This window comes from Myxococcales bacterium, assembly GCA_016720545.1.
In the GTDB taxonomy this organism is placed as follows: domain Bacteria; phylum Myxococcota_A; class Polyangia; order Polyangiales; family Polyangiaceae; genus JAAFHV01.
In genome coordinates this window covers 1-55,573 of sequence record JADKKK010000013.1, presented here as the reverse complement: position 1 = coordinate 55,573, position 55,573 = coordinate 1, and the positions used below count along the sequence as shown (strand labels likewise).

General features: G+C 71.2%; 55 protein-coding genes (1 of these 55 cut by a window edge). 30 read left to right on the top strand and 25 right to left on the bottom strand.

What is annotated here, in order from left to right; genetic code table 11:
* On the bottom strand, positions 1–1,305 hold the 5' portion of the coding sequence (locus IPQ09_21795; protein ID MBL0196808.1) for a serine/threonine protein kinase. 129 nt of this gene lie to the left of the window's left edge; only the first 1,305 of its 1,434 coding nucleotides appear in the window; it begins with the start codon at positions 1,303–1,305; the stop codon falls past the left edge of the window.
* A 270-nt stretch (positions 1,306–1,575) separates the two neighbouring features.
* Between IPQ09_21795 and IPQ09_21790 the strand changes: the two genes are divergently transcribed.
* Complete coding sequence (locus IPQ09_21790; GenBank protein MBL0196807.1) at positions 1,576–2,565, top strand: hypothetical protein; 990 nt, start codon at positions 1,576–1,578, stop codon at positions 2,563–2,565.
* On the top strand, positions 2,562–3,533 hold the full coding sequence (locus IPQ09_21785; protein MBL0196806.1) for a hypothetical protein: 972 nt from the start codon (positions 2,562–2,564) through the stop codon (positions 3,531–3,533). The genes IPQ09_21790 and IPQ09_21785 overlap by 4 nt, the downstream gene beginning before the upstream one ends.
* Here the strand turns inward: IPQ09_21785 and IPQ09_21780 are convergent.
* Positions 3,511–3,960 (bottom strand): hypothetical protein, encoded by a 450-nt coding sequence (locus IPQ09_21780; protein ID MBL0196805.1) that lies wholly within the window; start codon positions 3,958–3,960, stop codon positions 3,511–3,513. The two genes, IPQ09_21785 and IPQ09_21780, sit on opposite strands and share 23 nt — an antisense overlap.
* A 126-nt stretch (positions 3,961–4,086) precedes the next feature.
* Here IPQ09_21780 and IPQ09_21775 point away from each other — a divergent pair, with 126 nt between their 5' ends.
* Entirely contained in the window at positions 4,087–4,530 is a 444-nt protein-coding gene (locus tag IPQ09_21775; GenBank protein MBL0196804.1) for a hypothetical protein, read from the top strand.
* A 48-nt stretch (positions 4,531–4,578) separates the two neighbouring features.
* Here IPQ09_21775 and IPQ09_21770 read toward each other — a convergent pair whose 3' ends face one another.
* Positions 4,579–5,265 (bottom strand): HAD family phosphatase, encoded by a 687-nt coding sequence (locus IPQ09_21770; protein ID MBL0196803.1) that lies wholly within the window; start codon positions 5,263–5,265, stop codon positions 4,579–4,581.
* Positions 5,266–5,320: 55 nt separating this feature from the next.
* A complete protein-coding gene (locus IPQ09_21765) occupies positions 5,321–7,528 on the bottom strand; it encodes a hypothetical protein (protein ID MBL0196802.1) in 2,208 nt (735 codons plus the stop codon).
* Between the two features lie 181 nt (positions 7,529–7,709).
* Between IPQ09_21765 and IPQ09_21760 the strand changes: the two genes are divergently transcribed.
* The gene (locus tag IPQ09_21760; protein MBL0196801.1) at positions 7,710–7,865 is read left to right on the top strand and encodes a hypothetical protein; all 156 of its coding nucleotides are present in this window, start codon (positions 7,710–7,712) and stop codon (positions 7,863–7,865) included.
* 47 nt (positions 7,866–7,912) lie between these two features.
* Here IPQ09_21760 and IPQ09_21755 read toward each other — a convergent pair whose 3' ends face one another.
* On the bottom strand, positions 7,913–9,202 hold the full coding sequence (locus IPQ09_21755; GenBank protein ID MBL0196800.1) for an AarF/ABC1/UbiB kinase family protein: 1,290 nt from the start codon (positions 9,200–9,202) through the stop codon (positions 7,913–7,915).
* Positions 9,203–9,309: 107 nt separating this feature from the next.
* On the opposite strand from IPQ09_21755, the gene IPQ09_21750 reads away from it, so the two are divergent.
* Complete coding sequence (locus IPQ09_21750; GenBank protein MBL0196799.1) at positions 9,310–10,155, top strand: hypothetical protein; 846 nt, start codon at positions 9,310–9,312, stop codon at positions 10,153–10,155.
* 42 nt (positions 10,156–10,197) lie between these two features.
* On the opposite strand, the gene IPQ09_21745 is transcribed toward IPQ09_21750, so the two are convergent.
* Positions 10,198–11,613 carry a hypothetical protein gene (locus IPQ09_21745; GenBank protein MBL0196798.1) on the bottom strand — a complete coding sequence of 472 codons (1,416 nt, stop codon included), beginning with the start codon at positions 11,611–11,613 and terminating at the stop codon, positions 10,198–10,200.
* Between the two features lie 186 nt (positions 11,614–11,799).
* On the opposite strand from IPQ09_21745, the gene IPQ09_21740 reads away from it, so the two are divergent.
* The 3 genes from IPQ09_21740 to IPQ09_21730 all read left to right on the top strand — a co-directional run bounded on the left by IPQ09_21740 (position 11,800) and on the right by IPQ09_21730 (position 13,842).
* Entirely contained in the window at positions 11,800–12,633 is an 834-nt protein-coding gene (locus tag IPQ09_21740) for an NAD(P)-dependent oxidoreductase (protein ID MBL0196797.1), read from the top strand.
* A gap of 233 nt (positions 12,634–12,866) precedes the next feature.
* Positions 12,867–13,040 carry a hypothetical protein gene (locus IPQ09_21735; GenBank protein MBL0196796.1) on the top strand — a complete coding sequence of 58 codons (174 nt, stop codon included), beginning with the start codon at positions 12,867–12,869 and terminating at the stop codon, positions 13,038–13,040.
* Positions 13,041–13,167: 127 nt separating this feature from the next.
* Positions 13,168–13,842, top strand: a complete 675-nt coding sequence (locus IPQ09_21730) for a lamin tail domain-containing protein (protein MBL0196795.1) — start codon at positions 13,168–13,170, stop codon at positions 13,840–13,842.
* A 31-nt stretch (positions 13,843–13,873) separates the two neighbouring features.
* Here the strand turns inward: IPQ09_21730 and IPQ09_21725 are convergent, their stop codons facing one another.
* The 5 genes from IPQ09_21725 to IPQ09_21705 form a co-directional block, all read right to left on the bottom strand.
* On the bottom strand, positions 13,874–14,185 hold the full coding sequence (locus IPQ09_21725; protein MBL0196794.1) for a BolA family transcriptional regulator: 312 nt from the start codon (positions 14,183–14,185) through the stop codon (positions 13,874–13,876).
* A gap of 53 nt (positions 14,186–14,238) precedes the next feature.
* Positions 14,239–15,423 (bottom strand): sigma-70 family RNA polymerase sigma factor, encoded by a 1,185-nt coding sequence (locus IPQ09_21720; GenBank protein MBL0196793.1) that lies wholly within the window; start codon positions 15,421–15,423, stop codon positions 14,239–14,241.
* Between the two features lie 393 nt (positions 15,424–15,816).
* Positions 15,817–16,563 carry a leucyl/phenylalanyl-tRNA--protein transferase gene (locus IPQ09_21715; GenBank protein ID MBL0196792.1) on the bottom strand — a complete coding sequence of 249 codons (747 nt, stop codon included), beginning with the start codon at positions 16,561–16,563 and terminating at the stop codon, positions 15,817–15,819.
* Between the two features lie 205 nt (positions 16,564–16,768).
* Positions 16,769–17,671 carry a hypothetical protein gene (locus tag IPQ09_21710; GenBank protein MBL0196791.1) on the bottom strand — a complete coding sequence of 301 codons (903 nt, stop codon included), beginning with the start codon at positions 17,669–17,671 and terminating at the stop codon, positions 16,769–16,771.
* 75 nt (positions 17,672–17,746) lie between these two features.
* Entirely contained in the window at positions 17,747–19,831 is a 2,085-nt protein-coding gene (locus IPQ09_21705; protein MBL0196790.1) for a hypothetical protein, read from the bottom strand.
* Between the two features lie 205 nt (positions 19,832–20,036).
* On the opposite strand from IPQ09_21705, the gene IPQ09_21700 reads away from it, so the two are divergent.
* Positions 20,037–20,840: an acyltransferase family protein gene (locus IPQ09_21700; GenBank protein MBL0196789.1), complete on the top strand. Its 804-nt coding sequence runs from the start codon at positions 20,037–20,039 to the stop codon at positions 20,838–20,840.
* On the top strand, positions 20,837–21,778 hold the full coding sequence (locus tag IPQ09_21695) for an NAD-dependent epimerase/dehydratase family protein (protein MBL0196788.1): 942 nt from the start codon (positions 20,837–20,839) through the stop codon (positions 21,776–21,778). Before IPQ09_21700 ends, IPQ09_21695 begins: the two co-directional genes overlap by 4 nt.
* A gap of 77 nt (positions 21,779–21,855) precedes the next feature.
* Here the strand turns inward: IPQ09_21695 and IPQ09_21690 are convergent, their stop codons facing one another.
* Positions 21,856–22,905 (bottom strand): hypothetical protein, encoded by a 1,050-nt coding sequence (locus tag IPQ09_21690; protein ID MBL0196787.1) that lies wholly within the window; start codon positions 22,903–22,905, stop codon positions 21,856–21,858.
* 200 nt (positions 22,906–23,105) lie between these two features.
* Entirely contained in the window at positions 23,106–24,143 is a 1,038-nt protein-coding gene (locus tag IPQ09_21685) for a hypothetical protein (GenBank protein ID MBL0196786.1), read from the bottom strand.
* Positions 24,144–24,266: 123 nt separating this feature from the next.
* Between IPQ09_21685 and IPQ09_21680 the strand changes: the two genes are divergently transcribed.
* Both IPQ09_21680 and IPQ09_21675 read left to right on the top strand, forming a co-directional pair.
* Entirely contained in the window at positions 24,267–25,613 is a 1,347-nt protein-coding gene (locus tag IPQ09_21680; GenBank protein ID MBL0196785.1) for a VWA domain-containing protein, read from the top strand.
* Between the two features lie 98 nt (positions 25,614–25,711).
* A complete protein-coding gene (locus IPQ09_21675) occupies positions 25,712–26,155 on the top strand; it encodes a hypothetical protein (protein ID MBL0196784.1) in 444 nt (147 codons plus the stop codon).
* Here the strand turns inward: IPQ09_21675 and IPQ09_21670 are convergent.
* Entirely contained in the window at positions 26,112–27,053 is a 942-nt protein-coding gene (locus IPQ09_21670; protein MBL0196783.1) for a LysR family transcriptional regulator, read from the bottom strand. The genes IPQ09_21675 and IPQ09_21670 overlap by 44 nt on opposite strands.
* A gap of 73 nt (positions 27,054–27,126) precedes the next feature.
* Between IPQ09_21670 and IPQ09_21665 the strand changes: the two genes are divergently transcribed.
* Both IPQ09_21665 and IPQ09_21660 read left to right on the top strand, forming a co-directional pair.
* Entirely contained in the window at positions 27,127–27,840 is a 714-nt protein-coding gene (locus tag IPQ09_21665) for a TSUP family transporter (GenBank protein ID MBL0196782.1), read from the top strand.
* Positions 27,841–27,915: 75 nt separating this feature from the next.
* The gene (locus IPQ09_21660; GenBank protein ID MBL0196781.1) at positions 27,916–28,917 is read left to right on the top strand and encodes a serine/threonine protein kinase; all 1,002 of its coding nucleotides are present in this window, start codon (positions 27,916–27,918) and stop codon (positions 28,915–28,917) included.
* A gap of 310 nt (positions 28,918–29,227) precedes the next feature.
* Here IPQ09_21660 and IPQ09_21655 read toward each other — a convergent pair whose 3' ends face one another.
* Positions 29,228–29,770 (bottom strand): peroxiredoxin, encoded by a 543-nt coding sequence (locus IPQ09_21655; protein ID MBL0196780.1) that lies wholly within the window; start codon positions 29,768–29,770, stop codon positions 29,228–29,230.
* A 145-nt stretch (positions 29,771–29,915) separates the two neighbouring features.
* On the opposite strand from IPQ09_21655, the gene IPQ09_21650 reads away from it, so the two are divergent.
* Positions 29,916–31,679, top strand: coding sequence for a hypothetical protein (locus IPQ09_21650; GenBank protein MBL0196779.1), 1,764 nt, complete (start codon positions 29,916–29,918; stop codon positions 31,677–31,679).
* An 83-nt stretch (positions 31,680–31,762) separates the two neighbouring features.
* On the opposite strand, the gene IPQ09_21645 is transcribed toward IPQ09_21650, so the two are convergent.
* Positions 31,763–34,429, bottom strand: coding sequence for a VacB/RNase II family 3'-5' exoribonuclease (locus IPQ09_21645; protein ID MBL0196778.1), 2,667 nt, complete (start codon positions 34,427–34,429; stop codon positions 31,763–31,765).
* 58 nt (positions 34,430–34,487) lie between these two features.
* On the opposite strand from IPQ09_21645, the gene IPQ09_21640 reads away from it, so the two are divergent.
* The 7 genes from IPQ09_21640 to IPQ09_21610 all read left to right on the top strand — a co-directional run bounded on the left by IPQ09_21640 (position 34,488) and on the right by IPQ09_21610 (position 40,433).
* Positions 34,488–35,549 (top strand): thioredoxin domain-containing protein, encoded by a 1,062-nt coding sequence (locus IPQ09_21640; protein ID MBL0196777.1) that lies wholly within the window; start codon positions 34,488–34,490, stop codon positions 35,547–35,549.
* Positions 35,550–35,720: 171 nt separating this feature from the next.
* Positions 35,721–36,386, top strand: coding sequence for a penicillin-binding protein activator LpoB (locus IPQ09_21635; protein MBL0196776.1), 666 nt, complete (start codon positions 35,721–35,723; stop codon positions 36,384–36,386).
* Positions 36,387–37,769: a hypothetical protein gene (locus IPQ09_21630; GenBank protein MBL0196775.1), complete on the top strand. Its 1,383-nt coding sequence runs from the start codon at positions 36,387–36,389 to the stop codon at positions 37,767–37,769.
* 68 nt (positions 37,770–37,837) lie between these two features.
* A complete protein-coding gene (gene thyA / locus IPQ09_21625; GenBank protein MBL0196774.1) occupies positions 37,838–38,680 on the top strand; it encodes a thymidylate synthase in 843 nt (280 codons plus the stop codon).
* Positions 38,677–39,165, top strand: coding sequence for a dihydrofolate reductase (locus tag IPQ09_21620; GenBank protein MBL0196773.1), 489 nt, complete (start codon positions 38,677–38,679; stop codon positions 39,163–39,165). The genes thyA and IPQ09_21620 overlap by 4 nt, the downstream gene beginning before the upstream one ends.
* On the top strand, positions 39,162–39,515 hold the full coding sequence (locus IPQ09_21615; protein ID MBL0196772.1) for a hypothetical protein: 354 nt from the start codon (positions 39,162–39,164) through the stop codon (positions 39,513–39,515). Before IPQ09_21620 ends, IPQ09_21615 begins: the two co-directional genes overlap by 4 nt.
* 12 nt (positions 39,516–39,527) lie before the next feature.
* On the top strand, positions 39,528–40,433 hold the full coding sequence (locus IPQ09_21610) for an ABC transporter substrate-binding protein (protein MBL0196771.1): 906 nt from the start codon (positions 39,528–39,530) through the stop codon (positions 40,431–40,433).
* A 9-nt stretch (positions 40,434–40,442) separates the two neighbouring features.
* Here the strand turns inward: IPQ09_21610 and IPQ09_21605 are convergent, their stop codons facing one another.
* Both IPQ09_21605 and IPQ09_21600 read right to left on the bottom strand, forming a co-directional pair.
* On the bottom strand, positions 40,443–41,024 hold the full coding sequence (locus IPQ09_21605; GenBank protein ID MBL0196770.1) for a GNAT family N-acetyltransferase: 582 nt from the start codon (positions 41,022–41,024) through the stop codon (positions 40,443–40,445).
* A 48-nt stretch (positions 41,025–41,072) separates the two neighbouring features.
* Positions 41,073–41,447, bottom strand: coding sequence for a hypothetical protein (locus IPQ09_21600; protein ID MBL0196769.1), 375 nt, complete (start codon positions 41,445–41,447; stop codon positions 41,073–41,075).
* Positions 41,448–41,658: 211 nt separating this feature from the next.
* On the opposite strand from IPQ09_21600, the gene IPQ09_21595 reads away from it, so the two are divergent.
* The gene (locus tag IPQ09_21595; protein ID MBL0196768.1) at positions 41,659–41,850 is read left to right on the top strand and encodes a hypothetical protein; all 192 of its coding nucleotides are present in this window, start codon (positions 41,659–41,661) and stop codon (positions 41,848–41,850) included.
* Positions 41,851–41,897: 47 nt separating this feature from the next.
* On the opposite strand, the gene IPQ09_21590 is transcribed toward IPQ09_21595, so the two are convergent.
* Genes IPQ09_21590 through IPQ09_21580 form a run of 3 tightly spaced genes read right to left on the bottom strand, consistent with a single transcriptional unit; the run spans position 41,898 to position 44,925 of the window.
* Positions 41,898–42,617 carry an outer membrane lipoprotein carrier protein LolA gene (locus IPQ09_21590; protein MBL0196767.1) on the bottom strand — a complete coding sequence of 240 codons (720 nt, stop codon included), beginning with the start codon at positions 42,615–42,617 and terminating at the stop codon, positions 41,898–41,900.
* Positions 42,618–42,658: 41 nt separating this feature from the next.
* Entirely contained in the window at positions 42,659–44,122 is a 1,464-nt protein-coding gene (locus IPQ09_21585) for a hypothetical protein (protein MBL0196766.1), read from the bottom strand.
* On the bottom strand, positions 44,119–44,925 hold the full coding sequence (locus IPQ09_21580) for a glycosyltransferase family 2 protein (protein MBL0196765.1): 807 nt from the start codon (positions 44,923–44,925) through the stop codon (positions 44,119–44,121). The genes IPQ09_21585 and IPQ09_21580 overlap by 4 nt, the downstream gene beginning before the upstream one ends.
* Positions 44,926–45,008: 83 nt before the next feature.
* On the opposite strand from IPQ09_21580, the gene ybeY reads away from it, so the two are divergent.
* Together ybeY and IPQ09_21570 are read left to right on the top strand one after the other, a co-directional pair.
* A complete protein-coding gene (ybeY, locus tag IPQ09_21575) occupies positions 45,009–45,506 on the top strand; it encodes an rRNA maturation RNase YbeY (protein MBL0196764.1) in 498 nt (165 codons plus the stop codon).
* 322 nt (positions 45,507–45,828) lie between these two features.
* A complete protein-coding gene (locus IPQ09_21570) occupies positions 45,829–46,143 on the top strand; it encodes an HU family DNA-binding protein (GenBank protein MBL0196763.1) in 315 nt (104 codons plus the stop codon).
* Between the two features lie 161 nt (positions 46,144–46,304).
* On the opposite strand, the gene IPQ09_21565 is transcribed toward IPQ09_21570, so the two are convergent.
* Complete coding sequence (locus IPQ09_21565; protein MBL0196762.1) at positions 46,305–46,697, bottom strand: hypothetical protein; 393 nt, start codon at positions 46,695–46,697, stop codon at positions 46,305–46,307.
* A 321-nt stretch (positions 46,698–47,018) separates the two neighbouring features.
* Between IPQ09_21565 and IPQ09_21560 the strand changes: the two genes are divergently transcribed.
* Together IPQ09_21560 and IPQ09_21555 are read left to right on the top strand one after the other, a co-directional pair.
* Positions 47,019–48,503 carry a HAMP domain-containing histidine kinase gene (locus IPQ09_21560; protein MBL0196761.1) on the top strand — a complete coding sequence of 495 codons (1,485 nt, stop codon included), beginning with the start codon at positions 47,019–47,021 and terminating at the stop codon, positions 48,501–48,503.
* Positions 48,500–50,383, top strand: coding sequence for a hypothetical protein (locus IPQ09_21555; protein ID MBL0196760.1), 1,884 nt, complete (start codon positions 48,500–48,502; stop codon positions 50,381–50,383). The genes IPQ09_21560 and IPQ09_21555 overlap by 4 nt, the downstream gene beginning before the upstream one ends.
* A gap of 84 nt (positions 50,384–50,467) precedes the next feature.
* Here IPQ09_21555 and IPQ09_21550 read toward each other — a convergent pair whose 3' ends face one another.
* Positions 50,468–51,664, bottom strand: a complete 1,197-nt coding sequence (locus IPQ09_21550; protein MBL0196759.1) for a 3-keto-5-aminohexanoate cleavage protein — start codon at positions 51,662–51,664, stop codon at positions 50,468–50,470.
* Between the two features lie 325 nt (positions 51,665–51,989).
* Between IPQ09_21550 and uppS the strand changes: the two genes are divergently transcribed.
* Together uppS and IPQ09_21540 are read left to right on the top strand one after the other, a co-directional pair.
* Positions 51,990–52,757: a di-trans,poly-cis-decaprenylcistransferase gene (gene uppS, locus IPQ09_21545; GenBank protein ID MBL0196758.1), complete on the top strand. Its 768-nt coding sequence runs from the start codon at positions 51,990–51,992 to the stop codon at positions 52,755–52,757.
* A 45-nt stretch (positions 52,758–52,802) separates the two neighbouring features.
* Complete coding sequence (locus tag IPQ09_21540; GenBank protein MBL0196757.1) at positions 52,803–53,411, top strand: hypothetical protein; 609 nt, start codon at positions 52,803–52,805, stop codon at positions 53,409–53,411.
* On the opposite strand, the gene IPQ09_21535 is transcribed toward IPQ09_21540, so the two are convergent.
* Entirely contained in the window at positions 53,320–53,847 is a 528-nt protein-coding gene (locus IPQ09_21535; protein MBL0196756.1) for a VanZ family protein, read from the bottom strand. The genes IPQ09_21540 and IPQ09_21535 overlap by 92 nt on opposite strands.
* A gap of 159 nt (positions 53,848–54,006) precedes the next feature.
* Between IPQ09_21535 and IPQ09_21530 the strand changes: the two genes are divergently transcribed.
* A complete protein-coding gene (locus IPQ09_21530) occupies positions 54,007–54,858 on the top strand; it encodes a phosphatidate cytidylyltransferase (GenBank protein ID MBL0196755.1) in 852 nt (283 codons plus the stop codon).
* A 58-nt stretch (positions 54,859–54,916) separates the two neighbouring features.
* Here the strand turns inward: IPQ09_21530 and IPQ09_21525 are convergent, their stop codons facing one another.
* Positions 54,917–55,540: a LysM peptidoglycan-binding domain-containing protein gene (locus tag IPQ09_21525; protein MBL0196754.1), complete on the bottom strand. Its 624-nt coding sequence runs from the start codon at positions 55,538–55,540 to the stop codon at positions 54,917–54,919.
* Between the last annotated feature and the right edge of the window lie 33 nt (positions 55,541–55,573).

The window sequence follows — 55,573 nt, the reverse complement described above, 5'->3', positions numbered from 1 at the left end:
TGCGGCGTGCGGCGGCTCCGCAGAGAGCGCGACCAGGGCGGTCGAGGCCGGACCCGAGGCGTCGACGTGCGACGTCGCGATGGGCGCGCTCGTCGCCGCCGTCGTGGTCGTCGCGGTGGGATTTCCCCCGAGGCCCGTAGCGGTCGCGCCAGGCGACGCGCGTAGCGCGAGCGCACCAAGCAACCCCAGGACCAGGAGGCCCAGGCCCCCCACGGCCAGCGCGACCTTGCGCGAGCCGCTCGGGGGGGCGCTCAACGTCGTCGCGGACAGGCCGGGCGACGACGGCAGGCTGCCCGAGGGCACCTCGTGCGTCTTCGCGAACATCGCGGAGCTGCCGAGTGACCCCCCGGAGCTGGCCGCGGTGGGCACGGCGCCCGGCCCGGACCCCGGGGTGGGCGCAGACGTGGGCGCGGAGACGCGAGGACCGGAGCTGACCAGGAGCGGGCTCTGCCCCGCGAGCGCGGCGGCGAGGCCCTCGGACATTTCCCGCGCCGAGCCGTAGCGGTCGTCGATCTCGCGAGCGCAGGCCTTTTCGAACCACTCGTCGACCGTGGCCGGCAGGCTCGGGTTCTTCTCCGTGGGTCGCGGCCGCTCGCCCGCGTGGATTTGGAGGGCCAGCGCGCCGACCGAGTCGGCCTCGAAGGGGCGCACGCCCGTGAGCGCCTCGAAGGCCACCACGCCCACCGCCCAAAGGTCGGAGCGCGGGCCGATCTCTTTCGCGCCCACGATCTGCTCGGGGCTCATGTAGAAAGGCGAGCCCATCACCGTGCCGGTTCGTGTGGCGCTGTCGAGGCGCACCGAGTCGACGCCCTTCGCGATGCCGAAGTCGAGGAGCTTCACGAAGAACTCGCCGGCCTCGCCTTCGCTAAGGAAAATATTGTTGGGCTTGATGTCGCGGTGGACGATGCCCTTCACGTGGGCGCGGTCGAGGGCGCGGCTCAGCTGCGAGACCAGCGAGAGCACGGTCTGCGGCTCCATGCGCCGGTGGCGGTCGAGGTAGTCGCCGAGGTCCTCTCCCTCCAGCAGCTCCATCACGATGTACGGGAGTCCCTCCTTCGTGCAGCCGTGGTCGAACGTCTGCACCACGTGAGGGCTCTTCACCTGAGAGGCGGCGGCGGCCTCGCGCTCGAAGCGCGAGAGCGCGTCGGGGTTGGACGCGAGCTCCCCGAGGATGAACTTCACCACCACTTGCGTCCGCAGCGCCAGGTGCTCCGCCACCCACACCGCGCCCATTCCGCCCTCACTGAGAGGACGGGTGAGCCGAACGTTCGGCGTGACCATCATGCCGACTTGGGGCGTAGACAAGGGAAGGGCCTCGGCGAAGGGACGGGAAAAAAATGGAGAGGAGAGGTGCGGAAAGGATGCGCGACGAAGATACCGGAAGCAACTTCTTTGCCCGACCACAGCGGCGGCTTCTGCGCCTTGGCGGGGAAGTGTGCCAGGTGGCACGACCGCGGACCCTGACGCGCCGGTCCTACCCCGCTGGCCGCGCGAGAAGTGGGTGTTTTTTTGGTGGCCTGCCTCCGGGCACGCTCTATGCTTCCTGGAGGGCGTACCCGAAGAAAGGCCCGCACCATGCGCTCTGTCTCGCACCTCCTCGTGCTCGCGGCCCTCGGCGGTCTGGTCAGCTTCGGGTCGCTCCACTGCGGCGCCTCGGGCACCCCGGAGCCCGGTGGCGACGGTGGCGCCGACGCCGGCGCCACGCTTTCGGGGGACGCGGGCCCCGAAGGTTCGACGGAACGGGGGCCCGACGTCCCCCCCAGCACGAACGCGGGCCTGGAGGCCGGCACGCTGACCCCCGGCCCCCTGGTCGAGAGCAACCTCCTCGTCCTCGCGAACGGCTCGAACCTCCCCGCCTTTCGGCTCTGCCCCGCCGTCGCGCCAGGCGTCGTCGCGAGCGACTCACTCGCTCGACCTATCCCCGAGGTGCTCATGCCGGGGTCGAGCCTGGAGGGTGTACCCGAGCGTGGCGCGGTCGGGATAGCGCCCCCCGCAGCGATGTTCGGCACGACGTCCGTCGTGGTGCTCTGGATCGATGAAAAGACCAAGGCCCACCCTGGGCTGATCTCGGGGACCTGCGAGACGCTGTCGTGCGTCGGCGGTGGGTCGGGTTGTCTCGACGACGGCACCGGGCCCGAACCCCGCGAACCCCGCGTCACCGTCGTGGACCTGCCGAACGACGCCGCCTTGGACAAGAAGGGGATCCTCGTCCTGAAGGGGGCCACCCGGGCCACGGCCAGGTTCGAGACGCGGACGCCCAGGCAGTCCACCAACGCCACGGTGGGCAAGCTCGACGTGCAGCTCTTTGACGAGGCCAACTTCGGCCGGGGGGTGACGTTCCAGGGGACCGCCATCGATGGGAGCGTCGCCGGCGGCATTCCCTACTCCGGCTTTGGTGGCGCCTTCGTGGCCGGCACGCACCGCGAGACGATGCTCGAGGTGCACGGCAACTCCGCTCCGCGGCGGCCGGTGGTCGATTTCTACGCGAACCCGGGCCTCTTCGCGTTGTTCTTGCTCGGCGCGCCGGGCGACCTCACGTTCGTGGCGGTACCCACCCATCGATGAGCCCACGGAAGCGCACAGTCCTGTCCGTGCTCTTGGGCGTCGCCGCCAGCGCCGCCGCGCTCCACGCGCTGTCCTGCAGCGTGAGCGCCGCTGGCCTCGATGGCGGCCCTGAGCCCCCCCGCCCTGTCGATGGGGCGACGCTGCCGGACGCTGGCCCCGAAGTCTTCGAGCCGCCAGCGCCGACGTTCGCGCGTGGCGCGGTCGTGCTCATCCACGGGCACGACACGCTGCCCGCGTTTCGCCTGTGCCCCGCGGCGAGCGCGCGGGCCACCGTGTCGGACGGCACCATGGCCCCCATCCCTACCGCGCGCATGCCCGGCGCGAGCCTCGCGGGCCTCGACGCGCGCGGCGCGGTGCGCCTCGACGCGCCACCCGAGTTCGACGGGCGCGACTTCGTGCTCCTCCTCCTCGACGAGGACACCAAGAAGAACGAGTCCCTCGTCTCGGGCGCGTGCTCGTCCCTCGCGTGCGACGGCGACAGCGGCACCGGCTGCCTGCCCGCCACGAAGCGCGTCGCGCTGCGTCTGCCGGATCCGGGTCTGCTCACCAAGCCGGGGGCCGTGCTCGCGGTGCGGGGCACGTCCAACACCGACGTGCAGATCGATGTGCGTGTGGCGCTCTCCAACGGCCTGCGCAGCGGCCACCTGAACCTGCAGCTCGTGAACGTCTCCGACTACGCGGGGCCCGTCACCTACGAGGTGAGCGAGCCGCTGGACGATGGCGGCCTCGCGACCCGCAGCACGACGCTCTCCTCGATGTCGCTGACCCCCGTCTTTCGGACCTCCTATGGCGACCGCCTGAAGGCCGGCGCCCACGAGGAGTCCCTCGTGGAAATCCACGAACAGTCCGACCCCACGGTGCCCATCGTCGCGCACTTTGCCGCGGGCGGCCCTTACGCGCTCGTGCTCGTCGGGGCGCAGGCGAACGCGTCTAAACCTTTGAAATTCATCGCCCTTCCGCTGCTTTGAGGTGCCCAGTGTCCCACGGGATGCCCCGCTCGACCCTCCTGCCCTGGCTCGTGCTCGCGGCCCTCGCGCCCGCCGCGCTGCACTGCGGGCAAGCGAGCGAGAGCGCGAGCTTCAGCGCGCCCGAGCGCGTCGGCACCCCGGCGGACTCGAGCGGCCCGGACGGGGCCTCGAGCGTGACGCTGCCCGGCCCTCCGACCTCTGGCGGCAGCCAGGACGTGGACGCCGGTCCGCGGCCGCCGCCGCCGCCGCCTGTCGGCGTGCTGCTCGTGCACGCCCACGCCACGCTCCCCGCGTTTCGCGTGTGCCCGGCCGCGCCGGGTGCCACGCCCGCGGCCCCCTTGAGCGCCGATCCGAGCGCGCCCATTCCCTCCACGTTGATGCCCAGGTCCAACCTGGCGGGCGTCGACGTCCAGAGCGCCGTGTTCATGGCGAAGGACCCCGGGTACGACTCTGTGCGCAAGATCGTGCTCGTGCTGCTGAACGAGGCGACGAAAGGGAACGAAGGGCTCTCTCCGGGTCGTGCTCGGCCGTGGCGTGTGGGGGGACCGGCTGCGTGGGCTCGGCGAACCTCCGGCTCGTCGACCTCCCCGACGAGGGCCTCTTCGGCAAGGACGGGACCATCTTGACGCTCACGGGCGCGAGCGACACCGACCTCCGATTCACCACGGGGAAGATGGTGGCCAGCGATGGCGGCGGCCCCGGGCGTCTCTCGGCGCAGCTCGTGAACGAGTCGACCTTCCGGGGTGGAGTGACGTTACGGTCGCAGGGCACGGCGGTCCCCGTCGACCCGGGCGCTGCGCGGTCGCTCACCTACGCCGACTTCGGGGCGGAGGTCGTCGCCGGCACCCACCGGCAGTCGTTGCTCGACCTGTACGAGGGGGCGGCGCCAAGCAAGCCCCCTGCGGCGTTCTACGCGCCTCCACTCGCGCTCGTGCTGGTCGGCGCGGCCGCGGGCCCGCGCCCGCTCAAGTTCTTGGCGGTCCCGCTGACCTTGTAGAGCGCGCAGACGCGACGGGATTCGTCCCGTGGAGCCACGCCGCCACGCTCAGCTCGCTTGCCGGCGCTTCTGGTCGAGGCGGATCACCGGCCAGCCGTAGGCCTCCGCGAGGCGCGCGAGCTTGCCGTCGGGGTTGACCGCCGCGGGGTGGCCCACCACGCTCAGCATGGGCACGTCCGAGTAGCTGTCGGAGTAGGCGAAGCACTCACCCAGGTCGACGTTCGTCTCGCGCGCGTGCTCGCGTATGAGCCGCGCCTTCTCCGGGCCGGCGACGACCGGGCGCAAGAGCCTCCCGGTGGCGAAGCCGTCCTTGATCTCGAGCCGGTTCGCGATGACGTGCGTCGCGCCGAGGTGCGTGGCGAGCCGGTCCATCAGAAAGTCGAGCGCTCCCGAGACGATGACCACCTCGTGCCCCTCGTCGCGGCAGCGCGCCACGAGGTCCTTCGCCGAGGGGTAGAGCGCGGGCTTGACGACCGCCTCGAACGCGTCGTCGGCGAGGAGCAGCAGCCGGTCGCGCGACATGCCCTCGTAGCTCGAGAACAGCGCCTCGTTGAAGAGCCGGCGGTCCTTCCACTCGGCGAACGCCATCTCCGGAGCGCGCACGACGGCCTTCGCCACCTTCAGGAAGCTGCGGAACGGCGTCCGCTGGTTCAAGAGGTAGTAGACGGTGGGATGGATGAGGTTCGTGCGGAGGAGGGTCCCGTCCACGTCGAAGTAGCTGGTTTTCTGCGACACTCCGCCCTTTCTTCAAGAAGCGGGCGCCTTTGTCAACGTGGCTGACGCGCGGGCCTCAGCGAGCGGCCGCCCACAGCTCGGCCAGCCGGGCCACGGCGCGCCCCACGTCGGGCGACGCCTCGGCGAACGACGCCATGGGGCAGGTGCGCGCCGCCACGAGCCCGGGCACGGTGTCGAGCGAGTACGCTTTGGGATCGAGGTCGTCGCGCACCTCGTCCCACGTGAGCGGCATCGAGACCGTGGCCTCGGGCACCGCGCGGAGAGAGTACGGCGCCACCAGCGTACGCGTGGGCCCCGTCTGCACCGTGTCCACGTACACCCTCGGGCCCCGCTTCGCGGGCAGCCGCTCCATGGTGGCGAGATCGGGCCGGCGATGCACGAGCAGCCGCCCCAAGATCTCCACGAGCGCGCGCGCCGTGTCGTAGCCGTGCCCCGCGCCGAGCGGCGCGAGCACGTGCAGCCCGGTCTGGCCCGAGGTCTTCGGGTACCCCGCGAGGCCGATCGCGTCGAGGATCGCGCGCAGCTCGAGCGCGAGCGCGACCGCGGCCGGCAGGCTCGCGAGCTTGACGTCGAAGTCGAGCGCCACGTAGTCGCACATGGCGAGCGAAGCGGCCCTGCACGAGAAGACGTGGATCGGGAGCACCCCGAGGTTCGCCACGTAGAGCAGGCTCTCGAGGTCGTCGAGCAGAAACCCGCGCTTCGGCCGCTCGGGCTCCTCTTCGTCTTTGAACGCGACGGTGCGCATCCACGAGGGCATCTGCGGCGGCACGTTCCACTGAAAGAAGTGCTTGCCGTGCACGCCGTCGGGGTACCGCACGACCGTGACCGGGCGGCCGCGCACGTGCGGCAGCAGCGCGCCCGCCACGGATCGGTAGTAGGCGATCACGCGCCCCTTCGTGGCGCCGAGCTCCGGGAAATACACCTTCTGCGGGTTCGTGATCCGAACCTCCCGGAGGGCCGCCTTCGGGCTCCCGTGGTCCACCCGCGCGATCTCGGGCGTCGGCCCCTCCGAGACGCGCAACGTCTCCTCGCCGGGCGCCGCGGGGAGCGTCGCGCGCCGGTGACGCACGAGCAGCCGACGCAGCCCGAGGGAGCGCGCGAGGTCGCGCGCGGCGCGCCACGGCCCCGGCAGGAGTGTGCTCACCTGCACGAAGCCCTCGCCGGCCGCGAGCTCGCAGAGCAGCGCGCGTCGCGCCTCGTACGGCGCCGCCCCCAGCCACGCGCCGTCCAGCGAGACCAGATCTTGCGCCACGAGCGTGACCGGCGCCTCGAGCGTGGCGCGGTGCGCCTCGCCCTTCACGATCTCTGCGGCGCGAGCGGCCAGTCGCGGCAGGCTGGGGAGCCCGGCCGCGTCAAAGGTGACGACCGTGCCGTCGAGCGCGAAGCGCTCCGCCGGCAAGGCCCGCGCGGCCCGCACGAGCTCTGGGTAGAATGCCGAGAGATCTCGCATGGTTGGGTCGCCGTGCTCGACCAGGATGACGCGGTCTCCGTCGCGCTCGACGCGCGCGCGGAGCCCGTCGAGATCGGGCTCGAACGCTCGCTCGTTGGGGGCGTCCCCCGGCAACTCGGAGAGCCCGCTCCGCTCGACCGGGGGCGTGAACGGCGATGCGCACGCGTCGGCGCCGCCCGCGATGGAGCGCGCGATCGTGGAGAGGCGCCCGGCGGTGAGATCCCGCGCCTCGAGCTCGCCCACGCGGAGCCCCGAGAGCACCGAGCGATCGCGGGCCTCGATGTCGTCGGTCTCGCTCGCGTACGCGTCGCGCTTCTTGAAGAACAGCCACGCAGCCGCGTCCTCTTCGCGCATCGGGCGCCCGGCGGACCTTCCGAGCTTCACGAGCGCCCATCGGCCGCGGAGCTTGCGACCCGAGAACACCATGTCGAGCTTCCCCACCACGAGGCCGCGTTCGCTCGGGCCCTCGAGGTACCTCACGGTGCCGCGATCCCAGACGATCATGGGCCCGCCCCCGTAGTTGCCCTCGGGGATCACGTCCTCGAAGTCGAGGTACTCGAGCGGGTGGTCCTCGGTGTGGATCGCGAGCCGCTTCTCCGTGGGATCGAGGCACGGCCCCTTCGGCACCGCGAAGCTCGCCAGCACACCGTTGGCCTCGACGCGAAGATCGTAGTGGCGACGCGTGGCGTCGTGCAGGTGCACGACGAACGCGCCGACGAGCGTGCCGCCGGCCTCGCCGCGCGCGGCGTCGCCGAACGGCTCGTTGGTCGTGGCCGGATCGCGCTTCTCCTCGTACGTGCGGGGCTTGGCCACGCGTGGAGTATGCACGTGACGCGGCGCCCCGACACGACACACCCGACGTCCGGCGCGGCGCCGGCGGGCGGGTGCGAAGCGAAGCCGCGTCATGGGCCCCGCGCCGCGAACGCGGGGTTGCGACCGCGAGGTCAACCCCGCGGAATCACGCACGGCACGACCATTGCTTACTGCTAAGGCCATGACCCAGACCTCGAAGCAAGAATCGAAGGACCTCCCCGTTCACCAAGAAAATCAACGCGTTGCGCAACGGCATGATGACGTCGTGCGTCTACTCTCCTCGGACGAGCTCGCCGAGGCCTCCGACTTCTACGATCGCGTGCCCTGCACCGACTGACCGCCGTGTAGCGCGCGCTGAGCGCTTCGATTTCCCGCGCGCTCCGGTCACTCGGGGATCGCCGCGGGGAGGAACGAAGCCTCCACGCGGCGGTAGTCGACCTCGACGTCGAGCCGCGCGAGCACGGAATAGAAGCCGAACTGGAGGCGGTTCATGAAGAGCATCTCGCGCGGCATCGTGAACACCTCGCTGTCCTTGGCCCCGCGCACGCTCTTGCCGAGCGCGTGCATCTCGGTGACGAGCGCCGCCGCGTAGCCGCGCGTGAGGCGGTACGGAGAGTCAAAGAGGGGCTCGAAGCACCGTCGTGAGTAGGCGATCGACAGGTCCTCCATGAGGCCGGGGCGCGAAGCGAGCAGCTCCCGCGCGCACCGCCGGAAGCCCGCCTCGTCGCCCGCGCACGCCGCCTGGTGGAGAGCGACGGCGCGCGCGCGCATGGGCGGCGGGATGACCTGCACGCAGCCGTAGTCGAGGAATGTGATCGCGCCGTCATCGTGGAACACGTAGTTGCCCGGGTGCGGGTCTGCGTTGAACATTCCGCCGGCCAGGTTTCCCTTGAAGACGAAGCGCCACAGCGTCTCCGCCCACGCGCGGCGCGCCTCGACCGGCGCGTCACAGGCGTCTTCGAAGGAGCCCCCGGTCACGAGCTCGGTGGTGAGCACGCTCTGCCGCGAGCGCTCGGGCACGAGGACGGGCACCTTCACACGCGGATCGCCGTCGTGGACCGCCGCGAAGTGCGCGATACGGCTCGCCTCCAGCTCGTAGTCCAGCTCCTCGCGGAAGCGTTCGCGGAGCGTCTCGAGGTGCCCGCGCGAGTCGAACCGCCGCGCGCCGCCGAGCGCGGCGAACGTCTCGAGCACGCCGGCGCTCGCCAGATCGCTCTCGACCGCCTGGCGCACGTTGGGGTGCTGCACCTTGACCGCGACCACTCGCCCGTCGTGGAGCGTCGCGCGGTGGACCTGCCCGATCGACGCGCTGGCGATCGGCGTATCCTCCCAGGCCGCGAAGAGCCGGTCGATCGGCGCGTCGAGCTCGGCCTCGACCACCCCGCGGATCTCCGCGGCCGACGAGCGGGGAGCCTGCGATCTCAGCGCGCGGAGCGAGGCCTCGTAGGCGTCGCGCTGCCCCTCGGGGACCAGGCCGTCCACATAGCTCGCCATTTGTCCCACCTTGGCGGCGAGCCCGCGGAGGTTGCCCAGCACCTCGGCGGCCTTCTCGGCGGCCCCCGCGCCGTCGTCGCCCCGCAGCGCGCTGGCGCCGGTCCGCACGCCCAGGCTCGCGAGCCGTGCGAGTCGAGAGAGCCGCGATCCTGGGAGTTTGGCTGGTTTTTCGGCGCTCACGGTCTTCCCTTGGGTCGCCGGGTCGGGGCGGCCTCTCCCAGAGGGTAGCGTGTCTCGCGCGCGCCGCGGGGTTCCTCGTGGCCGGCCGCGTGTGCTACGCCAGAGCCGTGAACGAGAGCGCCAACGACCCGGTGATCGAACGCCTGATTGCGCTGGTCCGTCGTGAGCTGGGGGCCGACGACGTGCGCGTGCTCGACGTCGCCGCCGCCGAGCCCGAAGCTCCCAACGCCCTCGTGACCACGCTCCCGGACGGCCGACACCTCGTCGCTTCGTTCGTGGTGGTGCCGCACGACCGCGCGGCGCTCGCGCGGCGGCTCGACATGCTCGCGAGCACGTTCGCCGCGTCCCTCGAGCACCTGCCCGCGACAGGGGGGCGCGCGCCGGTGTCGCTGCCCGACGAGCTGCGCGCGCTGGCCACGCGGTCGGCCGCGCTCGACGTCCTGGTGATCGACGCCCGGTCGCCGGTGGTGTGGGCGAGCGCCCTCGCGAGGGAGAGCGCGCCGCGGGCCGATCTCTCCCGCCGCCAGCTCATCGACCCGGACACCCTCGCCGCCGACAACACCGACGTCGTGTTCGCGATCGAGCGCTCGGCGGCCCGAGAGCGCGGCGCGGCCGGGCTCGACCCCAGCGAAGACACCCGCCGCCTCGAGGTCGGCGGTCGCGCCGTCGACCGCGCGCGGCTGCTGGCGGAGACCGCCCAGGTGAACCGAGGGCACCACCTCCGCCACGTCGAGTCCACGGAGGAGCACGGGCTCTATGTGGTCTCCTTCCTTGGCATCTACCTCTTGGTGCTCGCCTTCGACGGGCCCTTCGACGAGCTGCGCGCGGAGCGGTCGGCCTCAGAGGCGCTCCCGGTCATCGAGCGGCTCGTCGAGGTCCTGCCACCGCACGATCCCGAGCCGGAGCCGATGGGCGGCGTCGGCAGCGTCATCTCGTTCCGCCGCCGCCGCTGATCCCGCGAGGACCTGCCGCCGCCGTTCACTTCGCGGCTGCCGTCACCACGGGAACCACTCGCGCGGGACGCGCTGCCACGCGGTCGGGCGGCGCGCATCGCCCTCGGGGAGGACGAGCGAGCCCACGAACTCGGCGTGCTCGTAGACGCTGCCGATCGACCGCGAGATGCTGTCGAGATCGGTGTCGCTCACGACGCCGTTGCTGGTGGCCTTGTAAAACTGCACCGTGATGCGGATCGGGAAGCGGGTGTCACGCTCGAGGCGCAGACCCCGACCCTCGTTGTAGGGGCCGAGGTTGGGCCCGTGGCCGAGCACGGCCTGCTCGACGTCGCTGCGGCGCTCCGCACCGTCCGCGGAGGCACCCTTCGCAGGCGCCGCGGCGGCAGGCGCGGCCCCGCCGCCCATCGCACCCAGGCCGCCCGTGCCGGGCGGGCCCCAGGCTCGCCGTGGCTGCGCGTGCACGAGCGGCACCTGCACGAGGAAGAGCACGTCGGCGCCCTTCGCGAGGGCGGACTTGTCGTCTTCGGTCTTCGGGCCGCCCTGCGCGGCGATGCGCTGCGCGACGTCGGACTTGCGCTCGGCGGTGAAGGCCGCGCGCTGGCCAAGGTTGTTGAAGTAGAGTTCTTGCCCCCAGCCGGCCGCGGTCGAGTCCTCCGGTCGGTTCTCGATGACGCTCACGCTCGTGCCCTGCCGGGTGACGAGGAGCGTCAGCACCGCCGGCGCGCCCATGGACGACTGGTAGTTGAAGAGCACGGGGTTGAACTCGGCCTTCCCCGTCTTGGGGATGGGGAGGAACACGGCCTGGGCGCTCACGAGGAAGTGAGAGTCGCGCCCCGCGAGCAGGTTCCCGCTCCCCTGGAGGCTCGACGGCATGCTCACGAAGCCGCGGAGGTTCTGGAGCACCTCGCGAAGGGGCACGCTCGCGAGCGTCCCGGCCTTCTCGTTGCCCACCCGCACGAAGAACTTGTCGGCGGGCACGTCGCCCGTGCGGTCGGAGAAGTTCGGGAACCGGACCACCGGCATCACGGCGCCGCCGAACCCGCCCCGCGCGTCGCGCGTGCGGACTTGGAGTGATAGATCGGAGATATTGGGGCCGACCGACGATCCCACGGATCGCCCCGTGTCCTCCCAGGCGACGTTCACGACCGAGAGTCCGCGCCGCGCGACCCGCGCGCGCAGGTCCGAGTCGTTCGGCATCGCGACCACCTTCTGGATCGTCGCGGAGAGCTCCTCCTCCGAGGTGCGGTCGCGAATGCCCCACTCGCCGGGCTCCGCGGTCGGGGTGCCCGTCGCGAGCGGGAGCGGGTTATTGCCCGCGGTCGCGCTCGTGGTGGCGGTGTTCGTGGTGGGCGCGGGCGGCGCCTGCACGACGATGATCCGCTCGCCGCACCCGGGGAGCGCGGCGGACGCGAGCGTGGCGGTGGCGGCGAGGAGGGTGGCGAGACCGGCGTATTTCATCGAAGTCCTTGGGGGCGCGCGAGCGCGGAGCGCGCGATCGTGCGGGCGGGTGGGGTAGGCGGTGGGCGAAGGCTCGAGGCGCGAGGGCGCGCCGCTCGGGGCGGCGGCGGGAGTGTCCGTCAAACGCGCGGGCGAGTGGAAGGATCTGACGTTGACCCCACCTCGGCTCAGGTGTTCACTTCGGCCATGTCCAACTCCGCCACCTCCCTCAAGGGCAAGACGCTCTTCATCACCGGCGCGAGCCGCGGCATCGGCAAGGCGATCGGGCTCCGCGCGGCGCGCGACGGCGCGAACGTGGTCATCGCCGCCAAGACCGCGGAGCCCCACCCGAAGCTGCCCGGCACCGTCTACACGGCGGCCCAGGAGATGGAGAAGGCCGGTGGCAAGGCGCTCGCCTGCCTGGTCGACGTGCGCGACGAGGCGCAAATTGCGGAGGCGGTGCAGAAGGCCGTCGACACCTTCGGGGGCATCGACATCCTCGTGAACAACGCGAGCGCCATCAGCCTCACCGGCACCCTCGAGACGCCCATGAAGCGCTTCGACCTCATGCACGGGGTGAACACTCGCGGCACGTTCGCCTGCTCGCAGGCCTGCATTCCCCACCTCGCCAAGGCCGAGAACCCGCACATCCTGAACTTGTCGCCTCCGCTCAACATGGAGGCCAAGTGGTTCGCGCCGCACGTGGCGTACACGATGGCGAAGTTCGGCATGAGCCTCTGCGTCCTCGGCATGGCCGAGGAGCTCCGTGGCAAGCGCATCGCCGTGAACGCGCTCTGGCCTCGCACGGTGATCGCGACCGCGGCGGTTCAGAACCTGCTCGGCGGCGACGACACGATGCGCGGCAGCCGCACGGCGGAGATCATGGCCGACGCGGCGCACGTCATTCTCACTCGAAAGAGCACCGACTTCAGCGTCCAGTTCTTCGTCGACGACGACGTGCTCGCCTCCGTAGGGATCACCGATCTCTCGAAGTACGCGTCGGTGCCCGGCGCCGAGCTCATTCCCGATTTCTTCGTCTAGATCAGCGGCCCAATCGTCGCCCAAGACGCGGCCCGAGCTCGCCGCCGCCGCGCGCGGCATGCTCTCCTCTCGCGCGCGCCGAGGCGGTCCGCCGTGAGCTGGCGCGGCAGGTACGACATCCCCGCCCTAAAACGACCCCCCGGCCGAAATACTCCTTGAAGCTCGTTGTTCTTGAGGGAAGATGCCTCTCGCTGAGGCTGCACCTGACGATTCCACACAAGGATCCCTGACCCATGATGCGCACCAACCAAGACCCCGCGACCGGCGAGGGCTCGCGCGAGCGGCGCGGAGGCACCGCCGAACCCGGGGGCGATCTCGATCGGCGAGGCTTGCACCTCGCGTTCACCGACGCGCTGCGTGACATCCTTCGGTGGGAAGCCACCCGCACCCGCGCCGCTCGCCACTGAGCGCGAGCCCTGCTACAGAGGCCCCATGCGTGGTTTTCCGGGCGAACGCCCCCTCGCTGTCTGGGCAAGAGCAGGCGTAGCCGCCTTCGCAGGGGTCGTCTCGGTCGCGGGCTGCGCCGTGGGTATCGTGGACGACTCTCCTCCCGACGGCCCCAGCGAGGTTGACGGCGCGGTCCCCACGGAGGCGGGCACCGGCACGGACACGGGCGCGCTGCCCGACGCCCGCGTCGACGCCGCGGTGAAGGACGTAGTCGCGCCGCCTCCGGACGTGGTGCTCCCGGTCGATACGGGCCCGCCGCCGGACGCCGGTGGCTGCACGAACAAGATCGTCATCAACGAAGTCCAGACCGAGGGGACGGCCGCGGACAACGAGTTCGTGGAGCTCTTCAACCCTACGCCCTGCGAGGTGCTCCTCGAGGGCTGGTCGCTCAAGTACAGCGCGGTCAGCGGCAACACGCCCTCCACCTTCTTCACCGGCCTCTCCAGCCACAAGTTGCTGTCCGGTGGCTACTTCGTCGTGGCGCACACGTCCTTCTCCGGGGCGAAGAACGCGACCTACTCGGCCGGCAAGCTCGCCGCCGACGACGGTCAGGTAGGGCTGTTCGACAAGCTCGACGACAAGGTCGACGCGGTCGGCTACGGCACCATCGCGGCGGGCAACCGCGTGCTCACGGAGTCCAACCCAGCGCCGAGCCCTGGCGGCACGGGCAAGTCGGTGCAGCGCGTGCCGAACGGCGCCGACACGAACAACAACCAGGCCGATTTTCGCTCGGCCAACTCCACGCCAAACGCGGCTAATTAGCTGAAGTTAAAGAGAAAACCTGGCCGGCGACTCACTCCTTCGTCGCGCCGGCGCAGGGCGGCGACGCGAGCGCGATGGGGCTCGCGGACCACTCCGCGGGTGTACGCGCGGTGATGGTGAGCGCGTGGAGGCCGCTCTGGAGCTCTGCTTTGAGCGCGCCGTACACGAGCTGGTGGCGCTGGACGCCGCTCTTGGCCGCGAACGCGGGCGCCACGACCACCACCTTGAAGTGGGACTCGGCGCCCGGCTTCACGGCGTGGTTGTGGCTCTCGTCGATGACCTCGAGGTGGGTCGGGCCGAACGCCTGGGTCAGCGTGGTCTCGATGCGTGTGCGCCGCTGCATGCGCCCATTCTAGCACGCACTGGCGCCCGCCCCGCGCCCGCCCGCGCCCGGCCTCAGCTGTCGAGGTAGGTGCGCAGGCGGCGGTGCTCGGACGGCAGGCGGAGCTTGCGCAGGGCCTTGGTCTCGATCTGGCGGATTCGCTCGCGCGTGAGGGCGAACGACTCGCCGACCTCCTCGAGGGTGTGATCGCGCGGCTCGTCGATGCCGAAGCGGAGACGAAGGATCTTCTCCTCGCGAGGCGTAAGCGTCTTCAGGAGCTGCCGAGTCTGCTCGTGAAAGCGCATCCTGGCGTACGCGTCGTCGGGGGAGTGGGTGCCGTCGTCCGCGATGAACTCGCCCACGCTCGCCTCGCCCTCGGCCCCGACCGGGGTCTCGAGGCTGATGGGTTCCCGGGCGATGCGGAGCACCGCGCGCACCTTGTCGAGCGGCAGCCCCGTGCTCTCGGAGAGCTCCTCCGGGGTGGCCTCACGGCCGTACTCCTGGAGCAGCGATCGGCTCGTGCGAGTGAGCTTCTGCAGGTTCTCGAACATGTGAACCGGCACTCGGATGGTGCGGCCCTGGTCGGCGATGGCCCGCGAGATCGACTGGCGCACCCACCACGTGGCGTACGTGGAGAACTTGTAGCCGCGCTTGTACTCGAACTTGTCGACCGCGCGCATGAGGCCGATGTTGCCCTCCTGCACCAGATCGAGGAGCTGCAGCCCGCGGCTCGTGTGCTTCTTGGCGAGCGAGACCACGAGGCGCAGGTTCGCCTCGACGAGCTGGCCCTTCGCGAGCTCCGCCTTTCGCCGGCTCGCGCTGAGGTCGGCGAGCGTGCGGCGGAGCTGCTTCTTCGCGGTGGCCGAGCCGGTGCCCTGGACGAGCGCGCGCAGTCGCCGAGCGATTCGGGCGACGACGGTCTGGTCGAGGCGCACGGTCTGGAGGGCGACGAGCACCTTCGCGCGCGCCTTGGCGAGCTCGCCGCGGCCCGAGTTCACGTAGAGGTCGAGGAACGGTCGCTCGAGCAGCCGCGCCGTGCGCTTGATGGCGGCGTCGTCGAAGGCCTCTTCCTCCTCCACGTTGCGGAGCACGTCGCGCAGCTTGAGGCGACCCTTCTCCAACGACTGGCCGATCGCCGCGAGCTCGCGCGAGGCGGCCTCCGAGTCGAGGATGGACTCCACGGTGGACCGCTCGCCCTCTTCGATCTGCATCGCGAGCTCGACCTCGCCCTCGCGGGTGAGGAGAGGGACCCTCGCCATGCGACGAAAGTAGAGATCGACGGCCTCGGCGCCCTCGCTCGGTGAGGGCGGGGCAGAGATGGTGGTGGTGGACATGACGGAGGCTTTCTGCTGCTTTTTCAAGTCGTTACTCCACGAGCGAGCGGGGAGGTGCCCGGGTCTTGCGAGAGAGAACCCGGGGCCGCCCACCCATCTTGGGCCAATCGTGCGGAGAGGCCAGGACGCCAAGACCGCTTCGGACCATAACCACGTTTGAACAACGCGCTCGATCTGCCGAACCTTCCCGGAATCGTGCGCACGACCTCGGCCTGCCTCGAGCGCGCCCGTGCTCGCTCCGATGCACGAAACGCCGCGTACGTTCGCCTCCATCGCGCGGCCGCACGAAACTGTGACGCGGAGGGCGCCAGGGCGTGGCTACGTGCGCGGCAAGGGCCCGGCGAGCTTGGCTGTCTGCTCGCGCGCCATGGCGAGCCGGTCGAGGTACGTGCTGCGGGGGATCTCCTCGCAGCCGAGCGACGCGAGGTGGGGGTTCATGACTTGCACGTCGAACAGCGTGAATCCGCCGGCGCGGAGCAGCTCTACCAGGCTGGCGAACGCGAGCTTGGAGCAGTCGGTCTCCCGGTGGAACATCGACTCGCCGGCGAACGCGCCCCCGATCGCGATGCCGTAAATGCCTCCCACGAGCCGCCGCGGCGTCACGCGCGTGTCCCATACCTCGACGCTATGGGCCCAGCCGAGCTCGTGGAGGCGCACGTAGCCCTCGAGGAGCGCCGGGGTGATCCAGGTGCCGGTCTCGGCGCGGGTCTCGCCGCACGCGCCGATCGTCTCCCGGAAGGCCTCGTCCAGTGTCACCAAGTAAGGGTGGTGGCGGAGGGTTCGGCGCAGGCTCCGCGACCAGTGCGGCGGACGGTCGAGCGGGAAAATCGCGCGAGGGTTCGGCGAGAACCAGAGCACCATCGGATCGCCGGTGGGGGAGGTGTGCGGCCACGGAAACACGCCGCTCCGGTACGCGTGCAACACCGTAAATGGTCGAAAGTCTTCGCCTATCGCTGCGACCTCGCGTCGCCCCAGCCGGCGGGGATCCGGGAACGCGATGGCGGTTCGCTCCGGCTCGACGGGCGGGTACGGAGGCGTGGGGGACACGGGCCTGAGGAGTAGCACGGCTCCACGGGCAAGCTCGAAGGGCCGAGTGGGGACCGGCTCGCAGCCGCGAGACCTCCTCCGCCCGCCCCTCGGCTAAGCGGCTGGCGCGGTGGTCTCACGCTCGCGGTCCGGCCCCCACTCGGGCCCTCGCGGCATGTCCTACGCCACCGCGCCGCGGGCCTTCCCCGGCCGCGACGATTTTTTCTGAGGTCGCGCGTGAGCTCTAGCGCGTGAGCCCGGGAAAAAGCGCGAGCTCCTGCGGTGCGGTGCCTACGGAGGGCCTCGACAGCGGGTCCCACTCGGGCGAGAGCGAGGCGGACTTCGAGAACGGCGCGAGGTCGGCCCCGAGCCCGACCATGGCCGCGCCGGACTCCCGGACGACCGAGATGCTCGCGAGGAGGCCTTTCTTCACGAGGCCGAGATGGGTCACGACCTTCGGGTTCGTGAGCGAAGCCGGCGCACCGGCCACGAGCTTCTCGCCGGCGGTGACGAGGCTGGCGGACTTCGCCGCCATCTGGGGGACCAGCGTACCGAGGACGACGCTCATGTCGGCGAGGCCCGTGAGCTTGGTCTTGGCCTGCGGGTTCATTCCGCTCGCCTTCGAGACGGCCGCTTTCAGATCGGCCCCCGGCGAGAGCTTCTCCTTCGTGGCGCGTCCCGCGAACTGCCGCATGTGAGAGGTCGTCTGGGTGGCCTGCCAGGTGAGCGCGTGGAGCTCCTGGGCGGTGCGGAAGAACTCGTCGTACGACTCCACCCCGAGCCGCACGTACTCGAAATCCTCCTTCTCGCCGCTCTCGGTCTTGGCGCCCAGGAGGAAGTTCGTGTCGGCGCTGGCCTCGAAGCGCTCGAGCCCGGGCCCGAGGTCGCGGAGCTTCACCTTGCCGGGTGGGGGCACGTCGGTGAGCTGCTTGGCGAGCTTGGTCGTGAGGTGTCCCAGTTCTGCGCCGGCCCTCGCGAGCTCACCCGGGAGCTGGTCGAGCGTGCCCTCCCAGTCGCGGCTCGTGTGCTCGAGCTTTCCGTCGGCGCCCACCATCGTGGTCTCGGTGTGCATATGAACGGGGATCGCGGCGCAGCCGAGCGCGCTGGTCGCGAGGACGATCGGGGCGAAGAGCTTCACGGCACGCATGGGGAGAGTCTACCCAAGAACCGCTCCGCGAAGCGCGGGGAGTGTGCACTTCGCCGCCGATCGCAGCGTGAGCGCTCAGCGCCTCAGCGAGTAGACGAAGCTCGGCTTCGGCTCGCGCAGGGCGCGCTCCGCGATGATGGCGTGGAGCGGGATCGCGGGGCCGCGGAACGGCCCGGCGTGCTGACGCACGAGGCGCTCTCCCGCGGCCTTGTCGCCCCGGGCCTTCACGCCCGCCACTTCGCGCATGAGGGCGAGCGCGGCGTCGGGGAACTTCTTGAGATCGATGGAGAAACAGCCGGTGTCTTTGCCGTTTGCCGCGGGCTCGGCGGGGTTCCAGGTGACCGCCTTCTTGCTCATGAGGACGCCGAGCTGGATGGCCGCGAGCTGGCTGTAGTTCTTGGGGTGCCCGTCGTCCGTGTACATGCCGCGCGAGATGTGGCCGAAGGCCCAGGCGATGTCGCGGACGTGCGCGCGATCGGCCTCCGCGCGGGTGATCTTGCCCTTCGTGACGAGCCAGTCTGTGAAGTAGAGGGCCGCGCTCTGCGCCTTCAGCTCCTCGAGCGTGCTGGCGAGCGGACCGCCGAACTGGTCGCGGTCGATCTTGCCGTTCACCTTGTATTGGTGCGCCGGGCCGAGGTTGTGGGCGGCCTCGTGGAGCACCGTGCTCATGAGCTGCGGCTCGGGGTCGGTGGTGTACGTGGGCGTCACCGACTTGCAGAACAGCGACTCCGCCACGGCGCGCTGCGCCGCGACGCTGTCCGGGTCGGTGTAGAAGTTGGTCATCGCGACCGTGCGACCGCGCCCCTCGTTGGCGACGGGCCCGAAGTTCGGCAGCGACTGCCCGATGGTGGCGCCGAAGGGGTTGCGCGAGTCGCCGGCGTTCAGCGCGATGTCGACGAAGTCGGGCAGCTTGAACGACACGGCGCGCGCCTTGTACGGGCGCCCGGCGAGGGCGGCGAGGGCGTTCTCCATCTCGGTCTTGAGCGGATCGAGCTTGTCCTGCCAGGCGATCGACTTTTTGTTGATGAGCCCGAAGCTCACGTGGAAGAGGGCCTTCGTGCTGCACGGCTCGGCGTATACCTCGTCCGGCGCGATGCGCAGGTAGTAGCGCGAGTTCTTCACCCCCATCTTGGCCCAGGCCTCGTCGGCGGTGAACCACGAGCCGTCGTCGAAGGCCTTCGCCTGGGCGTCGAGGTAGGCGCGCAGGCTCGCCTCCTCGGCCCCAAGCGCCGCCGACGCGGCGCGGAGCTCTCGAGATATAATCTTAAAATCATTCGAAAAATGCTGGTGATACGGCACGGCCTTGAGCGCGCCTCCGTCGCCCGCGACGACGACGGTGAACGGATCGACCAGCGCCTTGTCGGCCTTGGCGAGGGCGTCGCAGAACTTCGGCTTGGTGAGCTCGCTCGCGGGGTAGAGGCCCGAGGTCTTCGCCATCGCGCCGCCGGGCAGCGCCGAGCACGCCGGGTCGTTCTGCGTCGCCGGGGCCTCGCAGCGCGGGCCCTGGTTGCGGAAGAAGAGCGCCTGGCTCGCCGTATCGCCCTCGGGCACCTGCGCGCGCTGACCGTAGGTTCCCATCTGCGTCTGGTAGAGGCGCTCGATCACCTCGACCGCGGCGAGCAGATGATCGACGAATGAGGCCTCGCCCGGGCTCACCCCGGACAGGTCGGTGAGCACGAGCGTGGCGCGCCCCTGGGCGAGCTCTTTGACCACGGCGGCGCGGCGGGCGATCTCCGCCGGAGTCGCCGGGGGCTTGCCGAGATCGCCCCCGTGCCGCGCGACGATCTTCGCGTGGACCTCGTGGAAGGCTGGGGTGAACGCGCCGCGCCCGTCGATGTACGTGGCGAGCGACGTGCCCTTGGGTGCGCTCCACAACACGGAGAGCTCGCTCGGGCCGAGGGCGCCGTCGTTGTCGGCGTCGAGCGACCAGTAGAGCGGTAGGTTCAGCTCGACGGCGAGGCGGTTCCAGTCCTTGCGGGGCACGCCCGTGGTCGGGGGCGGCGGCGCGGGCGGCGGCGTAGGTGCAGGCGGCGCAGACGCGGTGATCGACGGCCGCGACGGAGGCGTCACCGGCGGCGGCGCCGCGGGCTCTCCGCAGCCGGCCAGCGAGGCCAGCGAGGCCAGCGAGGCCAGCGAGGCCAGCGAGGCCAGCGAGGCCAGCGCCGTGCGCCCCGCGGCGCTCGGAACCAACGGGGGGACGAGCGAGCGACGTCGTGAGAGCTTCATCGGAGGCCTCCAAGGGGCAGCGCGCGGCCCGGTGCCGACGCGCGACCGCTTGGGCGATACTCGTTTCCGCGCCGCGAGGTCAACCGCCTCGTGTAGGATGCAACGGCCTGCGGGGCGCCCGAAGGGAGGAGGATTCGCCATGTTCGATCGCGAGATTCGTGAGCGCGTGGACCGCCTCGAGCTGCCATGGAGCGAGTTCGACGTGGACCCGTATGGCATCTCCAAACGACACCTCGAGGTGTTCTTCAACCTCCTCGCGCCGCTCTACCGGCACTACTTCGCTGTGGAGGCGCGCGGCGTGGAGAACGTCCCGAAGCGCGGGAGGGCGATGCTCATCGGGAACCACTCGGGCGGCATCGCCATCGACGGCGCGATGGTGATCGCCTCGATGCTGCTCGAGATGAACCCGCCTCGCCTCGCCCAGGGCATGGTCGAGAAGTTCCTGAACCAGGTGCCGCTCGCCTCCCAGTGGTCGAACCGCACCGGTCAGTTCACCGGCCTGCCCGAGCACGCCATCCGCCTCCTGGAGGACGAGCGGCTCCTCATGATCTTCCCCGAGGGCGCGCGGGGCACCGCCAAGCTCTACAAAGAGCGGTACAGCCTCGTGGCGTTCGGCACGGGCTTCATGCGCCTCGCGCTCCGCACGAAGACGCCCATCGTGCCGCTCGCGTTCCTCGGCGGCGGCGACGCGGTGCCCACGATCGCGAACTCGACGACCCTGGGGAAGCTCGTCGGAGCGCCGTACGTGCCGATCACGCCCTATGGCCTCGCGCTGCCTCTGCCGGTCAAGCTCGAGGTCGTGTACGGCGAGCCGATGGTGTTCCAGGGCACCGGAACCGAAGAGGACGTGGTCATCACCGGCTACGTCGAGCGTGTGAAGGCCGAGATAGCCCAGCTCATCGACGACGGGCGCCGTCGTCGGCGCCACGGAGGTGCAGCGTGAAGGTCCTCGTTCCTGGCATTACGGGCGCGATTGGTCGCCGTTTCGCGAGGGGGCTCCTTCGCGCGGGGCACGACGTCATCGGCATCGATCGTCGCCCTTACGGGGCCATCGGCGAAGGGGAAGAGGGCCTCGAGGTCCACCAGGTCGACATCCGCAAGCGCGGCGCAGAAGACGTGTTCCGCCGCGTGCGCCCCGACGCCGTGGTTCACATGGCCACGGTGACGCACCTGCTGCGTCAGAGCGAGGACCGCTACCGCATCAACTTGCAGGGCACTCGCGCCGTCTTCGAGCACTCGGCGGCGTACGGCGTGAAGCACGTGGTCTTCATCGGTCGCCACACGTTCTACGGGGCCGCGCCCGACTCGCCGCTCTACCACGGGGAAGACGAGCCCCCGATGGCGCTCGCGTATTTCCCCGAGCTCGCCGACCTGGTGGCCGCCGATCTCTTCGCTGGCAGCATGCTCTGGCGCCAGCCCACGCTGGCCACCTCGGTGCTTCGCTTCTGCTACACGCTGGGCGACTCCGGCCACGGCACGCTCGCCACGTTCCTGCGCGGCGCGCGCGTGCCGACCGTGCTCGGCTACGATCCGCTGTTCCAGTTCATGCACGAGGACGACGTGGTCAAGGCGCTCATGTCGACCCTCGAGACGCGCGCGCGCGGCGTGTTCAACGTCGCCGGGCCTCCTCCGCTTCCGCTCTCGGTGGTCATCCGCGAGACGGGCCGCCAGGCCTTCCCGGTGCCCGAGGTCGTCTTCACGAGCCTGCTCGGCCGCTTCGGCCTGCCGCGGCTCTCGCGCGGCGCGCTTGGGCACATCAAGTACCCCGTCGTCACCGACGACCGCGCCTTCCGCGCGGCGACGGGCTTCACGCACGACGTCTCCGAGGGCGACGCGATGCGCGAGTTCCGCCGCGCGTTCCCGCCCATGCGGCGCGGCTGAAGCGCGACTCGACGTCGGCGAGCGGCCGCTCGTCAAGTCGTTGAAACTTCACGACATACGGCTCGCGCGAGTGCGACTTACAGCGAGTCGCCGGTCGCGCTCTTCGACTTGGCGAGGAGCTGCTCCGCCTCTCGCTCGTCGGCCGACCGAGAGGACGCCTTCGCGGGCGCGGGCTTCGCGGGGGGCGGCGCCTTCGGCGCGGGCACCGCGACGGCCAGCACGCTCGCGTGGGGCGAGGGCCGGCTCGGCGTCGGCGCGTGCGCCGCGCTGCGGGGCTTCGGCGTGGGGGCGGCGACGGCCACGGCGACGGGCGCGGGAGCCGGGGCGGCGACGGCGACCTGGGCAGGCGCGGCGACGGGGACGGGGACGACCTGGGCAGGCGCGGCGAGGGGGGCCACGCCGATCGGAGTGGCGGCTGCGGGTGCGACGGCGGCGGGTGCGCCGACGGCGGCGGCGACCGTCGGCACCTGAGCCGCGGCTTCGACGGGACGGCGCTGGACGCCGTACATCGCCCCAAGGAACGCGCCCATGAGCACGAGCGTCGCGGCCCACACGAAGCCCGACGCGCGGGGCGCGCTGGGAGGCGCCACGGCGACGTGTTGGTCGCTGCGGTCCGCGACGCCGGCGAGCGAGCTCGGCGGCGCCGGCACGAACGGGGCGAACATGGGCTGGTACCCGGACCGCGCGGCGTCCCACGGGGTGGGAGGGGGCGGCGCGGAGCTCGAGCCGCCGTAGGGGGCCTTGTTCACCGGCGGCGGGGGCGCGGAGGCCGGAGCCGAGACGTACGCGTGGGGCGGCGGCGCGGAGGAGTACGAGCCGGGCGGCGGGTACGAGGGGGGCGGCGGGTACGAGGGGGGCGGCGGGTACGAGGCGGGCGGGTACGAAGCCGGCATCCGCGCGGGCGCGCGGCGAGGCGCGGCGTGCGTGGCGATCACCGGAGAAGGGAAGCTCGGGGCCGGGAAGCGAGGGGTCTCGCGCGGGGACGAGAAATCGCGGTGCGGTACGGGCCGGCGCTTGAACGGGAGGCTCCGGGCGCTGGCGGCGCGCAAGCTCACGTCGGAGACGATCTCGAGCTCACTGGTGCCCAGCTCGACCTCGACCTCGTGTGTGCGCGGCAGCTTCAACACGGTGACCTCACTTTCCTAAACGCAGGAGTGCAGGAAGCGAGCCACGCTTGGGCACGTCCGATCTCGCGGGTTCTCGCCGCGGGGAGCCCGCCGCGCTCGGCCGATCGAGGCTCTCCTGGCGATGCGTGAGGGTCGAACGATCCAGGGTCCTTTCGGCCCACAATGTAGGCAAATTCGCGCAAAAAAGAACCGCCGTGCGCTCAGGGGCGCGAGCCGAGCTCGACGGAGTAGCCGAGCGTCGCCACGGGATCGGCGAGGCCCACGCCGAGGCCGAGGAGCGGTGGGGGCGTGCGGTTCTCCAACACGATGAAGTACTGGCCAGGCGCCACCGGGAAGGTCTGGGTACCCTCGCCCACAGGGAGCTGGCCCTGGTGGAGCGGAGGGATGAACGGCGGCCCGAGCGGCCCGGCCGACTCGTATGCCCGTCGCCACGCGTCGCCCGAGGCGCGATCGACGACGCTGAAGACCAGCGCCGAGCCTTGCAGCCGGCTCCGCAGAGAAAGCGCGAGGCCGTCGCCAGGCACCTCGAACGGCCCGAGGTACTCCCGCGAGAGTGAGCGGATCTCCGTGGTGTCGGACGCGAGCGAGGCGTGGTCTTCGCGCGCCTTGAACAGCCTGGCGGGCCTCGGCGGCTTCGCGGGCGGATCGAGGTGGCCCATCGCGAAGTCGTCGCCGTCCGCCTGGCGCACCACCGTGAAGCCGCGCCCAAGCTCGCCGCTGATGATCCCCTGGCCCAGGAGCGTGGCGACGGTCCCGATCGGCGTCTGCGTGGCGAGGTTCACGACGGGGTTCTCCACGCCGATGATGCGGAAATCGGGCTGCGCGGGGAGGCGCGTGAATTTGCCCCACACGTAGGTGCTGTCGTCGTCGGCCAAAAAGAAATCGGGCGCGAACTCGACCGCCACGGTGGCCTGGAAGCCCACGCGCCGCGCCACCGGGAGGCTCGCGTAGCCCGTGCCCGTGACGCGAAGGAGCAGGGTCCGCCGCTCTTCGTCGACCTGCGCGTCGCACTGGGTGGGAAAGAAGCGCCCTACCGAGGCGGAGCCGAGCGAGCCGAGCTTCAGCGGCGCCCCGCGCTTGAGCACCTCAGGGCACACCCGCGACGCGGCGAACGTGGAGAAGAGCCACCACCGAATCCCCGGGCTCGCGTTGACGGGCCCGCGCAGGCAAGGGCAGCCGACCGCCGAGAACGTGAGGCAGAAGGCGAGCAGGACGAGAAAAGGGAGTCGACGCCGCAAGATAGCGACACTCTAGCAGCAACACGAAGGTTGCCGCGGAGGCCGCTTTCGCGCAGGATCCGGGGATGGCGGCGGCGGCGTCGCTGTCGTCGCCCGGTGTGCTTTCCTTCTTGGAGGCTGGAAATGAAGCGTCTCATGTCTCGCGGGGTTCGCGTGTGGCTCGGCTCCCTCGGCCTCGTTGGCGCCGGCTTGGTCGCGCTCCATTGCAGCAACACGGACGACGAATCGAAATTCCCCGACGCGGGTGGGAACGATCCGTGCGAGGTCGCCTACAAGGGCCTCTGCGGCGTGCCGTGTGAAGCCGACGAGAAGTGTGCGGCGGGCCTCTACTGCCGCGCCGGGAAGTGCCACGCCGACTGCTCCACGACCCCGCGGATCCAGGGCACTTGCCCGGAGGGCATCGCGTGCAGCCCGCGCGGTCGCTGCGGCACCGATCCGAGCGACGCGTCGCTCGTCGATGGCGGCTCGGACGCGAAGAACGACGGCACCTGCGCGGCGATCGACGTCGTGGTCGAGAAGATCGTGCCGACGGTGCTGCTCCTCATCGATCAGTCGAGCAGCATGGAATACGACTTCACGGGTGCAAACTTGATGCCGCCGAACTTCCCCAACTCGCGCTGGGTGAAGCTGCGGGAGTCCCTCATGGATCCCGACGGCGGCATCGTGAAGAAGTACGAGAACGACGTCGAGTTCGGGCTCGCGCTCTACGGGGCCAACAACGGCAACGAGAAGCCGCCGGCGGTCGTCGAGTGCCCCATCATGAAGACCGTCGCGTTCGCGAAGGGAAACCACGCCGCCATCAGCGCCGTGTACTCGCCCGAGCTGCCGATCGACGACACGCCCACCCCCGACGCGGTGCTCGCGGCGGCGGGGCTCGACCCTGCGGGGATCCCCACCGACGGCGGCTTCGCGGCCACGCCGACCGGCCGCCCGAAGATCATCGTGCTCGCGACCGACGGCGAACCCGGGCGCTGCGGCAGCTTCGAGTCGCTCGAGCAGACCGGCGCGCCCGCGTCGCAGCAGGCCGTCGTCGACGCCGTCACTTCGGCGTATCGCGCGGGCATCAAGACCTTCGTCATCACCGTGGGCGACTCGGTGTCCGAGTCGCACCAGCAGAAGGTCGCGAACGCGGGCTTCGGCTACTTCCCCGGGGGCGCCGACGCCGGCCCCGACGCCCAGGCGCCGCTCGTGCGGACCACTTCGCAGGCGCAGCTCGCGGCGGCGTTCGACTCTATCATCTTCGGCGTGCGCAGCTGCTCGTTCAAGCTCGCGGGCGCGGTCGTCCCGGGCACCGAGAGCCAGGGCGAAGTGAAGGTGAATGGCGCGCCGGTCACGCTCAACAACCCAGACGGCTGGAAGCTCAACTCGCCCACCGAGATCGAGTTCGTCGGCGGCGCGTGCAACACCATCAAGACCACCGACGCGAAGGTCTCGGTGCGGTTCCCGTGCGGCTCTTTCATCCCGCGCTGAGCCACTTCGGTGGAGCGCACGCCAGACCAGTGGAAATGGCAGAGGTGCCGCCCAAAAGGGGGTAGCCTCTGTTTCGGAGGGTGCTGATGAACGGAACGATGAGCAAGACGATCGCGCTGCTGGTGCTCGGGGCGATGAGCCTCGGCGGCGGGACGGGGTGCAAGAAGCAGGTGCCCACGGACATCGTGCAGAAGTCGCTGACGAACGCGCTTCGACACGCGCCCGCGACCGCTTCGGCGATGTGCGGCGTCAACGCCAAGGGCGTCACCGGCACGGTGATCACCGTGAAGACCCGCGGCGAGAACAACACCGGCGTGGCCCACGTGAAGGGCTCGTCGATGTTCGCCACCGGCGGCATCAAGTCGTGCGAGGGCGACGTGGAGTTCGCCTACTCCTCCACCTCGAAGACGACCGGCCCGAGCCGCAGGCGCCGCACGACGACGACCTGGTACCTCGATCACATGAAGCTCGTCGCCGTGCAGACCCCCGGCGTGACCCTCAAGGGTGCGGCCGACGAGAGCGTGGACGACGACGACGACTGAGCTCCGTCGCGGCGGTCGCCGGCGCGGTCACCGGGGCGGGGCGCCGCGCCAGCAGCAGCTCGCGGAGGGCCGCCGCCGCCGGCGGGAGGCGTGACAGCCCTCGGTGGGCGATCACGAGCGACCGCTTGCGCGGCGTGAGCGGGCTCGGCACGAGGACCAGGTCGCCCCGCGCGAGATCGCGGAGCGCCGCGCGGCGGCTCACGAGGCCGAGCCCCATGCCCGCGCGCACGTTCGCCTTCACCGCGGCGATGCTCGCGATCTCCATCGCGATGGTCGCGCCCGGGAACAGCTCGTCGAGCGCGGCTCGCGCGTGTGCGCCCCGCGGGAACGTCACGAAGGGCGTGCGCTCGGGCGAGGCGTCGACGAGCTCGGGCGCCCGCACGAGCACGAGCTCGTCTTCGCAGAAGAGGTCGTCGCCCGCCTCGTGACGGGTCGCGCCGGCGCTCGGCGAGCGCGAGACCACCGCGAGGTCGAACTCGCCCGCCGCGAGGCCGAGCGCGAGGTCGGGGTGCGTCGCCTCGCGCAGCACGATGGCGACGCGCGGGTAGCGTCGGCGAAATTCCGCGAGGATGGGCGGCAGGAAGTAGGCGCAGGCCGTGGCGCCGGCCCCGAGGCGCACCTCCCCCGCGGCGAGGCCCGCGACCTCTTCGACGGCGCGGAGCCCATCGCGCGCGGAGGTGAGCGCCGCGCGCGCGTGGGGGAGCAGCGCGCTGCCCGCCGCGGTGAGCGCCACGCGCGGCCGTGAGCGCACCACGAGCGTCGCCCCGACGAGGGCCTCGAGGCGCTTCAGCGCCGACGTGAGCGCAGGCTGGGTCACGTGAGCGCGCCGCGCGGCCGCGGTGATGGTGCCCTCCTCCGCGACGAATACGAAGGTCTGGAGCAGCTCGAACATAAACACGGTCTATGCTGAACCATAAAAGAATCAATGGGACGAATGCCCCCGTTGGCTCCAAAGTGCCCTCATGGTTCCGATGGCAGCCGCGCTCCTCGTTCCGCTCGGGTTCGTCGGTGGCGTCGTCACGACCCTCGCCGGGCAAGGCGGCGGCCTGTTGCTCGTCCTCGCGCTGAGCTCGGTCGTGGGCCCCCACGGCGCGCTCGCGCTCACGACCCCGGCGCTGCTCTTTGGGAACATGCACCGCGCTTGGCTCTGCCGTCGGGTGGTCGCCCACCGCTTGGCTGCGACTTTGGTCCTCGGCGTCGTGCCGGGCGCCTACTTAGGGGGGCGCTTCGCGGGGGCCGCCCCCGCGTGGCTGCTCTCGGGGGCCCTCGTGCTCGTCACGGCGCTCGCGGTGTTGAAGGCGGCAGGGTGGCTCAAGGCGAGCGTGCCCCACCGGGCGCTCGCGCCTGCGGCCGCGGTCATCGGGGCGCTCGCGGGCACCTCGGGCGGCGCCGGCCTGCTCCTCGGGCCCCTGGTGCACTCGACCGGCCTCCGCGGGGCGGCGTTCGTCGGCACCGTCGCGGCGATCGCGACGGCGCTCCACGCCGCGCGGCTCGTCGCCTACGGGTCGTCGGGCATGCTCACGGGCGCGCAGGTGCCCCTCGCCGCGCTGCTCGCCGTGGGGATCTTCGCGGGGAACCTCGCCGCCGACCGGCTCCGCTCCCGGCTCGGCGATCGGGTGACGGCGCGCCTCGAGCTCGGGACCCTCGTGGGGTGCGCCGCGCTCGCGCTCGCCGGCGTGACCTGAGGCGCGCGTTGCGCTCGCGGGCGTCCGCCCGTACCCTCATCCGCCGCGGGGCGCGAGGCGCCTTCGCGCCGCCCCATGCACCCCGGAACCCTACGAGATCTCGCTGTCGCGCGGGTCGGTCGAGCCTACGCTGGCAAGTGGACCATCGAGTCGCTCATCGACATGGGCGGGATGGCGGCCGTCTATGCGGGCACCCACCGCAACGGCAAGCGCGTGGCGTTGAAGGTGCTGCACGAACACATCGCGAAGGACCCCGATCTGCGCGCGCGCTTTCTCCGGGAAGGCTACGTCGCGAACCTGATCGAGCACCCCGGCGCCGTGCAGATCCTCGACGACCACGACGACCCCGTGCACAACGAGGTCCTGCTCGTGATGGAGCTGCTCGAGGGCCAGTCGATCGATCGATGGCTCAAGGGGTCGGGTGGGACCATGCCCATGACCGACGCGCTCGCCGTGGGCTTCCAGGTGCTCGACGTGCTCGAGGCGTTCCACGAGGCCGGCGTCGTCCACCGCGACATCAAGCCGGGCAACCTGTTCGTCACGCGGGCGGGAGTAGTCAAGGTGCTTGACTTCGGCCTCGCGCGACTGAAGGATCGCTCGCTCGGCAAGGCGACGGGCGTGGGCACCGTACTCGGCACGGCTTCGTACATTCCCCCCGAGCAGGCGCAGGGGCTGCCGGATCGCATCGACGCGCGGAGCGATCTGTTCGCGGTCGGCGCGGTCCTCTTCCACATGCTCTCGGGCTTCGTCGTGCACGAGGGCCGCAGCTCGGTCGATCGCCTGTTCTCCGCGATGCGGACGCCCCCGCGGCCCTTGCTGTCGCTCGCCCCTCGCGTGCCTCCCGAGATCGGCGACGTCGTCGACAAGGCGCTGTCGTTCGAGCGAGACGGGCGGTACGACTCTGCCCGCGAGATGCGCGACGCCCTCCGCGCGGCGTACCTCGCGGTCTTCCGCGCGCCGGTGGCGCGCCCGGTCGCGCACTCGAAGCTCGAGGGGTTCGACGAGGCGTTCGCCGAGCCGAGCGCCGTCGTCGAGGTGAGCTTCGGTCCTCCGCCTACGACGCGCCCGGAGCGGTAGCCCCGCGGAGTCTCGCCTACCCCTTGGTTCGCCCTCTCGGGGCTCGTTCAGCTTCGGTGGGCGGGCTTCGAAAACGAAACCCCGCTCGCGTTGGGGGCCTCGCAACCTGCTGCAATCGCGGGGGCCAGAGTTGGCGTGGCGCGTGCTTTACCGTTGGCAGGCACGCGCCCGGGCGTTCATCCCCCCCCCAACGCTCGGGCGTCTGCCGCCTACTTCTCCGCCCAGTCCTGCAATGGCCCAGCACAGACCCCTCCACCCTTGCGGGTGGCGGGGTCTCCTCTTCGCGCCCGGCGGAACGGACGAGAGCGCCTCATTTCGGGAGGGCGGCGAGCACCTCGTCCACGTGCACGGCGGGGTCGACGCTGGGGAAGACCTTGAGCACGCGGTTGTCGCGGCCCACGAGGAAGGTCACGCGCGACGCCATGCCCAGCGTCGAGCCCACGCCGTACGCTTTCACCACCGCGCCCGACTCGTCCGCCGCGAGGAAGAAGGGCAGCGAGTGCTTCTTCGCGAACTCGTCGTGGCTCGCCTCGGAGTCCTTCGAGACCCCGAAGACCACGACGCCGGCGCCTTCGAGCTTGGCGTAGGCGTCACGGAAGGCGCAGGCCTCCTTGGTGCACCCGGGCGTCTGGTCTTTCGGGTAGAAGTAAACAACCTTGACCTTGTCGCCCGCCGCGCTGAGGCGCAGGCGGCGCCCCTCGGGGTTCTTCCCCTCGAGATCCGGCGCCTGCGCGCCCGCCGGCAGCAGCCCCTCGCCACCGTCGGGGCGTCTTGGCTCGCCACAGGCCGCGGACGTGACGACGAACAGGAGGCCGGCGACGGCTCCGAGCGAACGGCGGCGGGCGAGGTTCATGGCCCTGACCCTAGCACGGGCGCTCGTCGCGCCGCCCGGCCGCGGCGGGAAGCGGGGGAGACCGCGACGAGGGGGCTGGCTCTCGCCCCTCGATCGTGTCAGAACCGTAAGATCCGTCGGCCCGTCGACACCAGGGAAGATCATCATGCGAAGACTCCTCGCGACTCCGCTCCTCCTCGCCCTCATCAGCTGCAGCTCCGGGCCCACGAGCGCGCCCGCGCCGCTCGGCGAGGGCGAACAGGCCTTCGACAGCAACGAAGCGGTGCTGCTCGACTTCGAGTTCGACGGGACGATGAGCTCGACCACGTCCACCGTGGCGACGCTGCGCAACCAGATCAGGTCGCAGCTCATGTTCTCGGTGGGCCAGCTGAACGGCCTGAGCTCGGTGGGCCAGTTCGAGAAGCTCGAGCTCACCAACATCGTGGCGACCGGCGCGGCCGGCGCGTACAGCGTCACCTACCACGCCAAGCTGCCCGTCGCGTGGGGGCGCAAGGCGTCGGTGCCCGCGACCTACACCCTGATGCTCCCGGGCGACGGCACCACGGCGGGCCTCGACGCTTGGGTCAGCACGTACAACACGACCTGTGTCGGCGGCGAGGGCAGCGGCTCCGACCGTGGCAGCTTCTGGTACTACTACCGGCCCGCCGTGGCCGCGTGCGCGCTGTCCCCGGCCGACACGTCGATGCCCGTCGCCACGGTGACGACCTCGGTCGAGAACACCACGGGCAAGCTGCCCGAGTACAACAAGGTCTGGTCGGACCGAAAGTTCAACGTTGTCGCGATGTTCGGCCGCAACGAGAGCGGCGCCACGTTGGACACTGACGCCGGCATCCGCGACTACAACACCTTCGTGAGCACGGTGCGCTCGTACGCGCGGAGCCTGCAGCCCGACCCCGCGCTCATCACCGAGACGCCAGGGCTGACCAACACGCCAGGCTCGGCGATGCCGCAGGTGTCCGTGCACGCCGTCCTTCCGTCGAACCCGGGCGAGACGCCCCGTGAGCTGAACGTCGACGTGATGCTCGTCGGCTACCGCATCTACCAGGACGGCGCGAACTTCGACGCTTGGTACGACCCGCTCACGCCCACCGCGGACATGATCCTCTACAACGGCCACGCCGGCCTCGGTGAGAACGTCCGCACGCTGATGGGCAAGGGGCAGTTCGTCGCCAACCAGTACGTCATGTGGATGGTGAACGGCTGCGACACCTTCGCCTACGTCGATCCGACCCTCGCCAACCGCATCTCGACGGTCAACGGCGGCGCGCCGGCCACGCAGTACCTCGACAGCATCTCGAACGCGATGCCGAGCTACTTCTCCCGCACGCCGGGCGGCTCGATGGCGATGATCCGCGGCCTCATGGACATCGCGGCCCCGAAGACCTATCGGCAGATCTTCACGGGCATCGATCGCGCGCAGGTCGTGGTGGTGACCGGCGAGGAGGACAACCTCTTCCAACCCGGCATGCCCATCCTGCCTGGCGATCCCACCGGCGGTGGCGACGCGGGCGCCGACTCCGGCATCCTCGACGGGGGCGCGGGCACCGACGGGGGCGCGGGCACCGACGGAGGCGCGGGCACCGACGGAGGCGCGGGCACCGACGGAGGCGCGGGCACCGACGGAGGCGCGGGCACCGACGGAGGCGCGGGCACCGACGGAGGCGCGGGCACCGACGGAGGACCGCCGCCGTCGCCGACCACGCCGCCTGCGCCGACCACGCCGCCGTCGCCGACCACCACCCCGACCACGCCGCCGTCGCCGACTACGCCCCCCGCCGGCGGGGACACCCCCGAACCTACGGGCTGCGCGTGCGAGACCGCCCCCGGGCAGTCGAGCCCGACGTCCCCGCTCGGCGCCCTCGGGATTTTCGCGGCCGTGGGCGCTGTCCTGGCGCGCCGCCGGCGCTAGAGCGCCGAGGAGAGAGCCGCTCGAGCGTCTCCTCTTCCCTCGCGCGCGCTCCGCGTCTCGACGCCGAGCGCGCTCGAGGTTTGTCAGCGCTTCTTCTTGCCGCCGCCGGGCCGCGTCGGCTTCGCCGACTTCGCGGCCTTGCCACCGGCGGGCTTCCGCGCGCTCGACTTCGCCCCGGCCGCGGCCTTCGACCCGGCCTTCGCGCCGGGCGATCGCGGCGTGCGCGAGCCGACCACCCGGTTCTTGGAGCCCTTCGGCGGCTTCTTGTTGCGGTGCCGTTGCGGTGCCGAGCGCGCGCCGCCACGGACGGCGCCCTCGTCGTCGACCACGCCGGGCACACTCTCGCGCAGCTTGGCGAGGCCAAGCCGCTCGGCCTTCGTGCCCGAGATTCGCTTGCCGAGCACGGTGCGCCGCTGAAGCGACACGTCGATGACCTCGACCAGCATCCCGTCTCCCAGAGAGATGACGTCGCCCGAGCGCCGACCGATCACGCGGAGGCCCGAGTCGTCGACCTCGTAGTCGAGCCCGCCCAGGTCCTCGACCCGCACGAGCACCTCCAGAAAAGGCTCGTCGAGCGCGACGAAGACGCCGCTCCCGACGACCGCCGACACGCGGCCGACGAAGCGCTCGCCGATGTGATCTTTCATGTAGTATGCACGATAAAGGTCGACGATGCCGCGCTCGACCTCCATCGCCTTGCGCTCGTTCTGCGACGACATGACGGCGGCCTCGCCGAGCACGTCGACGTCGCGCTCCGGCCGCTCACCCAGGGCGAGCGCGTGCACCGTGCGGTGCACCCACACGTCGGGGTAGCGCCGGATGGGCGAGGTGAAGTGCAGGTAGGCCTTCGACGCGAGGCCGAAGTGCCCGAGGTTCTGCACGTCGTAGGTGGCCTGCTTCATGCTGCGGAGCAGGAGAGAGTTCAGCACCGCCGACAGCGGGTGTTTGGCGAACGTCTTCAAGAGGCCGGCGAGGGCCTTCGGGTCCTTCGTGTGTTCTACGTCGAACTCGACGCCGAGCTCTGCGCACATCACGCCGAGCTTCTGGAGCTTGGTCTCGTCGGGCGGCAGGTGCACGCGGAAGAGCGACGGGAGGTTGCGCTCGACGAGCCAGCCCGCGACCACCTCGTTGGCGAGGAGCATGAGCTCCTCGATGAGCGAGTACGCCTTCTTGATGCCCGGGTTCTGGCTGCGCTTCGTGACCGCGACGGGTAGCCCCTCTTCCAGGGTGATCTTGGGCTCGGGGAGCTCGAAGTCGAGCGCGCCGCGTTCCATGCGGCGCCCGCGGAGGACGCGAGAGAGCTCGTAGGCGATCTCGAGGCCGGGGCGCAGCGCCGTGGCTGCGGCGCTCTCCGGCTCGTCGTCGAGGAAGCCCAGCGTGACGGCGACGTCCTCGTACGAGAGCTTCGCTTGGCTCTTCATGAAGCCTCGTATCACGCGGAAACTCTTGACGTTTCCTGCCGCGTCGAGGCGGGCGTCGACCGCGAGGCAGAGCCGCGTGACGCCAGGCAAGAGGGAGCAGAGGCTCGAGGAGAGGGCCCGCGGCAACATCGGGATCGCGCGCTCGGGGAGGTAGATGCTGCAGCCGCGCGCCTTCGCCTCGTCGTCGAGCGCGGAGCCGGGTCGCACGTACGAAGACACGTCGGCGATCGCGATGACCGCTCGGTAGCCGCCGTCGTCGGTGCGCTCGACCCACACCGCGTCGTCGTGGTCGCGCGCGTCGCGCGGATCGATCGTCGGCAGCGGGAGGTGCGTGAGATCTTCGCGTCCCGCGAGCAGCTCGTCTGGGACCTCGGTCCCGAAGCGCTCCGCCTCCGCGATGGCCGCGTCGGTGTGCACCTCCTGAATCTGCGCCATGATGAGGAGCTTCGCGGCCTCGACCGACAGCTCGCCGGGCGTGCCGAGGACCGCCTCGATCTTCCCCTCGAGCGCCTCGTTCGGGCTCTCCGGGAAGCGCGTGATCCGCACCACCGCGGCCTGACCGTCGCGGCCGCTGTTCCCCTCCTCGCCGGCGGAGTCCACGCTCGCCGTGAGGTGGATGGGGCCCCGAATCCGCGTGTCGTCGGGCTCGAGCCACGCCGAGGTGCCGCGCCGCCGCAGCGTGCCGACCACGCGGGGCGAGCCGCGCTGGAGGATCTCGACCACGCGCCCCTCGGCCCCACGCGGCCCTCGGCCAACGATCCGCGCGATCACGCGATCGCCATGGAGGCCGCCCGCGAGGGCCTCCTCGGGCACGTAAATGTCGTCGCCCTTGTCGCCGCCGGAGACGAACCCGAAGCCGCGGGCGTTCACGCTGAGCGAGCCCTCGCGTTCGCCGGGGCGCAGCTCACGTCGCGGCGTCTCCGGCGCCCCCGGCCGCGCCCGAGAGGGGGCAGCGGGCGCAACAGCCTTCGGCGTCGCCGGGGCCGGCTCGCGGCGGGGTAGGCCCTTCGCGGACTTGGCGGGCCTGGCAGGGGCCTCCCCCCGCGCGGGCTCCGGCGCGGGCTTGCTCGCGAGGCGGCGCTCGGCCACCGCCTGCTCGCGCGCGCGGCCGCGAGAGCTCGTGCGGAACTTGTGACCGTCGCGCGCAGAGAGGAGGCCGTCGAATACGAGGTCGTCGAGCAGCCTGAGCAGCCCAGGGTAGAGCGCCTCGGGGACCCCCAAGGTCATCCCGATCTCGTGCGCGTGGACGGCGTGATCCTTCCCGGCAAGAAGCTCGAGGATCGTGGCGCGGCTCGGCAGGGTGGGCAGGGTGCCGTTCTTGGAGGTCATCGCGACGAGCGATACGCGAGAAACGCGCGGCGACAAAGCTCGGTGGCGGTCGTCGCGCTTGCGTTCTCGCGCGCTGCGGGCGAAGGAAGAGACCACCTCGATGCGCGCCAACGACGCTGCCCGCTGGGCCTCGCTCCTCGTGCCGGCCCTGTTCGCCCTCGCCGCGAGCACCGTATTGCTTGTAGACTACACGCGACCCGTGCCTATCTTTTGCGCACAGGGGGGCGGCTGCGACGCTGTGAAGCGCACGGTGTTCGCCCACGTTCTCGGCGTCCCCACGCCCGCGTTCGGCGTCGCCGCGTTCGTCATGCTCGGCGTGCTCACGGGGCTTCGCGGCGCCCAGGTCCGCTTCGCGCAGGCGTGCATGGCCACCTTCGCCGCCGTCGTCTCCGTGGCCCTCCTCGGCGTGCAGTTCCGCATGCGACAGCTCTGCCCTTACTGCGTCGTCTCGGACGTGGCGGCGGTGCTGCTCCTCGGCGCCGCCGTGGTCCGCTACCGCACCGCGTGGGACCCGCCGCCCGGCCGCGGCGCGTCGATGGCCACGGCGGGCCTGTTGACGGCCTCGATGGTCGTGCCCGCGGCGCTCTCGCTCGTGGTGAAGCCCTCGGTGCCCCCGGCCATTCGCGCCGAGCTCGCCAAGACGCCGCCCGGCAAGGCCACGGTCGTCGACTTCGTCGACTTCGAGTGCCCCTGGTGTCGGCGCAACCACAAGGAGCTCGCGCCGCTGCTCAAACGCCACGCCGACCGCGTCCGCGTGGCCCGCAAGCAGGTGCCGCTGCCGATGCACCTGAACGCCATCAACGCGGCGCGCGCGAGCGTCTGCGCCGACAAGCTCGGCAAGGGTGACGCGGTCGCCGACGCGCTCTTCGCCACGCCCCCCTCCGACCTCGACCCGCGCGGCTGCGAGGACGTCGCGAAGGCCTCCGGCGTCGATCTCGAGGCCTACCGTGCGTGCGTGAAGGATCCCTCCACCGACGCGCGGATCCTCGCCGACTCGGAGGAGTTCAAGGTCGCCGGCGGTCACGGCCTCCCAACGCTCTGGATCGGCCAGGAGCGCATCGAGGGGGCCAGCGACGCGCCGGTACTCTCCGGCGCCCTCGACCGGGCCCTGGCGCCGTGACCCGGCGAACCCCGTGAACGTCCGTTCTCGCGCCGTGTGCCCGGCTCTTGGCGAACACTGCGCGTTCGGGCGCTCGGTGTCGTGCCACCCGCGAGCGCGAATCTTGCATCATTTCGTGCAGCCGGCCGTCCAAATCGTTGGGCTCGCGGGCTCTCTTTCGGAGGAATGACGATGTCTAGGTTCTTCAGAAACGTGGCGCGGTTGGCTGCGCCGCTCGTCGCGGTCGGTGCGCTCGGTGCGCTCGGTGCGCTCGGTACGTTGGGTACGTTGGGTACGTTGGGTACGTTCGCCGTGGGCTGCGGCGGTCGCGAGGTCGTGCGGGGCTCTCAGGAGCCCAGCATCGACAACGCCGCGATGAGCACCGGCCTCGACAAGGAGGACATCCAGCGGATGCTCCACGAGAACCTCAACCACCTGCGCTCCGCGCCCATCATGAACCAGTGGCGCACGCAGAATCCCCAGGCCACCGTGGCCATCTTCCCCTTCGCGAACACCACGAGCGAGCACATCGACTCGCAGCTCGACGCGATTTTGAGCGAGACCGAGTCCTGGCTCATCGAGTCGCAGGTCGTGAAGCTCATCAGCCGTGAGCGTCAGAACGCGATGATCGCCGAGGTCGAAGGCGGCCGGAGCGGCGTGTTCAACCAGGCGAGCGTGCCCAAGTACGGGCGCCAGCTCGGCGTGAAGTACTACGTGACCGGCAAGGTGCAGGCCGCCGACGAGCGCTCCGAGGACGCTCGCCGCGTGCAGTACTTCATGTTCATGCAGGTGATCGAGGTCGAGACGAGCGCCATCGTCTGGCAGCACAAGGCCTACGTGACCAAAATGGTGCGCTAGGTGCGCACCCTCGCACGCCTCGCTCGCGCGGTCGCGGCGGCGTCGATCGCCGGCGCGGCGCTCGTCCTCAGCGGCTGCGGCGGCCACGAGGCGCGCACGCTCCGCATGCGCACCGCGCTCGACGAGGGCGACTCCAAGGCGGCGCTCGCGGCGGTGAACGAGGAGCTCGAGGTGAAGAGCTCGAAGGATCTCCCCGCGGAGGTGGTCGGCGACAACGCGCTCCTCGTGCTCGACCGAGCGAGCATCCAGCAGTCGGTCCTCGCGTTCGACGACAGCAAGCGCGACTTCCAGGCGGCCGACAAGGCCATCGACATGCTCGACCTGTCGAAGTCGTCGCTCGATGCCATCGGCACGTGGGTCTTCAGCGACTCCGCGGGCAAGTACATCGCGCCGCCGCACGAGAAGCTGCTCATCAACGCGCTGAACATGCTGAACTACCTGGAGACGGGAGACCTCTCGGGGGCCAAGGTCGAGGCGCGGCGGCTCGCCGTCATGACGCGCTATCTGCGCGATGTTCTGAAGGAATCCGACAACGGAATGCTCGCGCTCGGCGGCGTGCTCGCGGGCTTCGCCTTCGAGAAGTCGGGCGACACCGACGAGGCGCTCCGCTACTACGACGAGGCGCTCGCGTTCGGCGCGTACCCCGCGCTCGCGCCCGCCGTCCACGATCTGCTCCCGCGCGGAAACTACTCGAGCCCTCGCCTCACGGCGCTGGCGCAGAGCGGGGGAGGGAGGGGCGACACCCCGTCCGATCCCGACGCGGGCGACGTGCTCATCGTCGTCGGGCACGGCCGCGTGCCCCACAAAATTGCTGAGCGCGTCCCCATTGGCCTCGCGCTCACGCTGGCCGCTGGCCACGTGCACGGGCCCGACGTCGCCGCCGCGAACAAGCTCGCCGCGCAGGGGCTCGTCACCTGGATCAACTTCCCGAGGCTCGCGCCCGGGCAGGGGGCGTACGCGACGCCCTCGGCCCAGCTCGACGGGCGCTACCTCGAGCTCTCGCAGGTCGCCGACGTCTCGCGCGAGGTGCGGCGCGCGTGGGAGCGCATCGAGGGCCGCATCATCGCGAGCGCCATCACCCGCATGATCGCGCGCTACGCCGCCGGCTCGGCGGTGGGCGCGGTGGGCAGCGCCGCGGGCGGCAAGAACGGCGACCTCATCGGCACGCTGCTCTCGCTGTTCACGCAGGCCGCGCTCACGGCGGCCGACACGCCGGACACGCGGAGCTGGGAGACCCTCCCTGCGCGCGTCGTCTTCGGTCGCGCGCGCCTGCCCGCGGGGCGCCACACGGTGACCCTCGGCGCGCGCGGCTGGTCGCGCCGCCAGGAGTTCGTCGTCGAGAAGGGCGCGTTCAAGGTCGTCTCGCTCATGGCGCTCAACTGAGGCGCGGCGCGACCGCGGAGCGCGTGGCGTTGAATCCTCGCGCGCCCCGCTGCTAGAGTCGCGGGCGGATGCAGCGCTATCTCGACCTCCTCGAGCACGTGCTTACCCGGGGCAAGCGTCGAGAAGACCGCACCGGCACCGGCACGTTGGGCATCTTCGGGCACCAGCTTCGCTTCGATCTCCGCGAAGGCTTCCCGCTGCTCACGACGAAGAAGGTCCACTTCCGCTCGGTCGCGCACGAGCTCTTCTGGTTCCTCCGCGGCGAGACCCACACGCGCTCGCTCAAGGCCGACAACGTACGAATCTGGGACGAGTGGGCGACGCCCGAGCAGACCGCGCGCTTCGGTCGCGAAGCGGGCGAGCTCGGGCCCGTCTACGGGCACCAGTGGCGAAACTTCGGCGCCACGGCCGCGGCCACCGGCGGCTACGAGAACGACGGCGTCGACCAGATCGCGCGGGTGGCCCGCGATCTGCGCGAGCGTCCCGCGAGCCGCCGCCTCGTCGTCACGGGGTGGAACCCACGCGAGGCCGATCTCGTGGCGTTGCCGCCCTGCCACACGCTCTTCCAGCTCTACGTGCAGGACGGCGAGCTGTCCTGTCAGCTCTACCAGCGGAGCGCCGATCTCTTCCTCGGCGTGCCCTTCAACATCGCGAGCTACGCGCTGCTCACGCACTTGCTCGCGCACTCGACCGGGCTCCGCGTGGGCGAGCTCGTCCACACCTTCGGCGACGCGCACCTCTACCTGAACCACCTCGACCAGGCCCGCACCCAGCTCGCGCGGGCGCCGCGCCCCGCTCCCAAGCTCACCATCCTCGGCCCCCCGAAGGAGCCCTGGGACTACCGCTTCGACGACGTCGCGCTCGAGGGCTACGACCCGCATCCGGCCATCCGCGCCGAGGTGAGTGTGTGAGACCGCTCGCGCTCGTCGCGTGTGTCGCCAACGCCGGGGCGATCGGCCTGAAGGGCGGGATGCCTTGGCATATTCCTGAGGACTTGCGTCACTTTAGGAACGTGACGTTGGGGCACGCCGTCGTCATGGGGCGCAGGACCCACGCGTCGATCGGGCGGCCGCTGCCGGGTCGACGGAACATCATCGTCAGCCGCGACCGAGCGCTCGAGGCGCCGGGCTGCGAGACGGCGACCTCCCTCGACCAGGCCCTCGCGCTCGCGTGGGAAGGGGACGACGAGCCGCGCGTGATCGGCGGCGCGGCGATCTACCGCGACGCGCTCCCGCGGGTCACGCGGGTGTTCCTGACGCGGCTCCACCGCGACGTCGAGGCCGACGTGTTCTTCCCGCTCGAGGGCCTCGCGGGGTTCCACGAGACCGAGCGCGTGGCCGGCGAGACCGACGGCGTCGAGTTCGTCACGTTCCAGCGCGAGGCGCCCGCGCGATGAAGCGAAGCGCGCGCGTCTCCGCCTTGCTGGCGAGCCTGGCCCTCGCGTCGCTCGCGTCGCTCGCCCTGGTCGCGTGCCCCGCGCCGGCGCGTCCGCCGCACCCGGTCGAGCAGTGCGCGCTCGCGTGCGTCGCGAAGGCCGGCGCCGCGTGCTCCGAGGCCGAGTGCGCGCGCGGCTGCGAGTTCGTCCTCGATCGCGTGGTCGAGCGCCAGGCGGACGGCATCTTGGCGTGTGTGGCGCGCTCGCGGCGCCGGTGCACGGACGCGGCGTGGGCCGAGTGTGCCGCCTTGATCGGCCCGCACGCCGACGGAGGGCCGCCCCCACTGCCGCCGCCCGACGACTTCGAGTAAACGCACTACGCGATGAACATCCTCTTCGACGAGCTGCAGCGCCAGCACATCTTCAACGTGGCGCCGAAGCGCGTGGTGTCCCTCGTGCCGAGCGACACGCTCACGCTCGCCGATCTCGGTGTTGGAGGGGCCCTCGTGGGGCGCACCGACTACTGTGAGCTGCCCGCGTCGCTGGTCGCGGGCGTGCCCTCCGTGGGCGGCACGAAGAACCCTCGGATCGACGACGTCTGCGATCTCGCCCCGGATCTCGTGCTCGCCAACAAGGAGGAGAACACGAAGGCCGACCTCGAGAAGCTCGTGAAGCGGGGCGTGCGCGTGTTCATCGCGTTCCCGACCCGCGTCGCCCAGGGCATCGCCCACATGGCGAGGCTCGCGCGCGCGTTCCACGTCGAGGGCGACCCCGCGGTCCGCGACCTCGTACGCGACGGCTACCAGATGCTCCGCGAGGCCGAGGCGGCGCGCGGCAGGCGAACGCCGCTCGGCACGTTCTGCCCCATCTGGATGGACCCGCTCATGACCATCCACGACCGCACCTACATCAGCGACGCGCTCGATCTCGCCGGGGCGGCCAACGTGTTCGCGGATCGCGAGCGCCGCTACCCGCTGGCCGCCGATCTCGGCAAGCGCGCGCCCCTGCCGCCCGAGCAGGTGGCCGGGCGCGACACGCGCTACCCCCGCATCACGCTCGACGAGGTCGTCGCGCGCGCGCCGGAGCTCGTCCTGCTGCCCGACGAGCCTCACCCGTTCTCCGAGCAAGACGCGCGTGTGTTTCTCGCGCAGGACACCCCGGCCGCGCGGCGGGGCGCGGTCGTTCGGACGAGCGGCAAGGACATCTGCTGGTACGGCTCGCGCGCCGTTCAGGGCATCCCGCGCCTTCGGGCCCTGGTCGACGGGCTCCGCGAGAGCGGCCCCGCCTGAACCTGCAAACTACACGCTCCTCGCGTCGGTCGCGAGGAGCGAGAACATCGCGTGATCGAGCCAGCGGCCGTGGCAGCGCTCGGCCTCGCGGGCGATGCCCTCGAGCCGGAAGCCGAGCCTGCGAATCACCGCGAGCGACGCGTGGTTGTCGGTCGCGGCGGCCACGCGGACGCGGTGCGCGCGCAGGACGCTGAAGGCCCACACCACGACCTGGTTCGCGGCCTCGGTCATGTAGCCTCGGCCGGAGCAGTCGAGCCGCAGCCAGTACCCGAGGTCCGCGTTCTCGTGCATGTGCGAGAGCGCCTCGAGGCCAACCACGCCCACGAACCGGCGCGTGGCGCGCTCGCGGATCGCGAGGCGGCAGCCGCGGCCGAGGTCCCAGTCCGAGGCGCTCGACTCCGCGTAGCGCAGCGTGGAGTCGAGATCGACAGTGTAGGGCACCCACGGGAGCCACGGCTCCAGGTGCGCGCGTGAGGCCTCGACCGACGCAAACATCTCACGCGCGTCCAGTGGGTCGAGCGGGGTGAGCACGAGCCGGGCGCTCTCGAGCGGGCGCCCGCGGGCTTCGGCGCGTGTGGGGACCGCGAGCATCGGACCCGCAGCCTCTCAAGAAATGCACTCCTTGAGAAGCGTCGAAGGTCAGCGTTTGCGCTTCGGGCGGCCCGGCGGCAGCGTCGGGTAGGCCTCCACGAGCTCGCGAGGCGGGCGCTCGACGGACTCCAGCGGGCTCGTCACGAGATCGCGCTCGCCCTGCGAGAAGCAGAGGGCCTCGCCGGCCTCGGGCTCGCCCGGGTTCGGGACGATCGCGCCGTTCGTGTGGAAGCGGAGCGAACCCTGGATACGCCGCCGCAGGGCGAGATGTCCCGGCAAGAACGTGCCGGAGCGCCGATCGCGGACGGCGACGCAGAACCCGTCGCGAAAGTGGTACTCGGTGTTGCGTGTAAGATACACGCGGTGGCGCCGCCGCTCGGGCTGCGCGGGGAGGGAGAGGGGGGCCTCGGAGCGCATGGTCATGCACGCACCATGTGGGACATCTCGCGCGCGGGCCAAGTTCAACGGGACGATGCAGGCGCGAGACACGCGCGCTCGACGTCGGCACCCTTGCACGGCTGGGTCGACCCCATTGCACGCCTGCAATGTCGCGTTGTGTGGCGGTGCGACGAGGTGGCGAGATTCTTGTGGCGCGAACTGGCGCGGGTTTTGCTTGCCCGCCCGCGGAGGTACGATGGGTACGCAGGACAATCCGACGAGCGAACTGCACGACGAGGAGATCCCCAGCCGACGCATTACATCGCGCTGCCCGCCCAGTCCCGAGTCGCAGTCGGAGCACCGCGAGCTGCTCGCCGACCTGGACCAAGCGCTGGAGGTGGCCCGACGTTCGATGGCGCGCCTCCGCGTGGGGACTCCCGAGCGCTGAGCTCACCGGGCACGCGCCCGCTCCCCCGCGTCGCGGTCATGCGCACCTCAGAGGTGCATCGTGCGTGGCTCGACCGGGACGTTGAGCCGGAGCTCTCCGAAGCGAATGTCGCTGCGATCGCCGTTGCGCTCCACGAGCGAGGCGAACGCGGGTCGAGCGCGGTCTTTGCCGATGCCGAACGAGAACGAGGCGAGCCCTCGCGCGCGCGGGTCGTGCCCCGGCGTGGACGCCCGCGCGACCGCCTCGAACACGGCGTCGTCGCCGCGCATGAACGCCGAGAGATCGTAGCGCTTGCGCAGGCCCCCGAGCTCACCGCCGAGCATCGCGCGGAGGTCCTCGAGGCCCTCGGACAGGCTGCGGGCGTCGCTCGTGCCCACCGCGCCCTGGCTCGAGCGGTTGCGGTACGCGAGCCCCTCGGGCGTGACCCAGTAGATGACCTCGTCAGGCGGGAGGAGCTCCCATCGCAGACGGTCCGGGAGCACCAGCGTGACGCGCCCTTGCGACGTGACCTTCGCCTTCATGAGGCCGAGCTTGCGAGTCTGTGTGAAGGGGCCGCTGAACGATCGCACGCCCCGCCGCGCCTGCGCGATCTCGCGGAACAGCGCCTCGAGCTGGGCACCGACGACCGGGCGCCGCTCCGCCTCGTCGGCGTGCGCGCGCCCCACCACCGACGCGCACGTGACCCCGGCGAGCCCGGCGAACAGGTCGCGGCGCCGCAAGCGGCCCGCGGTGGCAGAGTCGGGCGAATCGGGCGAATCGGGCGTCATGGCAGGCAACTCGGGCGTCATGGCGGGCGTGGAGGGAGGCGTCAAGGGGTCCTCGGCGGTGCGGCGAGGAGCGGGCCCCCCGCGCGCTTTCGACCCTCGGCGTACGCGCTGGCGTCGTGGAGCAGGGGATCCTCTGGGAGGGGCATCGGTTCTCGGACCGGAGCGGTCCCTTCATTCGTAGCAAGCTCTCGCGACAAATCGAACCCGATGAATCTCCCGGACAAATGGGGCCCAGCGCTCACCCACAGGGTGCGGGCCGTCGTGTCCGCGATGACGCCGTGCGTCGCGATGAGCGCGTCGATGGTGCGCCGGTCACCCAGGGCACACGGGCCCTCGGAGCGGGCGCACGTGTGGTCGCGGAGCATCGCGAGGGTCGAGGTGGGTGTGGCCGAGCGTGCGGGCACGGTGCCCAGGAGCTCGTCTAGGCGCGCGCGCCGCGCGAGCGTGGTCGAGGTCGCGCGCACGGCGCGGTCGCGAGGGTCGTCCTTCAGGGGCCCCTCGAAGTGGTTCGTGAGCGCGACGCGCGCTGAATCGCGAAAGTGGGTCACCACGTGCGCCGCGGTGTGCGGGGCGCGCTCGACCACGGCGAACGAGCCGCGCGCGTCGGCGACGAACACGAGGTGGGAGACCATCACCTCCTGGTCGGCGAGGATCCGCGTCGCCTCCTCGGTCGTGTGCGCGCGCTCGAGGGTCTCGCGCAGCGAGAGCACCACGGGCACGCCGCGGGTCTCGGGCTCGCGCGCGCGCGCGCCGTTCACCGACACGAACACGCCCTCCGCGTTCATGCCCGTGAGCACGCCCACGAGGCCGGGCCACGACACGCTCGCGAACGGGATCGCGCCGGCGGGCTTCACGAAGAACACCGCCTTGTCGCGGTCGAAGACCTCCGCGACGTCGAAGTCGAACGCCCGCGCGACGAGCGTGTGCCCGTCGACCGTGGCGGCGCCGCCCAGGCCGAAGGCCGAGCAGCCGAGCAGCGGCGAGCCTTCGAAGCCGAGCGAGATGTCGTAGAGCGCGTGCAAGAACACCATGCGCTCGTAGGTGGGGAGCCTGCCCTCGTAGGGGTCGGGGGAGAACCGCGCGGCTTGCGCGGCGAGCTCGCGTCGCCGGTGGTCGGGGAAGTTCTTGTCGACGTTGCGGTGCCGCACGCGCCCGAAGTCGAACATCGCCGCCCTCGCGGGCGCGAACGGCACGACCGCCGAGAAGCCAGCCCACACGTCGCGCTCGTTCTCGACCATCGGCCGGTAGAGGAGCGTCGAGTGCTGGGCGCCGATCTCCTCCGGCGTGCCCGAGAGGTGCGCCTCGATCACGCCGCGCGCGCGCGTCGCGCGGCCCGCGCCGGCGGTGGTCATCCCCGCGCTCCCGCCGCGCTCGAGCGCGGGGACCGTGATCGCGGGCGGGACGACCCGCACGAAGACGCCCACGAGGCCGTGCGCGGCGAGCGGCGCCGCGACCAACGCCGCGAGCGCGACGAGCGTCCTCCGGTGTCGCGCGAGCGGGTTCACCGCGCGCTTCCGCGAGGACCGCGCGCGCGGTCTCGCGAGAGCTCGTGGAGGGTCGAGAGCACGTTCACGACGATGCGGGCGGGGTCGCGGACCGAGTCGAAGTGGGTCACGCGGAGCTCGCCGGGCGGGTAGAGGACCGGCACGACGGTCTCCACGAGCGGCAGCCTCGCCTCGACCGCGCGGAGGAGCAGCTCTGACTCGTACGCGTACCCTGGCGCGCGTCCGGCGAGCGCGAGGGTGCGCGCCACCGGGTACCTGCGCAGCCCGCACTGCGTGTCGGCGAGGGGCTGGCCCGCGAACAGCGAGAGAAAGTAGTTCGAGATGCGGTTCGACAGCTGGTTGTTGCGCGGCGCGCCGGCCGCCTCGAGGTCGCGGACGCCGAGCACCAGCGCGTCGGGATCACGCGACGCGTACAGCACCGTCCGCGCCGAGCCGCCCGGGTGCTGTCCGTCGGCGTCGACCGAGAGCGCCGCCGCGTAGCCTAAGGCCCGCGCCGTCGCGAGGCCGGTGCGGAGCGCCGCGCCCTTGCCACGGTTGTCTCCGTGGGCGACCACCGTGCAGCCGAGCGCGTGGGCGAGGGCGCCGGTGCCGTCGGTCGAGCCGTCGTCGATCACGAGGAGGCGCGGGCCCTCCGCCGCCTCGGGCACCTCGCGCCGCAGGTCGTGGACGACGTCGGGGAGGGTCTTGGCCGCCTGGTAGGCCGGGACCAACGTGCACACGGCGAACGGGAGCCCGGGGCGATGCGCTGGCGGCGGAGACACGACAGGCAAGGACGGAGGCGCAGAAGGAGAAGAGGTGGCCATTTCGTTGGGATCAGCGCAGAAGGTGCGAACCTTATCGCAGCCGGCGCCGCCCGCCAGCGCGCACGAGAGGAAGAGAGTCTGCCATGCCGTTTCGTTTGAGCATCCTGCGAGGCCCGCACGAGGGCGTGAGCCGCCGCGAGCTACGGATCCGAATTGAGGCGATGATGCACGTTCGTCAAATCGACAATGACGAAGTATCATTCCTGCTAACTGACGACATACAAATACATAAACTAAATCTTAAATATCGTGGCTTCGACAAGCCGACCGACGTCCTCGCGTTCGCGCTCAGCGAGGGCGAGTTCGGCGGTGTCGCGACGGGGCTGCTCGGCGACGTGGTCGTGTCCGTGCCCACGGCGAGGCGCCAGGCGCGCGAGGCGAGGCGCCCGCTCGTGAGCGAGCTCACCATGCTGCTCGCCCACGGGCTCCTCCACCTGCTCGGATACGACCACCAGACGCTCAAGGAGGACCGCGTCATGCGGAAGGAGACCGAGCGCCTCTGCGAGGCGGCCGAGGCCGCGGCGTCGCCTGCGCGAGGCCCTACGCGGAAGGCTCCGGCGCGCACAAAGAAGAGAAAGTAGCGCCGCGCAATCGCCCAACGGCCGCGCGCGCATCGCGCCTCCACGCCACTGAACGAATGACACTGTGCGACGTCGGCCCCTGTTTTCTCGGGTCTCGTGGTGAGAATTCGCCCAAAACGCGCGAATTTTCCCTTGCGAGGGGTGAATGCCGGATGCTAGCCATGTGTCCAGCCCGAGCAGCTAGGCGCTTTTTTTAGGCTCCCTGCGCGAGGCGAATCGAGTCTTCAGCGTCGGTCCGCTGGCCCCGAGCCCTCGCACCGCGCCCTGAACACGCGAAAGAATCGGTGATTGAGCGCAAAGGTTCCAACAGGAGGAAGCGCAAATGGCTGCAGCGAAGCGGATGACCAAGGCCCAGGTAATTTCGGATATTGCGGAGAGCGCGGAGCTCGACAAGAAGAGCGTATCTCGCGTGTTTGATGGACTGACGGATCTCATCAAGAAGCAGCTCGGCTCCCGCGGCCCGGGCGAGTTCGTGATCCCGGGGCTCCTCAAGCTCAAGTCGGTCAAGAAGCCCGCCACGAAGGATCGTCCGGGCAAGAACCCGTTCACCGGCGAGGCGATCACCATCAAGGGGAAGCCGGCCTCGAAGAAGGTTCGCGCGACGGCCCTCAAGGCCCTCAAGGACCTCATCCAGTGAGCGCGCGAGCGTGACGACGTCACGCTGACGTCGGCACGTTTGGCCGGGCGCCCGTCGTTGACGAGGCGCCCGTCCTCATTTTTGTCGCGCGATCGCGGAGGCCCACGCGTTACGTGAGCGGGCGCGGAGCGATGTCCCCCGTCGCGCGCCGGCGCCTTGGCTTATGGGCTCTTGGCGAGCACTCCGTCGAGGCGCGCGAGGTCGACGATGGCCTGGCTGCCCTCGACGACGACCCACTCGACCGCGTTCCGCATCGCGCGCACCGCGTGGAGCGCCGCCTCGAGGCTCGCGAAGACCCACGAGAGCACCCCGGGCTGGACGTTGTGCCAGCCGAAGACGCACAGCGTCACGCTGGACACCGTCGCGGCGGCGACGGAGAGGAGGCGCACGGGGCGTCGAGCCGGCGGGACGCGGATGTCGTGCGTGACCGCCACCGGGACCATGCCCGACTCGGCGAGGAGGTCGCGCTCCCGCTCGACCTCGCGTTTGACGGGACGCTGACGAAGGTCTCGCGAGGGAGGAGCCGGTGCTGGGCGTCGTGCCGTCGAGGTCATGCGGTCCGTCTCCTTCCGGTGCCGGTGAGCGAGTGTCTATGACGAGAGAAACGCGATCGGTAAAGGAGGAATCGCGGAAAAAAAGTGCCGCGGTGTGTCGGCGCAGCTGCGTCATCGGGGCAGCGAGGCGAAGCGGTGTATCGGACCAGGCGCTGGAGGGCCAACTTCTACGGTGCCGCGTTCCTTCCCGTCGTTCATGGCGAGGCCTCGCCATCGACGTTCGCGCGGCCCTTCGGGGATCACCTGCAGGTTCATGGCGAGCTTCGTCTCGCGCCGGGCGGCTCGCGGTGTCCCGGGCGCGCGTGCGATGCTCAGCCAGCCGTGAGCATGATCGCCGAAAAGCCGTGGCCGCCCCTCCGGCGCCCCGCGCGCCCCGTGTCGCTGGCGGCGCTCGCGCCGATGGTGGTGGTGGCGCTCGGCTTGCTGCTCGCGGTGGCGATCGGCGCGCTCGGGGTCCGTCAGCTCCGGGCCGCTTCGGAGCAGGACGCGCGCGCGCGCGTCGAGGTGCTGTCCGACGTGCTGGCCGCGCGGCTTGGGCCGCTCTCGCCTGCGGGGCGCGAGCGCGCGTTGCGGCTGGCGGTGCGGAGGACGGCCGCCGAGGGCTTCCTGGTCGACGCCGACGGCGTCGTGCTCGTCGACGCGTCGCTCGGCGGGGTCGAGCGGGCGGAGGTGGCCCGGTGGGTCGAGCGGGGCACCGGCGAGACGTCCACGCGGCTCGGGACGGCGTATTTCGTGGCCAGGCGTGTGCGCGCGGGGCCCTGGCTCGTGCTCGTGGCGCGTCGGCCGCCCGCGGCCGAGGGGGAGTCGCGCCTCATCGACTCGCTCATCGCGTTGACCACGCTGCTCGTGTTCGCGGCGGCCGCCGTGGCCTTCGCCGTGACGCGCGATGCGGGTCGAGATATCGACTTCCTGACACGACGGATCGAGGGGATGGCGAAGGTCCGCTCGGCGCCGGCGGGCGAGCTCGTGCCCATCCGCGCGATCGACGAGATCGGCGGCCTCGCGGTCGCGTTCAATCGCCTCGTCGTGCGCTTCACGTCGGCGGAGCGGGCGTATCACGACCACCTCTCGCGAGCGCGCGCTGCGGACCGCGATCGCGCGGCGTTCCTCGCCGCCGTGAGCCACGAGCTGCGCAGCCCGCTGAACGCCATCCTTGGGTTCTCCGACCTGCTCGTGCAAGAGGTCGACGGCCCCCTGTCGGCGGCGGCGCGCGAGGAGGTGGAGCAGATCCGCGGCTCGGGTCAGCACTTGCTCTCGCTCATCAACGACATCCTCGAGTTCTCGGCGATCGAGAGCGGTCAACTCAAGCTCGCGGTCTCCGCCGTCGACGTCGTCCACGTCTGCACTGACGTCGTGCGTGAGGCCCGTCTCTCGCTCGGTGGCCGCCCGATCGAGCTCGAGGTGCGGGGCGACGGTCCGCTGTTCGCGCACGTCGATCCTCGCAGGCTGCGGCAGGTCGTCGGCAACCTCGTGAGCAACGCCGTGAAGTTCACCGAGCGGGGGACCGTCGCGGTCACCCTCGGCGTGGACGGGCGCGCCGTCACGATCGCCGTCTCCGACACGGGGCGGGGCATCGCGCCCGAGGAGCAGTCGCTCGTCTTCGAGGACTACCGACAGGCCACCAACGAGCGCGGGATGCGCCGTGGCTCGGGCCTCGGCCTCGCGATCGCACGACGCCTCGTGCTCGCGCACGGGGGCACCATCCGGCTCGAGAGCGAGATCGGCGTTGGTACGACATTTTTCCTTTCGTTTCCGATGGTTGTCACGCCTTCGGCGCCGCCGCCGTCGACAGGGGGGGCGGCGTGACCGGCCACACGCGCTTTGCGGCGCGCCTGCTCGCGTTCCAGCTCTCCGCGCACGTCGCGGCCTCCGGAGTGGTCGCGGCGCTCGCGCCCACCCTGCTGCTGCTCGACGCGGGGCTGCGCGACGAGCTCGTGCCCGTAGGGATGGTGCTGTTCGTGCTCCTCGGCACCGCCGTGGCGATCAGCGCGCTCGCTTTGACGCGGCCTCTCGCAGGGCTCTTCCGCGCGCAGGATGAGGGCACCGAGCCGGAGTCGGAGGCGGTGCGGGCGCTCCAGCGGGTGCCCTCCCGCCTCACGGCGGCCTACTTCCTCTGCGTCAGCGCGCTCGCGTCGATCCTCGCCGTCACCCGCTCCGCCAAGGCGGACCTCTCGACGCACGTCGCGCTCGCCGCGCTGGTCGTCACGATCGTGAGCGGCGTCTCGCTCGCGAGCTATACGATGCTCCGCTCGCAGGTCGCCGAGGTGATGGCCGAGATCTCCCCGAAGGTGAGCGAGGAGGCCTTCGTGGAGCTGCGCGACGACGCGCGGTCGACGAGCCTCGTCGCCGCCCGGGTGGCGCTCAGCGTCGCCACGCCCGCGGCGCTCGTGGCGGTCGGCGCGGTCCTCCTCGTCTACGCGCACTCGCGCGCCGCCGCGGCCGACGCGCGCGTGAAATGTGCGCTCGCGCTCGCGCGGGCTACGCTCGAGCCCGTGGAGGGGGAGCGGCTCGGCTTCGAGGCCGTTCGCCAGGCCGCCGAGCAGCACGGCTACGCGCTCGCGCTCTCGGACGAGCCCCAGGAGGGCGTGCGCGCCGTGTCCGATCAGCGCGGTGAGATCACCGTGCGCGCGCCCCTCGTCGTCGCGAACGCGAGCGCGCAGTCGGTCGTCGTGCGCTTCGACGCGGGTGAGCCGGGCGCCGGGCTCAGCCTGGTGTTCGCCGTCGCGGGGCTCGGCATCGGCTTCGCCCTGATGTTGGGCAGTCGCCTCGGCTCCGCCCTCTCGCACGATGTCGAGGTCGCGCGGCTGCAGGTCGAGGCGATGGGCGCGCGCGACGTGCTCCGGGGCCTGCGGGTGCGCAAAAAGGCCACGTTCCGCCCCGTGCGCGCGATGACGGACGCTATCGAGCGCCTGGGCACGATCTTCCGTGAGTTCGCCTTCGCGCAGGAAGACGCCATCGTGGCGAAGCGGCGGGTCGAGCAGACGCGTGGCCTCTTCCTCGCGTCCATGAGCCACGACCTCAAGGCGCCGCTGAACGCGGTCCTCGGCTTCGCGGAGCTCGTCAAGCGGCAGCCCCTCACCGACGGCCAGCGAGAGAGCCTCGCCATCATCGAGCAGCGCGGGCGCGAGCTCTTGCACCTCGTGCGCACCATCCTCGACGCGTCCCGCGCCGACGCCGGGGCCCTCGACCTCACGATCGAGGAGGCCCGCGTCGAGGATCTCGTGAGCGCCGCGGTCGCGGACGCGCGCGAGCTCGAGGGGTCACGCATCGTCGCGGAGCTGCAGCCGGATCTCCCACGCGTCACCGCCGACGGCGCGCGGGTGGCGCAGGCGCTCACGCTCGTGCTGCTCTCGGCCGCGCGCCTCGGGAGCAAGGGGGTGCGACTCCGGGCGCTGTCGCTCACCGAGGGCCGCGTGCGCGTCGACGTGGAGTCGCAAGGGCTCGCGAGCGCGCTCACGCCGGAGGAGCGAGAGGCCCTGTTTCGCGCCTTCGAGCACGCCGAGAGCGCGCGCAACATGGGGAGCCTGGGGCTCGGGTTGTCGCTCGCGCGCGCCATCTTGCGCGCCCACGGCGGAGAGCTCGAGGCTCAGTCGAGCGGCGAGTTCGCCACGCTCTTTCGCTTGGAGCTGCCCGTCGTCGCGTGCCCACCGCGTGAGTCGATCCCCTCGGCCAGGTGGGTGCGGTAGCGCGGTAGCGCCCCCACGTCCCCACGTGTGCTCCGTCGGTGGGCGTCGAGTCGTTGTAGTCCGCAGGCTTTTCCCGCCCGCGCCCTACACGCGGCGGGACGGCAGGCCGAGGTGGGCGCGCGCCTGCTCCGGCTCGAGCGGCGTCCGGCCGATGCTGCGCGCGTACTCGGCGGCGCGCGCCACGAGGGGCGCCGAGCCCTTCGCGAGCACGCCCTTCTCCAGGTAGATGTTGTCCTCCAGGCCGACGCGCGCGTGACCGCCGAGCCGCATCGCGAGCTCGGTCATCGGGCGCTGATGACGCCCCACGGCGGCTACGGCCCAGGTCGCGTCGGGCGGGAGCCGCGCGACGAGGGTGCGCAGGTTCTCCTCGCTGGCGCCGATCGCCCCGGCGATGCCGAGGACGAACTGGAAGTGGTACGGCGCGGAGAGCAGGCCCTCCTTCGCGAGCGCGAGCCCCTCCTCGACGTGGCCGACCTCGTAGCACTCGAGCTCGGGGACGCTGCCTGCGTCGCGGATGAGCCGCGCGAGCCCGCGGATGTCCGGGCGCGTGTTCACGAACACGTCGTCGCCGAAGTTCACCGTGCCGAGGTTCAGCGTCGCCATCTCCGGGCGGCACCCGAGCGGTCCGGCGCGCTCGGCGATGCTCATGCCCACGGCCCCGCCGGTGGAGGTCTGCACGATGCAGTCGGTCTTCTGCGTGATCGCCTCGATCGCCTCGGCGAAGCGCTCGCGCGCCTGGGTGGGGGAGCCGTCGGCGTCGCGCACGTGCAGGTGGATGACAGCGCACCCGGCCTCGCGGCAGCGGGCCGCCTCGTCGGCGATTTCCTGAGCAGTGATAGGTAGATAGGGCGTCTGGTCGCGTGTGACTTCGGCGCCCACGATCGCGGCGGCGAGGACGAGCTCGCGCCGCTCGGTGCCCGGGCCGAGCTCCCGCGGCGATCGCGCCGCGAGGACGCCAGAGGGCAGGGCCTTCTGGCGCTGCAGCTCCTTCGGCACCACGCAGGTGCCGACCGCGCGGCACACGACGACGGGCTCGGCGAGCAGCTCGGCCGCGCTGGCGGGGACCCCCGGGCGCCGAATGTTGGTGACGACCTTGCGCGCCTCGAAGCGCATGCGACGGCTCGTGTTGCCGACCGACAACAGCTCGCACTCGACCTCGATGTAGTCGCCCGCGAACACCGGCGCGAGGAACTCGACGCTCTCGTAGGCGCGGAAGAGGCCCTCGTCGCCGTCGAGGCGGATGAGCAGCTCGGTGGCGACGTCGCCGAAGAGCCCGAGCATGCGGGCGCCGTCGACGAGCTCGCCGGCGTAGTGGGCGTCGTGGGCGGAGAGGCGGAGTCGGAGCGTGACGAGCATGCCCCTCGCTTACCACACCCTCGCCGCGTCCTGCCGCCTGCCGGGCCGGTCGAAACCCGTCGACGGGCGGTCGCAAGCCTTCGTCCGCTGCCGGTCGCTCGCGCCGGCCGCGCGCTACCCTGAGTGAGCGAGCCGCCGACCATTCTGCTCTCCGGCCCGCCCGCCGCCTCCCGCCCACGACACATTGCGGCGTGGGGGGCTCCGTGATAGCGAAAGGCTTCCCCCCGTGCCCGTGCCCGTGACCGAACCCATCGTCGTCGAAGCCCGAAATCTCCCGTCCCACGTCGGGATCATCATGGACGGGAACGGTCGGTGGGCGCAGATGCGCGGCCTCGATCGCGCCGACGGCCACCGCGAGGGCTCCCTCTCCGTGCGTCGCGTCGTCCGCGCTGCGCGCCGCCTCGGACTGTCGGCCCTCACCCTCTACGCCTTCAGCGAACAGAACTGGGCGCGCCCGGGCGAGGAGGTCGACGCCCTCTGGGTGCTGCTCCGCGAGTTTCTCGTGTCGGAGCGCGACGAGCTGCTCGACAACGGAATCCGCTTGAACGCGATCGGCAACATCGGGCGCTTGCCCGGCATCGTCCGGGCCGTGCTCGACCCGCTCCGCCAGGAGAGCGCCAACAAGACCGACATGACGCTCACCCTGGCGCTGAGCTACGGCGGCCGCGAAGAGATCGCGCAGGCCGCGCGGGAGCTCGCCGCGCGCGTGGCCGCGGGCGAGTGTTCTCCCGAAGAGATCACGGCCGACGCGCTCCACGGGCTCATGCCGAGCCTCACCGTGGGCGACCCCGACCTCGTGATTCGCACGGGGGGCGAGCACCGCATCTCGAACTTCTTGCTCTACGGGCTCGCCTACGCCGAGCTCTACTTCGAGGATGCCCTCTGGCCCGACTACCAAGCCGAGCACCTCTACGCGGCGGTCGCGAGCTACCAGCAGCGCGAGCGGCGTTTTGGCCTCGTGGGTGCGCCCGCGCCCGCGATCGCGAGCGCGCTCGACGAGGTCCGGCTCGCGGGCTGACGCGGTGCCAGCGGTGCGAGGCCGTGGATGCGGTCGCGTGAGGCCGTGACGCCATACAGGGCCGCCGGGGTGCGCGCCGGCGACGTCCCCTCGACGCTGGCGCTCGTGTCGACCACGCTCGCCATGGAGGACTACGGGCACGAGAACGGCAAGCAGGCCGCGTTTTTCGCCGCGGTCTCGCTGGCGCTGTGCGGTCTCGCGCCGCCCACGGTCGCGTTGCTCGGCGTGCTCGTGCTGGGCGGGGTCCTCTTCGCCCTGAGAAAGCGGCGTGAGCGGCGGCTCTCACGCGTGAAGCTCACCGCCGTCTCGCAGGTGCTCACCCTCGAGTGGCCGAGCGGCGCGACGGTGCAGATCCCGTTCGCCGAGCTTCAATCCGTCGGGCTCGCCGAGGAGGACGAGCCTGGCTTTCTCGTCGGCGGTGGCCACGGAGTGCGCGGCGTGCTGATGGAGTCTGCGCGGGGGCGCGCGCACATCGTGTTTCGCACGCGCTCACGAGGGGCGAGCGCCACGCCGCTGCTCGAGCTGGCCGTCTCGCAGAGCGAGTGCTTCGAATGGCTCCCGCTCATCCGCAGGTTTCTCCTGTCGGCGGGGTGGACGCCGCCGGCTGAGCGACCGGGAGAGCCGCCGGCCGATCTCTCACCGCCAGCCACGTGAAGAGGGCCATGCCCGCGCCGTCGGCGAGCAGATCGAACGGGTCGCAGTGGCGCCACGGGATCCACGCCTGCGAGAGCTCCTCGAGGGCCGTGAGCAGGAACGCGAGCGCCACGAAGGCGGGCACGCGGCCGCCGGTTCCGGGGACCGACGGGGCGGGGAAGACCCGCGCGACGAAGAACCCGAGAAGTCCGAACATGCCGAAATGACACACCTTATCGCCGAGCGGCAGCGACGTGATGAGCCCCACGGGCTCGCGGAGGTTGCCCGAGTCGTCGAGGACGATCGCGACGAGGATGATCGAGAGCACGACCGCGAGGCCGAGCCGCGCGCGTGCCGGGCCGGTGGGCGAACCGTCGCGGAGACCACGGAGGACGGCGAGGGAGAGCGAGCGTCGCTCGCGGAGGTGGAGGGCCATGCCGCACTGTGCGCGAGCCACGCGCGCGGGCGACCGCGCAGGCCGCGAGCGGTCGGAGGGGGCGGGCGAGCGGCGCGCGCGCGCGTGGGGCCGGCAGGCAGAAGGCGACGGACGGCGCGGCGGGAGTCACGCGGTTGTCCGGCGGGCGGCGCGGGAGTCGTGCTATTCGGTGGGATCCGCATGGCTGAGCCCGCCGCAAAGAGCGAGACCGTGAGCCCCAACCGGAACCTAGCGGTCCGCGCGACGACCGCGCTCGTGGGGGTGCCGCTCATCTTGCTGCTGCTCCTCAAGGGCCCCTCGTGGGGCTTCTACATGCTCGTGCTGCCCGCCTCGATCATCGGCGCCTACGAGCTGTTCTCCATGACCCACCCGGGCGATCGCCCCTCGCAGGCGATGGGCGTCGCGATGACGGTGGGCGCGTCGCTCGGCACCTACTTCGGCGTGAAGGACCCGCGCGTGCTGCTCACGACCTTGCTCGTGGTCAGCATGTTCGGGCCGCTCTCGACGCTCATCCGCCTCGGCGACATCAAGACCGCGGCGCTGCGGGCCTCCGCCATGAGCATGGGGCCGCTCTTCATCGGGAGCTCGCTCGCCCTCATGGGGGTGATGAAGCGCGATCTCGGGGCGCGTGGCCCGGGGTTCGTGCTGCTCACGTTCTTCTTCGCGTGGATGAGCGACACGGGCGGGTATTTCGCCGGGCGCTTCCTGGGCAAGCACAAGCTCTACGAGGCCGTGTCACCCAAGAAGACCGTGGAGGGCGCGATCGGCGGCCTCGCGGGTGGCCTCTTCGGGATGTTCCTCACGCGCGCCGTGCTGCTGCCCGATCTGCCGTTGCTCCACGGGGTCCCGCTCGCGCTCGGCGCGACGGCGCTGGGGCAGGCCGGCGATCTCGGCGAGTCGGTCTTGAAGCGCTCCACGGGGGTGAAGGACTCCGGCGCGATCGTGCCCGGCCACGGCGGCATCCTCGATCGGGTGGACGCGCTGATGATGACCTCGGTCGTGGTCTATCTCTACGTCGTGTGGACGACGTGACGGTCGACGAAGAGCGGCGAGTTGCCCTATTCAGGTGCCTTCACTCGAGTCGGCACTCCTATTCAGGTGCCTTCACTCGAGTCGGCACTTTTAGACGGTCCCCCGGATCAATACGCGATTCTGTGGTTCTATCGTTCATTCGAGCCAATTCGCCTGGAGTTGTCCCGAATCTCTGTGAGATCGCCCACCAACTGTCGCCGTCCTTCACGGTGTAGTAGGGCACGGTCGCCGAAGGCGCGGGCGGCGGGGAAACCGGAGCGACCACCGGTTCCGCGCGCTCGGGCCTCGAAGGCTGCGAAGGGCCCGTAGCCGACAAAGCGACCCACCAGGGCACCGCGACCGTAGCGCCGCAAAGAAGCGTGGCATGAACGAATTGTTTGCCGAGCGTCACCGCCGGACCCCCCTCAATCTTCCCGACGTATCCAGCGGGATTCGCGTGGGAAATCCCGTCATCAATGACCCGAACCACGTCGGCCGCCCAGCGCTCATTTCCCGATTTCACGGGATCGAATTCGCGGCCGCTAGCGGACCGAAGGCGCACGATGTACTTCGGTGTACGTCGAAAATCCCGTGCAACGACGAGAGCGAGCGCGCTGCCCGCCCCAATGATGACGATCGTGTTGGGATGCACATCCATGGCGGCGCGCACGATGCCGATAAGAATTGAAGCCACAAATGCCATGGGTGCAAGCAGCAAGAGGAAGTGGTTGCGACC

Excerpts from the sequence above, each read along its gene's own strand:
- IPQ09_21655 (MBL0196780.1), bottom strand. The coding sequence starts at position 29,770 with ATGAACCTCGCCCGCCGCCGTTCGCTCGGAGCCGTCGCCGGCCTCCTG.
- IPQ09_21660 (MBL0196781.1), top strand. The coding sequence starts at position 27,916 with ATGCACCCCGGAACCCTACGAGATCTCGCTGTCGCGCGGGTCGGTCGA.
- IPQ09_21745 (MBL0196798.1), bottom strand. The coding sequence starts at position 11,613 with ATGAAATACGCCGGTCTCGCCACCCTCCTCGCCGCCACCGCCACGCTC.
- IPQ09_21635 (MBL0196776.1), top strand. The coding sequence starts at position 35,721 with ATGTCTAGGTTCTTCAGAAACGTGGCGCGGTTGGCTGCGCCGCTCGTC.
- IPQ09_21720 (MBL0196793.1), bottom strand. The coding sequence starts at position 15,423 with ATGGCGAGGGTCCCTCTCCTCACCCGCGAGGGCGAGGTCGAGCTCGCG.
- IPQ09_21675 (MBL0196784.1), top strand. The coding sequence starts at position 25,712 with ATGAGCAAGACGATCGCGCTGCTGGTGCTCGGGGCGATGAGCCTCGGC.
- IPQ09_21590 (MBL0196767.1), bottom strand. The coding sequence starts at position 42,617 with ATGACGCCCGATTCGCCCGATTCGCCCGACTCTGCCACCGCGGGCCGC.
- IPQ09_21650 (MBL0196779.1), top strand. The coding sequence starts at position 29,916 with ATGCGAAGACTCCTCGCGACTCCGCTCCTCCTCGCCCTCATCAGCTGC.
- IPQ09_21615 (MBL0196772.1), top strand. The coding sequence starts at position 39,162 with ATGAAGCGAAGCGCGCGCGTCTCCGCCTTGCTGGCGAGCCTGGCCCTC.
- IPQ09_21570 (MBL0196763.1), top strand. The coding sequence starts at position 45,829 with ATGGCTGCAGCGAAGCGGATGACCAAGGCCCAGGTAATTTCGGATATT.
- IPQ09_21565 (MBL0196762.1), bottom strand. The coding sequence starts at position 46,697 with ATGACCTCGACGGCACGACGCCCAGCACCGGCTCCTCCCTCGCGAGAC.
- IPQ09_21760 (MBL0196801.1), top strand. The coding sequence starts at position 7,710 with ATGACCCAGACCTCGAAGCAAGAATCGAAGGACCTCCCCGTTCACCAA.
- IPQ09_21525 (MBL0196754.1), bottom strand. The coding sequence starts at position 55,540 with ATGGCATTTGTGGCTTCAATTCTTATCGGCATCGTGCGCGCCGCCATG.
- IPQ09_21700 (MBL0196789.1), top strand. The coding sequence starts at position 20,037 with ATGTTCGATCGCGAGATTCGTGAGCGCGTGGACCGCCTCGAGCTGCCA.
- ybeY (MBL0196764.1), top strand. The coding sequence starts at position 45,009 with ATGCCGTTTCGTTTGAGCATCCTGCGAGGCCCGCACGAGGGCGTGAGC.
- IPQ09_21600 (MBL0196769.1), bottom strand. The coding sequence starts at position 41,447 with ATGACCATGCGCTCCGAGGCCCCCCTCTCCCTCCCCGCGCAGCCCGAG.
- IPQ09_21725 (MBL0196794.1), bottom strand. The coding sequence starts at position 14,185 with ATGCAGCGGCGCACACGCATCGAGACCACGCTGACCCAGGCGTTCGGC.
- thyA (MBL0196774.1), top strand. The coding sequence starts at position 37,838 with ATGCAGCGCTATCTCGACCTCCTCGAGCACGTGCTTACCCGGGGCAAG.
- IPQ09_21595 (MBL0196768.1), top strand. The coding sequence starts at position 41,659 with ATGGGTACGCAGGACAATCCGACGAGCGAACTGCACGACGAGGAGATC.
- IPQ09_21610 (MBL0196771.1), top strand. The coding sequence starts at position 39,528 with ATGAACATCCTCTTCGACGAGCTGCAGCGCCAGCACATCTTCAACGTG.
- IPQ09_21790 (MBL0196807.1), top strand. The coding sequence starts at position 1,576 with ATGCGCTCTGTCTCGCACCTCCTCGTGCTCGCGGCCCTCGGCGGTCTG.
- IPQ09_21645 (MBL0196778.1), bottom strand. The coding sequence starts at position 34,429 with ATGACCTCCAAGAACGGCACCCTGCCCACCCTGCCGAGCCGCGCCACG.
- IPQ09_21780 (MBL0196805.1), bottom strand. The coding sequence starts at position 3,960 with ATGAACACGGCGCTCTGGACGTCGACGCCCGCCAGGTTGGACCTGGGC.
- IPQ09_21580 (MBL0196765.1), bottom strand. The coding sequence starts at position 44,925 with ATGGCCACCTCTTCTCCTTCTGCGCCTCCGTCCTTGCCTGTCGTGTCT.
- IPQ09_21605 (MBL0196770.1), bottom strand. The coding sequence starts at position 41,024 with ATGCTCGCGGTCCCCACACGCGCCGAAGCCCGCGGGCGCCCGCTCGAG.
- IPQ09_21735 (MBL0196796.1), top strand. The coding sequence starts at position 12,867 with ATGATGCGCACCAACCAAGACCCCGCGACCGGCGAGGGCTCGCGCGAG.
- IPQ09_21710 (MBL0196791.1), bottom strand. The coding sequence starts at position 17,671 with ATGCGTGCCGTGAAGCTCTTCGCCCCGATCGTCCTCGCGACCAGCGCG.
- IPQ09_21785 (MBL0196806.1), top strand. The coding sequence starts at position 2,562 with ATGAGCCCACGGAAGCGCACAGTCCTGTCCGTGCTCTTGGGCGTCGCC.
- IPQ09_21550 (MBL0196759.1), bottom strand. The coding sequence starts at position 51,664 with ATGCTCGGGCTCTTCGGCGACGTCGCCACCGAGCTGCTCATCCGCCTC.
- IPQ09_21665 (MBL0196782.1), top strand. The coding sequence starts at position 27,127 with ATGGCAGCCGCGCTCCTCGTTCCGCTCGGGTTCGTCGGTGGCGTCGTC.
- IPQ09_21740 (MBL0196797.1), top strand. The coding sequence starts at position 11,800 with ATGTCCAACTCCGCCACCTCCCTCAAGGGCAAGACGCTCTTCATCACC.
- IPQ09_21530 (MBL0196755.1), top strand. The coding sequence starts at position 54,007 with ATGGCTGAGCCCGCCGCAAAGAGCGAGACCGTGAGCCCCAACCGGAAC.
- IPQ09_21680 (MBL0196785.1), top strand. The coding sequence starts at position 24,267 with ATGAAGCGTCTCATGTCTCGCGGGGTTCGCGTGTGGCTCGGCTCCCTC.